This is a genomic window from Trichormus sp. NMC-1, from assembly GCF_001858025.1.
GTDB lineage: Bacteria > Cyanobacteriota > Cyanobacteriia > Cyanobacteriales > Nostocaceae > Anabaena.
Map to the genome: position 1 here is coordinate 257,790 of NZ_LZQD01000005.1, position 57,671 is coordinate 315,460.

Consider the following 57,671-nt stretch of genomic DNA (forward strand, 5'->3'; position numbering starts at 1 on the left):
CAGGTAGACAGCGCTCTTTTGCTAGGTTTGATAGGGCTAAAGCCCTTACTACTAACTTTTCTTTTATTCAGTCTTACTACTTACAAGATGAAAGATAAATTATTAAACTGGCTAAACTTATTATTAGTTGCTGATGTTTTCCTGGTGATTTTAGGTTTTGTGTGGTTTGCTATCGCAGTCGTTGGTAATGCCTCAGGAATCAACTTGGGTTTAGATTTATGGCATCAACTGTGGATACCTGTATTTAACCCCGCTATTGGTATTCTGATGGGTGGTGCGATTCTCAGCGGAATTACCAGTTGGGTTTCTAAGAAATTTATGAAAAATTAGTTATAGCAGGTGAGAGGGAATAGGGAATAGGGAATAGGGAATAGGGAATAATGATTGAATTACCAATTACCAATTACCAATTACCCATTACCCATTACCCATTACCCATTACCAATCTAAAATTGAATTACAAATTATTCAAGAATTATTCAAGAATTTGCTTTAGCGCTGCTGGCAAATTGGGATATTTGTACTGAAAACCTGATGTTAAAGTGCGTTTGGGGAGAACTTGCTGACCTTCTAAAACTACTATTGCCCCATCTCCTAACATAGCTTCTAAAGCAAAAGACGGCACGGGCAACCAAGAAGGACGATTCATTATCTGTCCCATAGTTGAACTCAACTCTGTCATTCGTACAGGTTTGGGAGCAGTAGCATTATATATACCCTCCATTTCTGGCTTAGTTAAAGCTTGCAGAATTAAGTTAACTATATCGTCTATATGAATCCATGAAAACCACTGCCGACCACTACCAATAGGTCCACCGGCAAAGAGTTTAAAAGGAGTAATCATTTTCCCCAAAGCACCACCATTGCCCAAAACAATACCAAAGCGCAAAATTACCAACCGCACACCAGCATCTTTGACTTTTTGCGCTTCGGCTTCCCATTCTTGGCAGACTTGAGCCAGAAAATCTCTACCAGAAGGGCTTTTTTCATCAAAGGTAGCAGTTTCGCTAGTTCCATAGTAGCCAATAGCCGAAGCGTTGACTAACACAGTTGGCTGAGGATTAACCTTAGCTATAGCTTCCACAATTTTTTGTGTACCGAGTTTGCGGCTATTGAGAATTTTCTGCTTACGTTCTGGTGTCCAACGTTCCTCAGCAATAGGTTCTCCTGCCAAATTGACTACACCATCACAACCAGCAATAGCATCTTGCCAAGCACCAGATACACCCGGTGTATAAGCTAATATTTCTAGATTTGGGAAAGCCTGAGAGGGAAAAACCTTATAGGCCAAGCCGGTATTCCGGCTGAAAACTAGTACTCTATGACCTTCATCTTGTAGCCGTTTTACTAAACGACTACCGATAAATCCTGTGGCTCCAGTAATTGCTACTTTCATTTTTAACTTAGGCTAAATCACTATTGTACAGTTTTGCTTTTTACCTCAATTTAGCGGTTTTTCAGCTTGTACAAACGAAGTGTGATTTTTTGCCTGAGAAAAAAGCTGATAGGACACTGATTATATACTAAAGATGGTTTGGAACTCTACTTTTAAACGCAGAGGCTCGCTGAGGTAAACGCAAAGGTACGCGGAGTCTTTGTTCAAGTTTTCTCTCTCTAATTAACTCGCGTCTTCCCAGTCGCTGAGTAATTCACGTTCCTGTTTTTTCGTTTTGCTTTTGCGAACTGGCACTTTAGGAGTACCAATATCAACGGAGGGAAAAGACTGTTTTGTCTTTTTGGCAGATTTGTGTTCTTGTGTGTTAGCCATGAGTAGATAAATTTGATAAAAACTTCAGTCTTAATTTATAACATCAAGTTTTTGGCAGGAATTTCCGGAAGATAAATTTGGTTTTTGGGAAAACTCAATTAATTGCCAGAATCTGGGGATTTTGTGGAATTGACTACAGAAAAACCTCGACGGATTGGTTGGTTATTAGCTAACTCAACTTGAAAATTTATCCTATCACTCATTTGGTTGCTTCTCGCTTCCAAAGTCCAACTACCAGGGCGTAAATGCCAAAAGAAAGCATTAGCTGATTGTGTAGATAACTTCTTGCCATTCAGCCACCACTCTATCGGTTGATTATATGCGCCGGCTAGTTTAAATTCTAATTTTTGCTGTGCTTCTGCACCGGGATATACTAGAAACAAATCACCATCACGAGGAGATAAAATTCTGAGTTTATCAACAGCAAAAGAGTTAAATTGTGGTTGTTTTGCTAACCATTCATCATACTCTGGTGGTAAATGGAAGTTTTGCTGATGTTCATAGGCAATTTTATCTTCTGGGGAGAAATATTCTTGTACGACTGAGTGACAATTCGGTGTAGGTTTTAACCCTGAAATAGCGCAGATGGGTAATTGCACCATTGCTTCTGGATGTGGAAAATCTGCGGGAGATTGATGTTCGTGCAGGTGTAACATAATCCGGTTCCACAAAGGTGCAGCCCCAGTCACACCAGACACCTGACGCATTGGTTCACCGTTGAAATTGCCTACCCAAGTAGCGACAGTGTAATCTGTAGAAAAGCCCACAGTCCAAGTATCACGATAATTTGATGAAGTGCCTGTTTTTACAGCCGTAGGGAAGGGCAAATTTAACACCGAGTCTACACCAAAAGCAGTAGCACGGGCATAGCGATCGCTCAAAATATCGATAATTAATTGCCAAGTTGGCTTTTTGCTTGGGGAAAGAGAAGTTGGGGGCTGAGATTCGTCAGTCAATATAGTGACTAATGGTCTATTTTCTCCCAAACGCGCCATAGTCAAATAAGCCCTGGCGAGTTCCCATAAACTCACTTCTCCACTACCCAAAGTCAACCCCAAACCGTAATATTCAACACTTTGATTGAGATGTGCAAACCCCAACTCATGCAACCGATTTAAGAAGGTTTGAACACCAACTTTTTCTAACACCTTTACCGCAGGTACATTTAAAGAATTTGCCAAAGCAACTCTTACTCGCACGGGGCCAAGAAAGCTGTTAGTATAATCTGTAGGGCTATATAATTTCGCCCCCGGAATTGCATAATGAGAAGGAACATCCGCCAAAATAGAATTAGGTTTAATTGCACCTTTTTCTAAAGCTAATTCATACACAAACGGCTTGAGAGTAGAACCTGGTTGACGCAACGCCTGTACTCCATCATTTCTTCCTAATTTCGCTTCATTAAAATAATCAGGCGAACCGACATAAGCTAAAACCTCCCCAGAGTAGTTGTCAATTATCACCGCAGCTGCATCATGGACATTGTTCTCAGCAAGAGTAGAAATAACCTGCTGTACCTGTGCTTCCACAAACTGCTGCAAAGGACGATTTATCGTAGTCTGAATAGGAGAAGATTCCAGTCCCCCTCCTCGCTGACGGGGAGATAACTCCAGTTCCCCTCCTCGCTGACGGGAAGATAACTCCAGTTCCCCTCCTCGCTTGCGGGAAGATAACTCCAGTCCCCCTCCTCGCTTGCGGGGAGGGGTTAGGGGTGGGGTGTTTTGTGCTAACCAAAACAAAAAATGGGGTGCAGCAATAATTCCCTTTTGACGAGATTGAAAAACAACTTTTTCTGTATATATGCGTTCCGCTTCTAAATGAGAAATATATCCCTCTTGTACCATGCGATTTAAAACATATTTTTGCCTTTTCTTTAATCTTTCCCAATGTTCATAAGGATTAAAATAAGTAGGATTATTAGGAATAGCCGCTAACAGCGAAGCTTGGGCTAAATTTAAATCACTTGCAGAAATAGAAAAATAAATCCGCGCTGCTGCTTCCACACCATAAATATTTCCCCCCATTGGTAAACGATTAATATAAGCAGAGAGAATTTCATTTTTATTCATTCCCGCAGTTAACCGCCAAGATAGCCAAATTTCCTGTAACTTTCCCGAAATATTCCGAGGAGAATTATCTAACATCCGCGCCAATTGCATTGTAATTGTCGAAGCACCGGAAACAATTTTTTTCGCATGAATTGCTTGCTTAATAGCGCGAACAATTGCTTTCAAATCCAACGCCCCGTGTTGATAAAAGCTACTATCTTCAGCCGCTAAAATCGCATTGATAAATTGGGGTGAAATCTGAGTTAATGGGATAATTGCTGTATGTTCTTGGTCATGAGTTAGTATAGTTCCCAATGGTAAACCATGACGATCTGTAAATTCCATTGCTAACTGGTTTTGGGCTATATCTACACTATGAATAGGCGCAAGATAAGGAATTAAGCGCACTATCAAGCAGAAGATAATTACAGTTAAGATAATTTTAATCGGTTTATATCTATGGATATAACGAAAATATGATTTTATCTCACGCAGAGTCGCAGAGACACAGAGAGTCGGAGTTTTGAGGAGAGGAGGTTTAAAGTTCATAATTGGAAACTTCAATTTAGGTAAAAGAGATTTCGCAAAAAAACAATATTTTGGAAATGTTAAGAATTGTATGATTTGTTGGAAATAGTTACATCAGATTAGGTATCTATGTAAACAAGCAAGGTGGGCATTGTCAACCATTGATATTTTTTGAATTTATTTAATATGATGATGAGAAAATTTCTTAAATTCCTATTTATTATTACTGTTATATTAGGCATAGCAGGCTGTAATTTCGTGGATATCACTCCAGGTAAAGAGAAATTACCAACGGTTACATCTCTTGCACCGCCAAAGTTACCAGAATGGATAGAACAAATTAGTCCTTTGGGAGATGCGAAAACTCTTAGTCAAATTCGTATTCGGTTTAAAGAAGCTTTAATTCCCGTTGAAAGTCTTGATAGTGCAGAACAGCAGAATTTATTAACGAAATTTGCCATTTGGCCACTTTTACCTGGACAATTTCGCTTTTTAACACCGCGCATGGTAGGTTTTCAAGCGGATAAAGCTTTACCCAAAGCCACGCGAGTTAAAGTTACTCTCAAAGCTGGGTTAGCAGATTTAAAAAATCATCGTTTAGATCAAGATTTGGCTTGGACTTTTAACACTGAACCAATTAATATCAGCAACTTACCAGGGGTTAACTCTGCTGAAAAAGCGGAAATTGAAGCAATTGATTTACAGCCTAAGTTGCAATTTACATCGAATATTGAACTAGATTTAGATTCTGTACAACAGCATTTACAGCTAATTCGTGAAGGCAAAAATCAAGGTGTCGGTTTTCAGGTGGAATTAGCAAAATCCGAAGAATCAGAAAATTTAGATCCTTTAGAAAAGTTTGATGCTTCTAAACGCAATTGGATTTATAATATCACCCCTCAAAGAGAACTTAAACGAGCTAATAATTACAGGTTAGTATTTTCTCCAGGTATACTTCCAGGTTATGGAAATCTTCCCAGTGAGAAAGAGTTTTCTAGTAAATTGGCGACTTATTCTCCTTTAGTATTTCAGGGAATTAAACCTTATGGAGAACCAGACTCAGCAGGAACTTATGGTAGATTTATTAAAGGTAGTCCCCAGCTAGAATTTAATAATGTCTTATTACCAGATTCTGCCAAAGAGAATATTAAAATTAATCCGTCACCTAAAGACATTGATAGAGTGCTGCAAATCTATGATCAAGATAGAATCGTTAGTATTAATCCTTATGCTTTAGAACCAGCTACAACTTATACGATTAATATTGGCAGAAATCTGAAAGATAAATTTGGGCAAACATTGGGTAAACCTCTCACAATTAAATATAATACTGGTGACTTAGCTGGAAATATTTCAGTTCCCTCTGATTTAAATATCTTCCCCACAGATAAAGATTTACAACTCAATATTGATACTATCAATTTACCAGAAGCAAAATATCAAGCTGCTTATCGGATAATTAAGCCAACGGATTTAGTTTATACAAATAATGCTGATGATTTATTGCCAAAACCATCCAAGTGGCAGAGTTTCAAAATAGCAGTTAAGAAAAATCAGTCAGTGACTGTAAATGTTCCCCTTAAAGAAAAATTGGGTGCTGCTGGAATGTTAGCTTATGGAGTGCAAGCACGAACTAATAAATATCAAGAAAATAATAAACAATTGTGGAGAGAACCGACAACTTATGGAATGGTGCAATTAACAAACTTAGGTGTATTTAGTCAATGGTTTCCAGAGTCGGGTTTAATTCGTGTTCATCATCTTAGTGATGGTTCACCAGTCAAAGCTGCAAATATTGAAATTTATCAATCAAAATTAAATGAAAAATCTCGGACTCTATCTGTACCTTGTGCAAATGGTAAAACTGATGAAAATGGAATTTTGAAAATTGATAAGGAGGAATTAAAAGATTGTTATTCTCAAGATGAAAAATTACCGAAATTATTAGTAATTGCCCGTGAAAATCAAGATTGGGCATTTGCGAGAACTCAAGAATATAGCGGTGCTTATGGTTACGGTATTGATACGGGTTGGGAAGATGGGAAACCGACATCACGAGGGGTAATATTTTCCGATAGAAAGTTATATCAACCCGGAGAAAAAGCTTGGTTTACTGGTTTTGCGTATTTTTTAGCAAAAGGTGAAATTCAGGAAGATATAAATGCAACTTATAAAATAACTTTAGTAAATCCCAACGGAGAAAATACTGATTTAGGTACGCAAACTACAAATAAATTTGGGACATTTTCTCTAGAGTTACCAATTCAAAAAAACTTACCTTTAGGTTATTATACTATTCAAGCTAAAGGTAAAAATAAGCGAGAAATATCTGGTGAGTTTCGGGTTGCTGAATTTAAACCGCCGAATTTTAAAGTTGATTTAAAGCTAAATAAAGAATTTGCACTCATTGGTAATAAAGTTGATGCAGATGTAGCTAGTAATTATTTATTTGGTGCACCAGTTGAAGGGGGAGAAGCCAAGTATTTTATTACTCGTCAGCAGACAAATTTTGTTCCTAAAGGTTGGGAGGAATTTAGTTTTGGTAGACAGTGGTTTTGGCCAGAAGAAAGTCCGAATCTTTCTAGTGATGTTTTACAAACTACTACTCAGCTTGATGCTAATGGTAAAAATAGTCAAACAGTAACGGTAGCGTCAGATTTACCCTATCCGATGACTTACCGGGTAGATGTACAAGTGGCAGATGTTTCTAATTTATCGGTTGCTAATTCTCAAACTTTTACCGCTTTACCTAGTAACAGACTTATTGGATTAAAAAGCAATTTTGTAGCTGATGCTGGTAAGGATTTTCCTATAGAAATTATTGTGACTGACGCAACCGGAAAACCATTAGAAAATCAACAAGTGCATCTGGAATTACAACAGATGAAATATAACAGCATCACCCAAGTAGTTGAAGGTAGCAGAACTCCCAAAAATCAAGTTGAATATCAAACAGTTTCTAAAATTGAATTTACATCTTCTCATAGTTCTCAAACAGTAAATTTAAAACCAACCGAATCAGGTTCATATCGCATTCGGGCTAATTTTAGTGATACTAACAATGACATTACAGCCTCAGATTTACAAATTTGGGTAACAGGAAAAAATCAAGTATTTTGGGGTGAAGAAGAAAAAAATAAATTGTCAGTTAAATTAAACAAAAAAGAATTCAAAGTTGGTGAGACTGCTACCGCTTTGATTCAATCTCCCTACCCAGAAGGAGAATTATATTTTGCAGTAATTAAAGATAAACCTCTCTATCAACAAGTTATTAAAGTTAAAGGAAGTGCGCCACAAATTCAGTTTACAGTTACGCCGGAAATGTTACCCAATGCTGCTGTAGAAGCGGTGTTAGTCAGACAAGGTAAACCCTTAAATCAAGTCAAAGAAGTAGAAGGTTTAGAAAATTTAGCCCGGATTGGTTTTGCACCTTTTAAAGTTAATTTGGCAGATAAATACTTAAAAGCGCAAATTAACCCTGTTAAAAAATCTTTAGAACCGGGAAAAGAAGAAACACTAGAACTGGAATTAACAGATATTCAAGAAAAGCCAACCCCAGGACAATTTACTGTCATGGTTGTGAATGAAGCAGTGTTACAACTTGCTGGTTATCGTCCTCCAAATTTGGTAGATACTGTTTATGCAGAACAACCAATTTCAATCCGATTTAGTGATAACCGTCCTGATGTCAGATTAACAGAATTAGCTGCAAGTCTACCCAAAGGTTGGGGTTATGGTGGTGGCTTATCAAGTGCTTTAGCAAATACTCGCATTCGCAAAGATTTTCAAGCTTTAGCTTATTACAATGGTTCTGTAATTACTGATGAAAAAGGTAAAGCGAAAATCACTTTTAAATTACCAGATGATTTAACAACATGGCGGGTTATGGTAGTTGCTACAGACGGAAATCTGCGTTTTGGTAATGGTGAAGCGACATTTATCACCACAAAGCCATTATTAACTAATGCTATCTTGCCACAATTTGCTCGGTCAGGCGATCGCATTCTTGCAGGTTTATCCGTCACCAACACCACCGCAAACACCGGAAACATAAGCATTCAAGGTGAACTTAGCGGTTCTCTCAAGTTCGCAGAAAATAACCCCACAACTACAACTCTACAAACACAAGTTGAGTCAGGAACCCAAGCTTATCGTTTCCCAATGGTGGCTGGTAATATCGGTGAAGGTAAGGTTACATTTAGAACCGGGTTAAATAATACCGCAGATGCTTTTACAGTTCCTCTGGAAATTAAACCGTTAGAAATTACAGAACAAGTTGTAGAAACGGGTGTGAGTGAAAAACAGGTAAAAATTCCCCTGAATGTTGATAATAATACTTTCCCGCAAACAGGAGGTTTAGATATTCAATTAGCGAGTACTTTAATTCCGGAAATTAAAGCCCCAGCAAAACAAGTTTTAGATGATCATAATTTACCATTTGCAGAACCAGCCGCAAGTCAATTACTAATTGCTGCAAATCTGCAAACTCTTACCCAAAAATATAATCAGACATTTACAGACTTTAATCCCCAACAACAAGCAAACCAAGCAATTGCACAATTGCAAAAACTGCAAATAGCAGATGGTGGTTTTGTCGCTTTTCCAGGACAGGAAAAATCAGATCCTTGGATTTCAACTTACGCCGCAGAATCACTAGTAAAAGCTAATCAAGTTTATCCTGGTTTAGTCGATGCTATAATTTTATCTCGTCTGAAAAATTATTTACAAAATGTTCTCACCAACCCCGGACAATTCGACTTTTGTAAACAAAAACTCTGTAAATCTCAACTGCAACTTAATGCTTTAATTGCATTATCACAACTAGGTGATAAACGCAATAGTTTCCTTTCAGATATTTATCAACAACGCGATGCTTTTGATGTCAGTAGTCAGACAAAATTAGCGCGATATCTATTTCAATTTCCTGAATGGCAAAATGAAGCGCAAATCATGCGAATCCAGTTACAAAAGAATATCTATGAAACTGGACGTACCGCAGTTGTGAATTTACCCCGGAGTTGGAGTTGGATGAATTCACAAACCACAACACAATCCCAAGCTTTAAGACTATTTATTGACCAAAAAGCTAATGCCAAAATCCTCGATAAATTATTTCAAAGTTTGCTTAATCTCCGTAGAAATGGCACATGGCAAACAAGTTATAATAACGCCCAAGCCTTAACAGCTTTGGTAGAATATAGTCAACTCCAACCCACACCACCTAATTTTTTAGCTACGGTAAAATTAGCAGGTAAAAAATTAGGAGAAAATCGTTTTAATGGCTACCAAAATCCTAGCTTTCAGGTAAATGTACCGATGGATAAATTACCTCGTGGTCGTCATGATTTAGTTTTGCAAAAATCTGGTCAAGGTAATTTACATTATTTAGTCGCTTACAATTATCGCTTGCAAGGAAATCAATCAGGAAGATTTAATGGTTTACGGATAACACGAGAAATTAGTAAAGTTAATTCAGAGAAAGTTATCCAAAAAACGGGAATGTATGCTTTTGATAAACCAGTAACGTTACAACCAGGACAAGTCTTTGATATTGGTTTAGAAATAATTACAGATCATTCTGTAGATCATATAGTGATTAAAGACCCATTACCCGCAGGTTTTGAAGCTGTAGATGATAGTTTTCAAACTGCGACACCGGCATTACAAGCAAAAGCCGATAATTGGCAATTAGGATATAAAACAATCTATAAAGATCGGATTATTTCTTATGCAGATCATCTCGAACCAGGAGTTTATAGTTTACATTATTTAGTCCGTTCTGTGACTCCTGGTACATTCCTTTGGCCAGGTTCGCAGGTGTATTTACAATATGCACCAGAGGAATTTGGACGCACTGCGGATATAAAATTGAACATAATAGATGAGGTAATCAAATGAAATCTAGTAACGCTGAATTATTAGCCAAACTGACAGAACTAGCAAGAGATTTAGAGTTTCCTGTGAGTTGTTCATCTCACCCTATTCACCCTTTTATTTGGGAAATAGAAATGCAAGGAGAATTAAGTATAGAAAATTTACTTAAAACTGAAACTCCAAATTTCTTGGGTTACAGCGAAGGTGGAAAAATCATGCGAACTGGAGATTTAGAAGAGTATTGGCAGTTTGTTAGATCACAAGCTGAAAATCTTAGTCCAGAAACATTGCCAAGTTATCAAACATTAATTGATTTACTAAAATCTCATCTTACCAATGTAGAATTACTCAAAATTCGGACATTACACGATCCAAAAGATAGCTTTCATATTATTGTGGGAATGACCAAATCCGGGGAGTGGATAGGAATTTCTCCAAATATTCCTACAGATGCTGAAGACTGCGACCAAATGGGGATATATAATACAGAACAAATATTTTCAACTGCATATCAACCACAAACCGAAATTACAGTTAATTTACTCAACAGATTACAACCAATTTTACAAGATTTAGAATTTTACGAACCAGAAATTTTTGGTTTTTATACAGATAAAGGTTGGACGGTGAGAGTAGGTACAACCAGAGAAATCATGATTCATAGTTTATTAGAAGCAGTTGGTTTTGCGAGAACTTTTCCTGTGTGTAAACTTTTCCATGAAGAGGAATATTATGGAGAAGAAGTGGAAGATGCTAAAGTTTATCTAGTTTTAGATGACTTTTTGGCAGAAAATATTACCAACTTACGTACTTATATGTTTGGTATGACAGTTTCCTATGTTTTTTATATAATTGGTCAAACTCCTTCTGGTGACTGGGCTGGTGTAACTTCATTAGCAGCTTGGGCTTAATTATAAACTTATATAGGACTCTGGTTTGATTACTGAAATTACTCGTGGAGGCAGGGAATAGGGAATAGGGAATAGGGAATAGGGAATATGAGAGGACTTACGCACTATACAAATTAGACATCATTTGTATCAACCGAAATTAGTTATTTTCTGCATATTAGTAGGGTGGGCAATGCCCACCTACCCTGATTGTGAAGATGCAAAATTGATATTACCTACTGGACAAAAGCCCTACTGTACAATCTGATTCCGACAGTATTCTTGAGTTGGTGTCACAGAAACAACTTCCACCTCTACAGGTTGTTCTGGCATTGGGTTAATAATAAACTCACTCGCACCTGCATGAGGTTTTTGCTGATTTCCCCAATCATATGTATAGCCTAAACCTGACCAAGGATAATATTCTTTCTTGGCATTGGTATAAGAATTGGTGTATATTGCCTTGACTACAGGACTGCTATCAGGAATAGGTAAAGGCAAAAGATTACAACTAGAATCGTTAATTTCCGAATCAATACATGGTCTGCTTAAATCTTCTGCTTTTACCCACATTTCTACAAAATGGGATTTAGTGGAATATTTATTTAAAATCAAACCCAAATACTGTTGTAGCCTCAATGAAAGTTCAATATTATCAGGAATATTGCTATCAACACCTTGATATTGCTGACAAAATTGTTTAACTTGTGGAACTGCTGTAAACCAAGTTTGATAGGGTAGCAGTTTTTTTGATCCCACTGGCCAATCTACACTGGGATTATTCACATATTTCCAAGTTGACATTAAATATTCAATTTTTCCATTTTTTTCTCTCCATTTAACTTGGGGATTATTGGGAGATAATGCCCACAAATCATTAACTAATTCCTCTGCTACTGGCTGTTTGGCATCTTCGATACTTTCTGCCAATGTTTTTGTCAAAATGTTATAAGTTTCTGGTTGATATTGCAAGAGATAATCATAGACATTTTGAGCAACTTCTAATTGGGCTAATTGCGCCTTTAATATCGGTGTACTATTGCTAGTGATTTCTTCAGCTAATACCCGATTTTGCCATCCGAAAACAAAAACAGCACAACAGATTAAGCCCACACACAATTGATGCAGCCAATTTTTCATGGTAAACAACTTGGTTCTTTTTATGGTTGATGAAAGTCAATTCAAATCCAGATTCTATATTTATTTTTAACTAAAAAACCTGAGTATTTATTTTTTGTAATATAAGATTTATGTATAAATAAAACCTAACATTACGTAATTCGTAAAGCTGCATTATGGTTTTTAAGATGTATGAGTTTCTCTAATCTTGATTTTTTGAAGTCATTGATACCAATTTGGAATTCCATATTAGTAATACTTATAGTTAGACTATTTTATCTATTTACAGTCTTATAATCTATTCCTCTTTCGCAGAATTACAATATCCTCTAAAATTAACATACCTCAGCTAATGGTATTTTAAATATGTCTAAACCTGAAATCTACATCACATTGAGATTGACACAACCAGAGCAAGATTTACTCCGAGAGTATTGTCAACAAACTGATAGAAATCAAACAGATGTGTTGCAGGAATTCGTGCAGGGATGAAAACATCAAATCAAAATAACAAATAAATAGGTTTAAAAACCGCTTATATTCCTATATAATGATTTGTAAATCTTCCTGCTTATATATCTAGGATTGGCAACGATGGGAGTACTTTTTAACTCTAATGTGAATTGTCAATTGTTCAGCCTGTTTCTGGCACAGGATCACCCTTGCTAAATCATTCATTCATAAAAGGGGTATACTTTTAAGTCATGATACTTAGACCCAAAACCCAAAATAAATTAAGTTTAATAGTACAGTTGATCATTCGTAAATTCTAAATCCTACTATATCCAATAAAGTTATGTCAGTACACCAACCAAATGCTGAAGAGACGACGGATTTGATTATTGGTGTTAAAAACCAAGAAAACTATGAGTTACAAACAGACTCTTCAACTGTCGTCAGTCTATCCAAAAGAAAAGGAACTATTGCTCAGTTTCTCGCTCCCCTGACTCAAGATAGTTTTAAACAAGTAGTTCAGGAAGTTGAGCATAAATTACGGATTGTCAACGAAACCTTATCCATGTTGGATTATCAGGGTTTTGAAACAATCTTACAGGAAATGTTGCATTCAATTACCTTGAAAACAGGAGAATTATTAGGAGCAGATCGGACAACAATATTTTTATTAGATCAAGAAAAACAAGAACTCTGGTCTACTTTAGCTGAAGGGCAAGGTAAGCGGCTTTTAGAGATTAGAATTCCCGCTAACAAAGGTATTGCGGGAGAAGTTGCGACTCTCAAGCAAGTAATCAATATCCCCTTTGATTTTTATAATGATACACGGTCAAAATTTGCTCAAGAGCAAGACAAAAGAAACGGCTATCGCACCTATACAATGTTGGCTTTACCTCTGTTAAATGAAGACGGAGAATTAGTAGCGGTAGTACAATTATTAAACAAATTAAAATACCTGCATAATTCCAGTGATCCCCTTTTAGATCGCATTGATACCCAGGGGTTTACTGACGCTGATGAAAAATTATTTCAAGATTTTGCGCCTTCCATTCGCCTGATTTTAGAATCATCGCGCTCTTTTTATATTGCTACTCAAAAACAAAGAGCAGCAGCAGCACTGATGAAGGCAATCAAGTCCCTAAGTCAAAGTAGTCTTGATTTAGAAGATACCCTAAAACGGGTAATGGCTGAAGCTAAAGAACTGATGAATGCAGATCGCAGTACACTGTGGTTAATAGACCACGAACACCATGAATTATGGACAACAATTAATCAGGGTAATGGTGTAACCAAAGAATTGCGAGTACCCATAGGTAAAGGCTTTGCTGGCATCGTTGCTGCATCTGGCAAAAAGTTAAATATCCCCTTTGATTTGTATGAGCATCCAGATTCAGAAACAGCCCAAAACATGGATCAGCAAAATGGCTATCGCACCTGTAGTTTGCTGTGTATGCCAGTTTTTAATAGCGATAAAGAATTGATTGGTGTTACTCAATTAGTAAATAAAAAGAAAACAGGAGAATTTCCTGGGTACAATCCGGCTAATTGGCCTGTAGCTCCTGACTGCTTCCAAGCTAGTTTTGATCATAATGATGAAGAGTTTATGGAAGCTTTTAATATTCAGGCAGGTGTAGCATTGCAAAATGCTCAATTGTTTGCCAAAATCAAACAGCAAGAACAAATGCAACGGGATATTCTCCGCAGTCTTTCTAATGGTGTCATTTCCTCAGATAAAGCCGGATATATTATCACTGCTAATGAAAGCGCTAAACGGTTGCTAGGATTTGATAATGACGAACGTTTAGAAGGCAAACTAGTTAGTGATGTTGTGCATATTAAAGAAGGCGATTTTAGTAAATGGTTTGCAGATGCCTTATACGCAAATGATTTAAAAACTAGTCAGCAATATTACCCTGATCGCACACTTCTGACGACTAGCCAAGAGCAGCATAGTATAAATTTATCACTCAACACTATTGCTGATGCCAGCGACGAAAATCAAGTCTGTGGCGCACTAGTAGTCATGGACGATATCAGTGATGAAAAGCGGCTCAAAAGCACTATGTACCGTTACATGACTCAGGAATTGGCAGAAGAACTGCTGAAATTAGATGACGCTAAACTAGGAGGCGATCGCAAAGAAGTTACTATTTTATTCTCTGATATTCGTGGCTACACTACCCTCACAGAAAATATGGAAGCTGAAGAAGTGGTGGGTATGCTCAATGAATATTTTGAATCAATGGTAGAAGCTGTCTTCAAACATAAAGGTACTCTGGATAAATATATTGGCGATGCCATTATGGCTGTCTTTGGTTCACCCCTACCTTTAGAGCAACACGCTCGGATGGCTGTGCAAACATCTTTAGAAATGCGGACTCGCTTACAGCAATTAAATATAGATCGTCTCGCAGCTAATAAAGCCCATATCAAAATAGGCATCGGCATTAATTCTGATACGGTGATTAGTGGCAATATCGGCTCTAGTAAGCGGATGGAATTTACCGCTATTGGTGATGGTGTGAATCTTGGTTCTCGATTAGAAAGCGTTAGTAAACAGTACGGTTGCGATATTATTATCAGCGACAATACATATCGACTCTGCCAAGAGGACATTTGGGCTAGGGAACTCGATTACATTCGCGTTAAAGGGCGAAATGAACCTGTAGCCATCTATGAGTTAATAGGGCTACGTTCTGATGCCATTGATAATACCAAACTAGAAGTAATTGAGCATTATCATCAAGGGCGTAAATATTATCTTAATCGTCAGTTCATCCAAGCTCAAGCAGAATTTGTTAAAGCCTTATCCGCTGATAACAATGACAAAGCAGCTATGTTATACATAAGCCGTTGTCAGCATTGGTTACAATCACCCCCATCAGATGCAACTTGGGATGACGGGGTATGGACGTTTAAGGAAAAATAAGCTTTAAGCGCTACCATAGTCCTAGGTCGAAGTAAGCTACAAAATCATCTAAAAGCCTACGCCATCAGCTTTGGGAATTTTGAATTCACGGACGTACTAGTACTTACAGTTCAGATCACACACAAACTTTCGTCCGCGTAGGCTAACTCAAAGAATGTAAAATTTTAAGCTGAAAAACCCAACTTTCCAAAACAGTGTCATACTTAACGGTATCACAAGACTGTGTTTATCCAACTGCCACGTTTAAACGTGTATAACCAATGCAAGCTACTTCAAGTTCAATTCTAGAGTTTGAGCAATTATTTAGACAAAAATTAAAACTGAATAATTGCAGGCTGATCAAGAAAAGACAAGAGAATAATTATGAAATAACTACTCCAGCTAAAGACGTTTTTTTGATGACTTGGTGCGAATTTCCAGAAATTAACTTGGTATATCAGAATGTAGGTATACGCACAGCACAGACTGTTGTTTATGAACGGGCTATCCGCTCCCATATTAGTTCCTGCTTAACAAGCATCCAAAATACTCCTAATAATTGAGAACATTTTTGGTAAATTTACATCTTGTAGCAGTCGTAAAAACTGGATTTATGGCGATTTATTAAACCGGAAATCATTCATTTTTTGTTCACCAACCTGGTCAATCAGGGATTATTGAGAATGGTGCAAGATATCAGTAGAACAACTAGTACCGCTTTCTCGGAATCAAAAATTAACAATTAAAAATTAAAAAAGCAGATGATACAAGCTTTTTAGTAATTTTTAATGGTTGGTTGATTTACGCCGTTGTGTACTAGACTCACAGAATATTTACTTAAATTAGTGAGCAATCTCCCACCATAAGAAAAAGAAAGAGAGAAAAGACCCAAATAGATATGGTATCAAATCCGGATCATCACTTATTATTAAAATCTCTCTGCGTTCCCGTGTCTTGCGCGGTTCCCATTTAATGATAAGTCTATCTCTAGGGATACGCTAAAGCGAACAAACGGACTTGATATGATGGGTTAGATCAATAACTAGAGCAAGTTGGTAAGCATTCAGCCGTCAGCTTATACCTAACGGCAGTCTTCACCAACTGCTTTTGTTTATATAGCAACCGCCAAGGTGGTTAGGACATGAACTAATGATAAAACCTAGACACAAACACACTTTCAACTCTGTCACCTGTCACCTGTTCCCTGTCACCTGCTATATTTGGTGTTTCTTTTTCCTTAACAGCGGTTAATGATCATTTTTTAGCAATCTTGTCAGATGTTTAAATGATGTCTAAATATTCTCAACAACTGACTCTAGCCAAATTTCCCCATCATCTCCTAATAACTTATGTGCTGCTTCTAGCATAGAGGCCGCAATGTCTTTAAGATCTTCTCGATTATCCAAATAAGTTTTTAGCGCGTCCATTGGATCAATGCTGCTACTAGCGCTTAATTCTGGAATCCGGGGTTTAGCTAACTGACTAACTAACTCTGGTTGAATTGTATATGTATGCGCTGCACCTAAAGCACTATGGACAGAAGAATTATCAATTAAATCCAATTGTTCAGAACGCAGTTTGTAAATTAGCCTGACTACAGCATCTTCAATATTATATTTAGCTATAGCTTTAAACAAAACCGCTTGCGGATCATCCGCCTTAGATAAATCTACCTCAATTGTGCGGAATACTCGTACAGGTAAGGGGCAAAATTCCCAATTTACTTTTCCCCGTTCCAATTCCACCATCACATAACCTTTATCTTCTTTCTCTTCGCTAAAATCCACCCGTTCAATACTTCCAGGATAAATCACCGGCGGGTCATTGGATTTGTTTAAATTTTGGTGTTTGTGAACGTGACCCAAAGCCACATAATCAAAACAAGGACGAGTCAGCAAAGATAGCGGTAAAGTAAAACCTTTACCCACAGCTAACAAACGTTCAGCCCCCAAAGTGGCATTATCAGCCATCAAATGCGCCAAAAGCACCGTTGGTACATCCGGGTCAAGACGGCGAATTTCCCCTTCTAAAACTACTTGTAGCCGTTCTGTTAACAGTTGATTAACATCAGCCATAGATAAACCCGCAGTTTCTTGACGAGTCATCAAAGTAGAACGAGTTAACCAAGGGAGAGTAATGACTTGCACCTTTCCGTTACGGGTTTGGATATGATGAGTAGTCAAAGTATCACCCACCACAAACCCCGGTACACCTAAAGTCCGGTAAATATTTAAACTTGCGCCTCCCACTCCTTGGGAATGTTGGTCATGATTACCCACCAACAGCACTGTCGGAATATCAGCATCAACAAGGCGGCGAAATTGACTAGCAAAAGCTTCTTGTACATAAGGTGGTGGCGTAGCATCAGGAAAAGCATCACCACCAAAGATTACCAAATCTACAGCATCAGATAGGGCTTGGTCGATACACAAAGCTAAAGTCTTGACAAAATCCTCCAACCGTGTATTTAATCCTGTTGCCGAATTGATGCGTCCGTGGGAGAAACCGCTTCCCATGTGGATATCTGAGAGGTGGAGAATTTTAATCATATTAGTCAGTAGTTTAAAACTAACCGCGATTTTCAATCACCCGATTTTGTTAAAATTACGGTCATATTCAAGCATACATCTTTCTATGTTACAACCAGGAAAGTCATTCTTATCTAAGATAAAGGAAATTTTCATTCCTCAAAGTTTCACACCTCAGCCTGTAAACCAAGAGGTAGAATTAAAATCAGAGGTAGGAATGGATTACAGAAAACTGCAAAACTACCTCAAAGCAGAAAAATGGAAAGAAGCGGATGAAGAAGCATTAAGAGTAATGTTAGCAGTTGCAAAACGGGAAAACGAAGGTTGGTTAGATGTTGAAGACATTTATAATTTTCCCTGTGCAGACCTGCGAACCATTGACCAGTTGTGGGTAAAATACAGTAATGGTAAATTTGGTTTTTCTGTGCAGAAACGAATTTATAAGGGTTTAGGAGGAACAACAGAATATAACGAGGAAATCTGGGAGAAGTTCGGGGAAGAAGTAGGGTGGAAGAATAAACAAAATGCAGGTATGGACTATAACGATATGAATTTTGACGAAAAAAGACCAAAAGTTAACTTTACTAACTATACAATACTTGAGAAGACAGATATAAACAAGAATTGGTTATACTACAAAGATATAACTTTTGATAAAAAAGCACCTGAAGCCCACCTTCCTATTACTGTTAGTAAGTATAGTTTAGCTTGGAATGCGAGGATGGGAATGTGGGAGCAGGACGGTCGGGGTTCACAGCTTGACAGTTATTTTAATCTCTTCTCTTCTCTCGCGTCGAGACTTGTAAACTGTAACATTTAAAGGTTACAGAAAATTATTAAGTCTGAATCAGGATAACCAGGATTTAAGGATTTACAGGATGTTATTTTGTAGTCAAAGATCCCCGACTTCTGACATAATATAAGATGAATGAGAAGATTAATCAAAGAAGTCGGGGATCTAAATTTTGATAACTGAAATTTTTCTCTGTGTCCTCTGTGTCTCTGTGGTTCGTTAAAAAAAACATCAAAAATAACTGAACGCAGATAAACGCAGATAAACACAGATAAAGAGAAACAACATCCTGAAAATCCTCAAATCCTGGACATCCTGATTCTGACATATTCTATCTTTTTTATGGAACCACGAAGAAGCGAAGGACACGAAGGTAATGAGGTTACAAAGATATTCTCTATGGGTAATTTAATCCTGTAAATCCTTAAATCCTGGACATCCTGATTCAGACAAAATACATAAATTAAGGTGCGTTAAGCTGTCGCTAACACACCCTACTTTGACTGTAGGTAATTGGTAATCGTTTTTCCAATGACCAATAACCAATGACTAATGACTAAATGTGAATTCCACATTCAGTTTTTTCACTTCCTCTCCAACGTCCAGCGCGTTCGTCTTCACCGTCAGCTACTTTGGTGGTAATAGGTTCGTCACCAATGCTGGGATAACCTTCGTCATGAAGAGGATTGTATATTACCTTATGTTCAGCTACATAAACCCAACTATCTTGGCGTGTCCAAGCTGCTATAGGATTTACTTTCAGTCTTCCCAGATTATCTAATTCAAATATAGGCATATTTGCACGGGTGACAGCTTGGTCACGTCTACGACCTGTAATCCAAGCTGAAGTCTTGAGTTCGTCTAAGCCCCGTAACAGTGGTTCAATTTTTGTAATGTTGTGGAATTGAGCAATATCTTTTTCCCAAAGCGCTTCACCAAACTTAGCAGCAAAGGCTTCACGGGTTTCTACATCTGGAGTTTTATAAGTTTGTAAATCTAGGTTATAGATTTCTTTAGCTTTCGCAACCAGTTCTAGGGTTTGGGGGAAGTGGTACAGAGTATCGAGAAAAATTACAGGAACTGGATGATTGAGTTCAGTATAAAGAATGTGAGTAATTACCAAGTCATCCACGTTAAAGGCGCTTGTTTGTACAAGTCCTGTGGGGATATTCTCTATAGACCACGCCAGTATTTCTTTGGGAGTGGCTGTTTCAAATTGCTGATTTAATTGCTGTAAGTCAAATGTTGTGGAAACTGTCATGATTATTTCTTAGACAAATTTTTGTTACCTTTATAAAAATTTATTTTATCCTATCAAGGCACATATTCTGACCGGAAACTGGGTAATGATTATGTACGGGTATTACTACAACCTCAACTAAGGTCTGTTACTGAATACAAGTATAAATTATCTGTGAGCAAAAATGAACGAAAAATTAATCATATACTAAGAAAGTTTAAGCGATTTTAAGTTTTACCTGGATTTGCAAAGCTATTTATATTGTTAATGCTATTCTTAACCTAAGAAAATACAAGGATTTTACTAGAAATGAATAATACAAAACTACCAAATAGCTTCGGTCAATCTATAGTTATGGGTGTTTTAATCGTGTTGACTAGTGCTGGGATAATCACGATTATGAACGTTTTTTAATAACGGAAATTACCACCACAAAATGTCGGAGTTTTAGATGCTGAACTCTTTATTTATATATATTTAAATATTCTGCAAAAACTCCACATTGGGTAATAAAGGATCTGTCACAATTCCCACACCAACAAAACCCCAACGTTTGAGCAAGTTTCCTATCTGTGTTCCCGGTAGAGGTTCTACAGCAAAGCGGTTTGCTACTTCTCCAGCATGGGTATTGAGATAGCTTAGAGCATCAAAGTTTTCTCGAAATAGCAACAGATAAACTGAATCATCAGATTTGGGACGTGCTGTGAGATAACGTCCAGTGCTTTGAGATCGGACAATATAATAATTTTCAGAAAGCATTGATATTCGGTAATGGGTGAGTTTCCTATTCCTAAAGATTAATTCAAGTCTTCTAATTTAATTCGCGGATCTGCTGCTTTTAACATTAAATCAGCAATTAAATTGCCAATAATTAACAACACCGCACTCATGACCAAGCTGGCCATGACTAAATATTGGTCTTTAGCTAAAACGGCTTGTAAAGTCAATTTTCCTAAACCTGGCCAATTAAAGAAATTTTCGGTAATAAATGCACCGCTTAATAAACTTGCTAATTCAAAACCCAATAAAGTAATTAAAGGGTTGATAGCATTACGCAAAGCATGAACATATATGACACGATTTTCAGGAAGTCCCTTAGCACGGGCTGTTTGGATATAATCTTGACGCAATACATCCAGTAATTGACCACGCATAATACGTTGCAACCCGGCAAAACTGGTAATACTCAAGGCAATTAACGGTAAAATCATGTGCCATAGGATATCTAATATCTTACCCAGCCATGTCAGTTCAGCGTGATCGATACTAGTCATGTTACCCACCGGAAATAATGGGGTAGTGATTTGAGCTAAGAATAATAGAAATAAGGCAGTAATAAAACTGGGAAACCCTTGTCCAGCATAGCTAATTACCTGCAAAACCTTATCAGTGCCGCGATTTTGCTTGACAGCAGCGAGAATACCCAGAGGAATAGCGATCGCCCATGTTGTAATTAAAGAAGCGATCGCTAACAACAACGTCGCTGGTACTCTTTCCAACAACAGCGATCCTACAGAGCGTTGATAAACAAAACTTGTGCCAAAATCACCCTTAGTCACAATTCGAGTTAACCACAGCCAAAACTGCTCAGGCCAAGACTTATCTAACCCAAATTGTCGGCGTATTTCCTCAATCCGTTCCGGGGAAATTTTCGGATTTTGCCGCAGGGTATCTACGTAATCCCCTGGAGACAACTTCATAATAAAAAACGACAAAGCCGACGCTAAAAAAATCGTCAACAGCGCCTGTAGCAACCGTTTGCTCACATAAATGAAAGTTTCATTTGTGATTAGCTTAATGAGCCAATCTCGACTCGTCTCCAAGGAAATTTTTGTAGAAGTCATAAATTGCCAATTGTCGTCATTTCTGGAAAACCAATGACCAATGACTAATATTCAACCACAGATATTATTGGCACATCCGGCAGATGTTTTCGCCCTTGTAAATCCCGTAGCTCGATGATAAACCCAAACCCTACAAGTTCGCAGCCAAACTTTTGTAGCAGCTTTGCTGTCGCGCTTGCAGTTCCACCCGTAGCAATCAAATCATCGACAATCAAAACCCTACTACCTGGATGCAAAGCGTCCTGATGCACTTCCAAGCTATCTGTACCATACTCTAGTTCATAATCAATGCGGTGAACAGCTGCTGGTAACTTGCCTTTTTTCCGCACGGGAATAAAACCAGCACCTAATTGATAAGCTAGAGGCGCACCAAAAATGAACCCACGAGATTCCATCCCCACGACGCAATCTGCCTTGAGTTCAGATTCAACGCATTTTTGTGTTAAAAAGTCAATTGTGTAGCGCAAACCATCTGGATCACGCAGTAAGGTGGTAATATCCCGAAATAATATTCCCGGCTTCGGAAAATCTGGTATGTCACGAATCAGAGACTTTAAATCCATAGTTTGTGCAGTTGTCAAGGTTGATTTGTAGGGCGCAACAAATAATCGTGAGGTAAATAGGGCTGATCAGTTTTTTTGCCTCTATGTACTAGCCTCTATTTCTCAATTTCAGATACCTGAGAAATCGTACACTATAATGTCATACGCTGGAGATGAGGAATTTTGTTTCATGAGCCATTGACGATAACTGAGAACTTAACCCAAGCTAGAGATATATCTCTACTACCAACAAAAGGCAGGTGAACAAATGCTTTAAAACTTTCATTACAGTATACGGAAACCTGTGAGTAACAAGAGTAAGTATTGTATATATTGGGCTGCTCATGCCATCACCACAAGCCTAAGTTATGGTTTGGCTATATATCTTAAATTTTGTTTGACTCACTTTATTGGAATAGCACAAGGTATTTTAAAGAATGAATGTCTCCGCAAGTTTAACGCCGTTCAACAGTCCAACTCCTGAGGCCATGCCGATGATTCTGGACACTTTACCAGATCCGGCGATCGCTCCCAAGGGTTGTCCTCGCAGAACGACGTTGCAAATAGACCTCATGTTACTGGCAATAGAAGCTTTAGAGCTTGGCGGTTCTGAAGCCATTCTGTCTTTTGCCCAAGAGTTAGACCTAAAAGGAATTATTAAAGATCGGGTAAATTTATGGCGGATGCGTAGCTCTAACCCGCTGCGACGAGCGCATATCCGCAGACCATTAGGCATCCTGGAAGCAAAAGCACTAGTAGTCATTACTTGCTACATAGCGCGGCGGTTAACAGTTGTCATTCGTCAGCTACTAATGATATATCAGCAATTGTCCGAAAAGCAGATTCCACTGGAACAAAATTTGCGTTTAGCTAATTACCTAGAGCGATTTAGAGCGCACTTTAAGAGCCGGATGAATGCCAGACGTTCTGTGGCACTGACATTCAACTCTGATGAAAAATTAGATGAATTGGCTATGGATTTATTAGGAAAATTACTATTCTGCACCGGTACAGCTGGAATGCAGCGTTTCTGGATTTCTCTTTTTGACGGTGAAGTAGAGTAAGCAACTCAGGTCTAAAGACACTAAGCTTTAGCCCAGAGCGAGCATACCAAACAAAGACATTTGTCCTTGTAATTGGCACGTCATCCCCGGACTTTCGGGCTGGATTACAGACAACCCCAAAGCAGCAATATTCTTAGCCGCGTTGATATCAGCATCATGTTCAAGTCCACAATGCCCACACTTAAAAACTTTTCCGTTACGGTAAGATTTGCCCTTGACAGGGTGAATATGTCCGCATCGAGAACAAGTTTGACTAGTGTAAGCAGGTGGGACAAATATTACTCCCACCCCAGCAATATTTGCCTTGTAGCCAACAAACAAACGCAGCTGATAGAACGCCCAATGATTAGTTCTGCGACGTTCTATTTTACTTCTAGGCTTGGTATTGAGAGATTGTCTAATATTAGTCAAGTCTTCAAAAGCCAAACTCGCATTCAGTTGCTGAGATTTTTGAACAAGCTGCTTAGAAATATTGTGATTCAACCATTCTTGAAACCTCCGTTCTCTCCCAGAAAGCCTTCTCAAAAGTCGCCTAGACGACCGAGTGAAGCCGTTGTTCAATGCTACAGTAGTAGAACTGAACAACGGCTTACAGGAATGGCGACACCAAACAAGCTTTATCCTAACAAAGATGAGATTCTTACAAGGTTTGATGCTGGCAGTTCAGTAAAAGAACTATGTCAAGAATATGATGTGACAGAGGCTTCCATGCGATCGTTCTTGAAAAAGAACGAGAGAGAACTAAGGGGAAGAACTGACTTAAAGCAGTGCAATGAGTTGAGTATTGCTGAAGCTGCATATATTGCTGGATTGATTGATGGAGATGGTTGTCTGACAGCAACAGTTGGAAAGTCGCGTAATTCAGTCGTCGTTAATTACAAGTTGATCGTCTCCATGTGTGATCAGCCACTAATTGAGTGGTTAAGGGAAATTACAAATGTTGGAACGATAACAGGACAAAACAGGATTAACCAACCAAATTGGAGGCATCTGCATCGATACGAGTGTAGTGGTCAGCAGCTTAATTCTATGTTGGAAAAAGTTCTTCCCTATTTGAAGCTAAAAAGACCTCAAGCTTTGTTGTTGCAAGAAATAGGAAGCTTAAAGAAAAACAAACTCGGTTGGGGAGTCGATAGGAATATTGAGCGGCAAATAGAAATTTCTCAGCTAATTCAAAAAATGAACTTTAGAGGAGTTAGACAAGATGAGGCTCTTTAACAAGTTTGGATTGAACGTTAGCTCTAACCTTGCTATAACAGTCACGAACGTTTTGAATCTGTTTACCATTCCACGATTTACCCGTGGAAGTGGTGGCAATGTCGCGTCGTCCCAAGTCAACCCCAATTACTTTCGGAGTCTTGCCAGTGGGTTGAGTTGGGATATCAACAACGAAGTTGATAAAGTAGTCACCGCTCTTGGTTTTATTCAGTGTGGCGCTGGTTGGTTTTTGTCCCCTCAGCAATGCAATCTGATAACCATTATGACTCATCCAGTGCAATTAATATTGACTGCGGTTAAAACCGCCCGTGCCGCTTCCCTCTCAGCCCTTAAGGGACTGAGTTTCCCGCATTCCGCGAGGTTCTATGAATATTCAACGTAAGTACAGTTTACCTAATTGCACACTGCTCTTAGAGGGATTAAGTGATGTCACCATATCTGCCCAGTTTCAAGACCTGCGCCCAGAACTATCTATATTGGTAAATGCTGAATGCTATTTATCTAGTTATACTCAGCCCATAGCCGGAGGGCGAGAATTTTTTGAAAGCTTGGTCAGGGCTGTAAGTGCTTATGCTCAAGAAGTTTTAAGTAATGTCCCCAACCCCCAAGCACACAATCATGAGTCGGAACTAGTGGAGTTGCAAAAAATTGACACCAACCGACACCGATTGATTCTACATTCAGAGATTGGTGCAGAGGGTTTTGAGTCTAACACCAACGATGGTAAACAACCATCCATTCAAATAGAGTTGAATACGGTGCAGTTGTTTGATTTAGTGGAAGCAGTAGATCAGTTTTTTGCTGATACTCAAACATTACCAGAGTTATCACTAGAACTACAACCAGTCACTAGACGCTATGGTGGCGCAAGTCAAGTATTGCTCAAGCAAGCAGTACCAGCATCTGTAGGCGTATCGAGTTTGGCAGTTGCAGCGATCGCTTTTACCTTAATTCCTCCTCCCCAAGTACGTCCACCAGAACCGAAGCCAGAGGAACAGTCCAGCACCACAACATCCACAGCCTCACCCACAATTGAAGCTTCACCCACAATTGAAGCTTCACCTACAGTTGAAGCCTCACCCACACCGATTATTAGAGATTTAGAAGCACTTCTGAGTTCAGTTCCAGAAATTACTGATCCCTCCCAACTACGTGCATTAAATCGCCAAGTTTATAACCAAATTCATCCAGTTTGGAATAATCGTGCTGAATTCACCGAAGATTTGATCTATCGTTTAGGTGTGGCTGCCGATGGTAGTATCGTTGGTTATAAAGCTGTTAACAAAGCTTCCAATAATGCAGTAGACAAAACACCACTGCCGAATCTACTATACAATCCTGCTAACCGCCGCATTGCCAACGAACCCATCGCTCAATTCCGAGTAGTCTTTAATAAAAAAGGTGTTTTAGAAGTCAGTCCTTGGCTGGGATACACTAAAAAACCAGAAGTAATCGGCGAAAAAATCACTGACTCCAAAAAAGTCAAAGATTTAAACCAAAAGCTCTATGGTATGATTCGCCAAAATTGGAGTGTAACACCCACATTTACCACAGATTTGAAATATCGGGTGGCGGTAAATAAGGATGGTGTGATTGCTGACTATGAACCACTCAACCAAGTAGCCTTTGACTATTTTCGGGAAACACCTCTACCGCAGATGTTCCAATCTGTTTATGGCTCAAACTTAGCTGCTCCCAACAACAAAGAAGCTCTCGGTCACTTCCAAGTGGTATTTAAGCCTAACGGCACATTAGAAGTTACCTCTTGGGAAGGATACAGGTAATAATTCGTAATTCGTAATTCGTAATAGTGCCTACGGCAGGCTACCGCCAACGTAATTCTGAATTTATTTGGTGATTTTCCCCATATAATTTCCCCATAACTGGGCGGCTTGAGCGCTACTACCAGATGTGGGGGAATTATCGTCATTTCCTAGCCAAATACCAGTTACAAGCTGCCGACTGGGAATAAAACCAATAAACCACAAGTCAACGTTTTTATCTGTTGTCCCCGTTTTACCGGCTTCACCCAGTCCCCGTCCCAGGGCAGCACTGCGGCCAGTACCACTGGAAATTACCTCCTGCATCATGCTGGTCATTTTATTGGCGACATCTGTTTTCAGCACTCGTTTATTACCATCTGGATCTTGGTCGTAGGAATAGATAACACGACAAGTTTTTAAATCTTTGCGATCCTGACAATCACTACTGTCTAAAATCCTGCTAATAGCATGGGGCGGATTCCAAACACCACGATTGCTAATAGCTCCAAAAGCACCAGTCATTTCTAAAACATTGACTACACTTTGACCCAAAACTAAACCAGGAACAGGATCAAGTGAAGATTTGACCCCCAAACGCTGCGCCATATTCACTACTTTATTTAATCCCACTTCTCTGGCAATTCTTAAAGCAATGGGGTTTTCTGAAAGTGCCAAACCAGTGGCTACGTCTAAACTACCACCTCCACCAGACCGACAGGGTTTGTAAGTAAAGCCCTGCCAAGGGAATGCACTGCAAGAATAGGTTCTTGATGTTGGTATTCCCTGTTCTAAAGCAGCAGCGTAAGCAAATATCTTGAAGGTGGAACCTGGTTGTCTTTGAGCTTGCACAGCCCGATTAAACTGGCTTTTTTTATAATCCGTCCCCCCTACCATTGCTAAGATGCTTCCAGTTCTGGAGTCTAAAGTTACTAGGCCTCCTTGGGAAAACCGAAAGCTTGAACCAGCGTTACTAACTGAATTTCGCAGTGATGATTCTGCCTGAGCTTGAATGGCTGGATCTAACTGAGTTTCGATAATATAGTTACCCTCTCTTGCTGCTCCTTCCCCTAAAATTGATTCCAGTTCTTGAAAGACGTAATTATAAAAGTAAGGGGCAATTGTCTGAGCTTGCCTTTCACAAACTTTAGGACTAACTTGAACGGTGGAACGTCTGGCTCGATTAGCATCTTCGGTGCTGATTTTGCCCATTTCCAGCATCCGTTTAATTACACGATTACGGTAATCGGCTGCTCCTAATTTCCTTAGCCCTTCTCCACAAAAATCGAAGGCGTTGGGAGCTGGTAAAATTCCTACTAAGGTTGCTGCTTCAGCAAGAGTTAATTCTTTAGCTGACTTTTCAAAGTAATATTTAGCTGCATCCTCAAAGCCGGAAGTATCACCACCTAAAAATACTCGATTTAAGTAGGTCAGTAAAATATCATCTTTGCTGTAAAAGGTTTCTAATTTCAGGGAGACAATAGCTTCACGCACTTTCCGTCCCAAGGAATCTTGTCTACCTACATAATCGCGGAATAAACTACGGGCAACTTGCTGAGTAACTGTACTAGCGCCTTGTTGGACATCGCCGCTACGACTATTAATCAGTACGGCTCGCAATACCCCTAAAGGATCTACCCCAAAGTGCCAATAATAACGACTATCCTCGGAAGCCACCACAGCGGCTGGCAAATAAGGACCAAAATTTGATAGCTGCTTTAGGTCTACGTGAGCAATATTTCTAGGCTCCCGGAGTGGAGTAGAACCATCACGGGCATATACAACCACAGGGGCGCGTGTGGCTGTAGGTAGAGGTCTGACAGAAAATTTCGTCCATTCTGCCCCAATCGCTAGGGCTAATAAGGCACTGGCACCACCAACACTATAAATTCCCCATGTTGCGGCTTTGATATACCAGGGTGGCGGATCGACGTATTGCAATCGCACGGAAGCGGCTAATTCTGGCGGTCCCAAGGTAAAGATGTCGCCATGACGCAGTTCTAGAGAAGTGACTCGTCGCTTACCTAAATAGATGCCGTTAGTAGAACCCTCATCTTTAATGGTGAAAGTGGGAATCCGTTGGCTCGAATCCCTGGACAAAGATAGGTGAATCTGGCTGACAACAGGGTTGCGAACGACGATATCAGCAGATTTGGAACTACGACCTAGAATATAGCGATCGCCCAACAGCGGATATATTTCCGCTTTATCAGCCCCCGCATCCTGCACCCAGAGTTCTGGTACTTTGGCATTGGGCTTGAGCGCCAGTTTAGAAAAATCAACCCTAGCTTGAATAGTATTGACGGCTTGTGTCAGTTGACCAAGGAACGTTTGTGGCTTTTGAGGCGGTTGCGGGGAACTCATCGGCTATATCACATCACACGCTGTTAGTGAAGAATCGGGCGAATCGTAATTTTAATGCTAGTCTGACACTATTTTACTCACAAGCTATAAATAAATTGGCTGTACGGAATTTTCTAAGTTCAATTTAATACTTATATGCTGCTTGAGAAACAAGATTATTTTGTGATTTTTAGAACTAGTTTACGGATAGAAAAATTTCTATCTATATTACTGGATGCCCATTCTATCTCAAAAAACTAGCTGTACAAGCACAATCAGGATATTTAGGTTGGTATTGCTAGAAACTACTCTTCAATCAACCAAATATTTAAATTTAACTGTCGCCAAACCTCTCTACCATTTATTATCAAAATCTACATCTACCTTTAGAAAGATTTTCTCCAATTAATTGTTTGATTTAATTGGCGAAGTGTTCCGTTGACCTTGAGGTTAATTTCCGAATGAAGGGAAAATTTCTGACTCTGATTGGTACAGCCCTGACATTGGCGCTTACCACTAATGTTGCTATGGCCGAGTCCAGTCAATCCCCTGTATCTGAAGAATCTAGTAGTTCATCTACTAATTCACCAACGGAAATCAAAATGTCACCACTTGGTATGAAAATTCTGTGCGAGCGGTTTCCTCTCAATTCCCGTTGTTCAGGTGGCACAGCAATTAATTCTACCATTCCTACTGGCACTACAGTACCAGCAACGAATCCTGCTGAAAGCGGTATTAGTCCTGAAAGCACTACAGTACCAGCAACAACTCCTGATCCAGGCAATTCCAGTAACTTAACTCCTGCTCCAGGAAGTATGATTTTACCAACATCAGATACACCCAACAGTAGTACGGAACCGGGCGCAAGTTCACCCATGCCAGTTCCTAGTAATGAGATATTACCAACTCCTCCTCAGGGTGCTTTATAGGTAATGTTAGTTGGTGCATTGAAATTTAATAAATAAACCTTTCATTTATTTGGTAGCCTGGAGATGCTAAACTCCAGGTTTCTTTGTTGATATTTATTAAAATCAGAGTTGAAAAAGAGAGCAGCTGGGTAAAAGGGGACAATTTCAGAAATTACCTTTTTCCCAATTACCGAAAATTTGGGTATCAAATTAGCGGGGTCTGTGACTTGTGGTAGATGTTTGTTGCAAAGAAGCAATTAAAAGGCAAACAATACCAATACTAATAAAAGAATCTGCCACATTAAATACGGCAAAGTTAATCAGGCGAAAATCCAGAAAATCAACCACGTAGCCTAAAGAAAACCGATCAATCCCATTACCTATAGCCCCACCTAAAATCAAGCCATAACCCAACTGATCCCAAAAACTTAACATAGGGCCAAATGTGGCAATGGCTATCAATACTAAACTTACACCTAAAGAGAGCCATCGCAACCACTCTACTTTTCCACTTAATAAACTAAACGCTGCACCTGTATTAGTAACATAGGTAAAATGAAATATACCTGGGAGTAATGGTAGTGTTTGTCCCAAAGCAAAAGTTCGTACTACCCAGAATTTTGTCACTTGATCTAGAAAAAAAGCTAAAAAGGCCGCAATCCAAAAGAGGTGATTTTTTAAACGCATGATGAATTAGTCATTAATCATTAGTCATTAGCCATTAGTCATCTGACTACTGATCAATGACTAATAAAACATTATATGTCGTAGCACATATGCTACTATGGTGACAGCACAAACTACAGCTAGTTGACCTGGTAGTGAAAACCAAGAGTATTTAAGGATTGCTTGCATTAAAGGTAGGTTATCTGCCACTTTTCCGGGCAAAAGATAGCCAATCATTAAATAAGCAATACCGCAGATGTGGACTGTTAGCAATCCACAAAAACAACTAAAAGCCAACATTTCTAAACGAGGTCTGGCTTTAAAGGCAAAATAGCCGCAAATCCAAGCTCCGGGAATAAAGCCGAGCAGATAGCCAAACTGAGATAGCTTAACATAACCAATACCGCCTCCTTCGGCAAATACAGGTAACAAGGTTAATCCCATGACTAAATAAGCAATCTGAGAAAGCGCACCAGCATTTTTGCCTCCTAAACAACCGACTAGCAGCACGGCTCCAATTTGATAGCTAACACCTAAAGACAAGGTTTTAACTCCTTGCTGACCCCAACTCCAAGGAAAAGTAGTGCCATAGGCTTCTAGGAACGTGCCACCCATTGTTAGGAGTAAGCCAATCATAGACCATAATAATTGATTGGAAGCAGCAAACATTGAACAGGGAACAGGGAATAGGCCAAAGGTAAAGCTAACAGCAACCAGTATAGGCCAATGGTAAGAAGATGAGACCCAGCCTTAACACTGAAAATTGGTATTACTGAGGTTAGGTGATTGAGTAAAAGGTAACATTGTTCTTTGTTACTTAACTAGTTACCGAGAATAAATACTTATGTTAACCGTATAGAGTAGATAAAAATTAATACAAAAAACCTTGAATTGGAATCGAAGTCAAGAGATTTTTGAGATTATTAACCTACCGTTAACCTTATTATGAATCATTTAGCGGTATCTTAGAAGCGCTCATCTGGAAATTTACAGATATTTACAGCAATGGTATTACATCTAAATCGAGTAAAGAATAATTCATTTATAACTTCAGCAGCAGTGTTAACACTGACAATGGGGTTAGCGGCTTGCGGGGGAAATTCAAGCCCTGACAATACTGCTACAACTGAAACTCCTGGCACTACTCAAAATACAACTGCTTCTAGTCCAGCTAAACTCGATCTTGGTGGAAATATCACCTTAACCGGTGCTGGCGCAACTTTCCCCGCACCATTGTATGCAAGTTGGTTTACTGATTTAAACAAAAAATATCCGAGTTTGCAAGTTAGCTATCAGTCAGTAGGTAGCGGTGCTGGTGTTGAGCAATTTATCCAAGGTACTGTAGACTTTGGTGCTAGTGATGTAGCGATGAAGGATGAAGAGATCGCCAAAGTACCCCAAGATAAAGGCGTGATTTTACTACCTGTAACTGCCGGGAGTATTGTACTAGCTTACAATCTACCAGATGTTACTGAACTAAAACTACCACGCACAGTTTATACTGATATCTTATTGGGTAAAATCAAGTCATGGGATGATCCGGCAATTGCTAAAGCTAACCCTGAAGCAAAGTTGCCCAAACAACCAATCACTGTTGTATATCGTGCTGATGGTAGTGGGACTACAGGTGTGTTCACAAAACACATGAGTGCTATTAGCCCAGAGTGGAAAACTAAAGTTGGTGAAGGTAAAAGCGTAGCCTGGCCTGTGGGAGTTGGCGCTAAAGGTAATGAAGGTGTAACAGCCCAAATTCAACAAACTCAAGGTTCTATTGGTTATATTGAGTATGGCTACGCCAAACAAAATAATATTAAGTTTGCAGCTTTGGAAAACAAGAGTGGCACAATGGTTGTAGCTAATGAGGAGTCAGCATCTAAGACTCTGGCAGCTGTAACTCTTCCAGAAAATCTCCGTGCTTTCATTGCTGACCCAGAAGGTGCAGATTCCTATCCCATTGTTACGTATACCTGGCTTCTTGTATACAAAAAATATCCGGATGCGGCTAAAGCCAAAGCCATAGAAGCAGCAATTGAGTATGCATTAACTGATGGTCAAAAGCTGGCTGGAGAATTAGGTTATGTTCCTCTACCAGCAAATGTGATTAGTAAGGTTGCTGCTGCGGCTGACCAAATTAGTCCTGACTATAAAATTGCTGTGAGTGGTGGAACTGATGCGAGTCAGTAGTCTCACCTTTTCGTTTAATCGCAATACTCCAGCAATAGTTTAAGCACAATAATTTAATTTACCAATCAGTTGGGAACCCTGATTAGCTAGTGTCTCAGATGCAAAAAACGACGAAGCAATACTTAAAGTATAGACGTAGCCACTAATACCAGGATGTGTTGGTTGCTTACTGGTTTCATACTCAGTAGTCGGTACTTTCTTCTTAAGTCTGGTTCCCTCTCATATTTTTTCTGATTTGATTTTTACAGTCAGTATTTATGACTACAAATTCTCAGAATATGCCCTCAGCGATTAAACAGCGCTCGGAGATAGACAAATCTCTAGATCAGGGATTTATTTGGTTGACACAGCTTTTTGCTCTAGCGATCGCTGGCACTTTATTATGGATCACGGCACAGGTTGCTATTGGGGCTTGGCCTGCCATTCAAGAGTTTGGTTTTGGCTTTTTATTTCAAACCACTTGGAATCCTGTAAATAATGAATATGGGGTGCTGCCACAAGTCTATGGCACTCTCATTAGTTCTTTTCTGGGCTTGTTATTAGCTATACCTATTGGTGTCGGTACTGCTGTTTTACTAAGTGAAAATTTTCTACCTGCTCCGGTGCGGGTGGTATTGGTATTTTTAGTAGAACTACTAGCAGCTATTCCTAGTGTTGTCTATGGAGTATGGGGAATTTTTGTTTTAATCCCGATTTTGACCAACTTGGGCAAATGGCTGCATAGTTCCTTCGGCTGGATACCATTTTTTAGCACCCCACCCACAGGGCCAGGAATGCTACCGGCTGGAGTGATATTAGCAATTATGACTTTACCAATCATCACTGCTATCTCCCGTGATGCCTTAATTTCTGTACCCCCTAGTTTGCGTCAAGCCGCTATCGGACTGGGTGCAACTCGTTGGGAAACACTTTTTCAAGTTATCATCCCCGCTGCCTTTTCTGGCATTGTCAGTGCGGTGATGTTGGCACTTGGTAGAGCCATGGGAGAAACAATGGCTGTAACAATGTTAATTGGTAATTCCAACAACATCAATATTTCCTTACTCGCTCCATCTAATACAATTTCGTCTCTACTAGCCAGCCAATTTTCTGAAGCCAGTGGGTTACAAATTTCAGCTTTAATGTACGCTGCTTTAGTTCTGTTTTTTCTAACGCTGGTAGTGAATGTTTTGGCAGAGTTTATTGTTCTCCGGGTTAAGCGACTGTAGTTTTAGGTTGAATTTATGACTTCTTCTTTTCCCCAAAGCAGCCTGACTCGCTCCCCTTCCTCTCCCCGAACAATGTTCAACACGGCAATGACCGTAGTTGCATTTATTTGTGGAGTATTGGCGCTGCTACCTCTGGTGGCTGTTCTTTCTTATGTATTGTTTAAAGGTTTTAGCAGTTTAAACCTCAGTGTGTTTACAGAATTGCCCCCAGCGCCTCTGAGAAAGGGAGGAGGTTTTGGTAATGCCATTTTGGGAACCCTATTTATGGTGGGAATTGGTGCATTCATCAGTATTCCTTTTGGTGTGTTAGCGGCAATTTATTTAACAGAGTTTAGTTCTAGTAAAGTAGCTAGATGGATACGGTTTGCTACTAACATTCTCAGTGGAGTTCCCTCTATTATTGCTGGGGTATTTGCTTATGGAATTGTGGTTTTGACATTAGTAAAGCTGAATTTAGGTTCTTACTCAGCTTTCGGTGGTGGGTTTGCGTTGGCAATTTTGATGTTACCCACGATTGTGAGAACCACAGACGAAGCTTTACAGTTAGTTTCCCAAGATTTGCGTCAAGCATCTGTGGGGTTAGGCGCAACTCAGTTTCAAACGGTCGCACAGGTGGTATTACCAGCAGCTTTACCAGCAATTGTAACTGGTTCTACGTTAGCGATCGCCAGAGCATCTGGAGAAACTGCACCGTTACTATTTACGGCGCTGTTTTCCTCTTTTTGGCCTAGTGGCTTATTTCAACCAACAGCTTCTCTGGCAGTTTTAGTTTATAACTTCTCAGTTTCACCTTTTCAAAATTGGCAGTCTCTAGCTTGGGCTGCTTCCCTAATCTTGGTTTTGATGGTTCTGATTACAAGTATCATCGCTCGTTGGGCAACAAGGCAAAAAGCTTAACAAAATACTTCAACATGATGGTTGATCATCCCTAAAAATTATCTCTAAACTATTTATGGCTACTAACGCTAGTACGATGAATGGGACTGATGCGGTTTTACGTACAGAAAATCTGAATATTTACTACGGTAACTTCCTTGCTGTACAGAATGTTTGGCTAGATATTCCCAAAAATAAGGCTACGGCTTTTATTGGGCCTTCAGGCTGTGGTAAGAGTACATTACTTCGATGCTATAACCGTCTTAACGATTTAATTGAATCGTTTCGAGCCGAAGGTAAAATTTATTTTGGTGATAATAATTTGTATGCACCAGATATTGATCCGGTAGAAGTACGTCGTCGGATTGGTATGGTGTTTCAAAGACCAAACCCTTTTCCCAAATCAATTTTTGACAATATTACTTTTGGAGCCAAAATCAACGGCTACAAAGGAGATCTTAATGAATTGGTTGAACGGAGTTTGCGACAAGCTGCTTTATGGGATGAAGTCAAAGATAAACTTAAGCAAAGTGGTTTATCTTTATCAGGTGGACAACAACAGCGTTTATGTATTGCTAGAGCGATCGCAGTTCAACCAGAGGTGATCCTCATGGATGAACCATGCTCGGCTCTTGATCCTATTTCTACTTTGCGGGTTGAAGAACTAATTCACGAACTCAAAGAACAATACACCATTGTGATCGTTACCCACAATATGCAACAAGCTGCACGGGTTTCTGATAAAACAGCCTTTTTTAATGTCAAAACTTCCGATAAAGGCGGTAGAACAGGCTATTTAGTAGAGTACAACTCCACAGAATTAATTTTCAACAATCCACAGCAAGAAGATACTAAAGCTTATATCAGCGGTAGATTTGGTTAATGTTGGATTTATGTCACCTTTCTTATCGCTATGTGACAGTTAATAACTACCATTACTCAAACCTACCTATCACTGAGAAATTTCTACAGTGATATTTTTTTCTTAAAATTATTAAAAACTGCTTTCTATGGTGATTTAACCAGCCCTCTAAAGGGTTTTCATCTTACCTTCTTAGAAAACTCACATTGTGTGCTATTTATCAATATTTAGAGGGCTGGATGTAGAAACCCCATCTTCAACGAAGTAAGATGAGGTAGTTCATTATCTATTAATGCTATGAGTGAAGCGGAATTAAAATCTGCTATCGTTCGTCACCCGCTAATGGTGACAGCGGATACAACTGTTACAGAAGCGATCGCTCAAATGAGTGGTGTCAGAGGAGTTTGTTCAGTTGCCCAAACCACTGATAATCAACAGGATAAATTACAAATAGAGGCGCGTTCTAGTTGTGTCCTGGTGGTAGAAAATAATCAACTTGTAGGAATTTTCACAGAAAGGGATGTAGTCCGACTCAGCGCCCAGAAACGGGATTTGGCAAATTTAGCCATTGGTGATGTCATGAATCATCCTGTCGTCACCTTGCGCGAGTCACAGTTTACTGACCTGTTTTTTGCCATTAATCTGCTTCAACACCACCACATTCGCCATCTACCATTGCTTGATGACCAAAATCAACTGGTGGGAATGTTGACTCATGAAAGTTTGCGGCAAACATCACGCCCTGCGGACTTGTTGCAGTTGCGGTTGGTCAATGAAGTGATGACGACCAAGGTAATTTGTGCAGTTGCGGATGTTTCCATATTAGCGATCGCTTGCTTAATGGCAGAAAATCGCGTTAGTTCCGTGATGATTGTGCAAATACAGGAATTTTTAACAATTCCCATTGGCATTTTAACTGAGCGTGATATTGTCCAGTTTCAGGCTCTAAACCTAAATTTTGATACCTATACAGCAGCGGATCTGATGAGTACCCCTGTTTTCTGCGTCAATGCTGGTGAATCTCTGTTGGCTGTGCAGCAGATCATGGAACAGCGATTGATTCAGCGTTTAGCAGTGACAGGGAAAGAAGGGGAATTGTTGGGCATTATTACCCAAACCAGTATTTTACAAGTTATTAACCCCTTAGAATTATATAAAATAACGACTTACTTAGAAAAAAAAGTATCGCAACTAGAAGCAGAGAAAATAGAACTATTAGAAAATCGCAATGTTGAACTAGAACAACAAGTAGACGAGCGCACCATTGCACTCAAGAGAAAAGCAACGCAAGAACAGTTAATTACTAAAGTTGCTACTCAAATTCGCTCATCTTTAGATATAGAAGAAATTCTCAATACCACAGTTGCAGAAATCAGATTGCTGTTGCAATGCGATCGCGTAATTATTTACCAGTTCCGTCCTGACTTTAGTGGTAAAGTGATCGCCGAATCTATTGTTGCCGGTGGAATTTCCGTTCTCCATAGCGAACCCCATGATCCTTGCATTACCCCTGAATACCTTGAATCTTATCTTCAAGGGCAAATTCGGGTAATTAATGACATCTACTTGGAATCCATGACTCAATGCCATCAGGAGATGCTGATCGGGTTTGATATTCGATCTAAACTGATGATTCCCATTATTGTGGAAAATAAAATTTGGGGGTTGATGTTAACCAGTTACCACGATATTCCTCACAATTGGGAACTTGAGGAAATCGAACTGGTAAGGCAATTATCAATTCAATTAGCAATTGCTATTAAACAGGCAAATACTTACGAACAAGTCCAAATTGAACTCACGCAAAAACAACAGGCAGAATCAGCCCTCTATCAACTTAACCAAGAACTAGAAGCCAGAGTCCAGCAACGGACAGCCGAACTCTTTAACATCTCCAATCGTCTAGAATTAGCAGTCAAATCGGCGGAAATTGGCATTTGGGACTGGGATCTAGTCAATGATCATTTGATTTGGGATGACCGAATGTATGAAATCTATGGAGTCAAAGTCTCAGAATTTTCAGGTGCTGTGGACGCATGGGAAAGGGGCTTACATCCAGAGGATGCAGTACATACCCGTGAATGGTTATGGCAAGCGATTAGGGGTGAAAGAGACTTTGATCCTGAATTTAGAATAGTCTTGCCAGATGGTAAAGTCCGGATCATCCAAGCTTACGCTACTGTCCAGCGCAATTCCCAAGGGGAAGGACAACGGATAATTGGGGTGAATATTGATATTACAAACCGCAAACAAGCAGAACAAAAAATTAAGCAACAAGTAGAAAGAGAACATTTACTACTGGAGACTACCCAACGCATTCGTCAATCCCTGGATTTAGCTGCTATTTTTAATACTGCTGTTGAAGAAATCCGGCAATTAATCAATGTAGATCGAGTAGGAATTTTTAAATTCGATCCTGACAGTAATTTTAATGATGGTGAATTTGTCTCAGAATCTGTACTTGGTGGTTTTAAATCAGCCCTAGAAATTAAAATTCATGACCACTATTTTGGTGAAGAATATGCTATCTACTATCAACAAGGGAGAATACAAGTAGTAGATGATATTGACAATGCCGGATTTTTAAAATGTCATCATGATGTTTTGGCGCAATTTCAGATTCGCGCTAATTTAGTTGTGCCATTAATACAGGGAGACCTTTTATGGGGTTTGTTGTGTATTCATCAATGTTCTGCACCCCGTCACTGGGAAACTTTTGAAATTGAACTTGTCCAACAAATAGCTGAACAATTAGCGATCGCTATTCAACAATCCGATCTATTTTATAAATTACGAATATCCTTAGAAAAAGAAAAAGAACTCAGTCAAATGCGATCGCGCTTCATTAGTATGGCATCCCATGAGTTTCGCACACCTTTAGCCATTGTTTCCTCATCTACAGACATTTTACAAAATTATAGCGATCGCCTCAGTCCAAAAAGAAAAGAAGAACACCTAGAGATTATTCAAAAAAGCATCAAGCATACAGTCCAACTTCTAGATGATGTTCTGATGATCAACCGCGCTGAAGCTGAGAAAATGGAATTTAAACCAGAAGTGCTAGATATAATTGGCTTTTGTCGTCATCTCAAAAATCAAATAGAAACTATTAGCAGCAAACATACAATAGAATTTTCTGTTAATACCAGCGAGCCAACATTAAATGATATTTTAGTTGTGCAGTTTGACCCAAAACTAATTCGCCAAATTCTCACAAATCTTCTCAGCAATGCTATGAAATATTCTCCTGAAAATAGTTTAGTTGATTTCAGATTGAATATCGAAAATAACCAACTAATCTTTAAAATTCAAGATTCTGGTATTGGTATTCCTGAAAAAGATCGAATTAATTTATTTGAATCATTTTATCGCGCTTCTAACGTTGGTAGTATTTCTGGTACAGGATTGGGTTTAGCTATAGTCAAAAAATGTGTTGATCAACATCAAGGTGAAATTACATTAGATACCGAAATAAGAAAGGGAACAACATTTACAGTTAGGATTCCTTTGTCAAAATAAGTAATGGGACAGAATTAATTACACAATTGGTTTTTCTATTCCCTGTTCCCTGTTCCCTGCTCTAATAATTTACTGAGGAAGCACAATTCTCATAATAGTTTGCTTTTCATAGATACTCTCAATGGAAAACACTCCTCCATGCAGTTCTACCAATCTTTTAGCAATTAATAATCCTAAACCAGAACCTTGTTGTTCATACATTTTACGTTCAAACTGGACATAAGCCCCAACATTATTAATTTGCTCCTGAGTCATACCACGTCCGTGGTCAATTACATACAAATTAAAGGCATTATTATTACTATTTCCGACAATCTTCACTGGTGTATTAGGCAGGGAAAATTTAAAGGCATTCTCAATTATTTCTTCAGCAATTTTAGCTATTTTTGCAGGAGATATTTTTACTATATCGTCTGATATATCAATATTTAAATCAGCTTCTCTATCAGCTTTTTTGGCAATATTTAAAGCCGCATTTTCAACTATTGATCTGACAAAAGTTTTAACTCCATTATTTCTCAGTGCTGCTACTTTTTCCGGTTTAGATGCTAATAACTCCAAGCTTGCATACATGAGAAAATTTTCAGTTAATCTATGTAAACGTTGACCAGCTTTATTAATATGTTGTAGCATTTCTAATATTTCTGCCTGGTCAAGTTGTCCATATTCTTCAATCAATAATTCTGTCATTCCCATAATATGATTGAGAGGAGTATTAATTTCATGGGGTAATGCATGAGTAATAGAACTACGTAAATCATCCATTTTTTCCTGAGTTTTTTGCTCAAATATTGCTTTTTTACTGAGTCTAGTAATAATCGCTTGCAATAATTGAGTAGAATTAAAAGGCTTCGTTAAATAATCATCAGCACCAAGTTCCATCCCTTTACGTAAATCTGACCACTCTGATTTAGCAGTTAAGAAAATTACAGGAATTGTTGCAGTTTCACTATGTTGACGCAGTTGAGTTAATACACCATAGCCATCTAACTCAGGCATCATTAAATCGCAAATTATCAAATCAGGATGTTTATGTTTAGCCAAATCTAAACCCTGTAACCCATTTTCTGCAACTAATGTATCAAAATCTGACAGGTGCAATATCTGCTGAATATTGTTTCTGATTTGAACTTCATCTTCAATAATTAAAATAGTTTTCATTTTTCCTTATTTCCCTGATATGAAAAAGTGCTTTTGTAGACTTTTATTTATTGAGCCAGTAGAAAAACTTTCAAATCTTCTATTGGTAAAGGACGACTGAAAAAATATCCTTGAATAACATCACAATTATTTTGTTTCAACCAATTTACCTCTTCATTGGTTTCTACACCTTCAGCAACAATATCAACCTTCAACGTATTTGCTAACTGAATGATACTTTTGAGAATAGATTCTTTACTTTCAATTTTATCAACATTGCTAATAAAATAGCGATCTATTTTCAAAGGGTTAATACTTGACGTTTTTCAAATCGCGTAGAAATAGCTCTAATCAGTTCATCCGCTTTAAATGGCTTGATTAAATAGTCATCTGCACCTAGTTCCATTCCTTGACGCAGATCATTATTTTCCGCTTTTGCAGTCAGAAAAATGAAGGGAATGTCCGCAGTTAATGGTTTTTGACGTAATACTTCAATCAAGCCATAACCATCTAAATTTGGCATCATCACATCACAAATAATCATATCCGGCTGATGTTTTTCCGCCATATCTAACCCTTCTAACCCATCTTCTGCCGTAATGGTAGCAAAACCCTCCAGATCAAGAATTTGCTGAATGTTCTTCCTAATTTGTGGCTCGTCTTCAATAATTAAAATCGTATTCATATAGTTGTGTATCTTATGAAGTAGTTAACCCTGGTACTAAAATTAGCATAAATTGTTAATCCTTTCAGTATCCTTAAAATATTGATACTGAAAATAAAAAATCCAATTTCACCGCAAAACTCAAAATATTTGTGTTACCCTACTATAGTTGTCTAAAATCCGCACATCCAGGAATTCGGGTGTTTCTTAAATTATCAGAAATGCACCTGGGTGGAGGTTTAACCCGAATAGGAGTAAAAAAAATGTGCCAGTAGTTTCATTGGCTCAAATGATGGAGTCAGCTGATCCATTCGTGAGGGGTTAAAAATATTTTCCATCAGCACTCGCATCATTACACTGACTGGACTGGCTTCTACAAAAGCATCAAATAGGGGAGACAGCATAAACCTTGAATTGTGGTTTTCATCTTACCTTCTTAGAAAACTCACATTTTGTCCTATTTGTCAATATTTAGAGGTCTGGGTGATTTAACCTAACTTGAATGCTATTTTTAACTGGATTTAGTTATTTAATCAAGCGGGTGGCGGGAATCGAACCCGCATTATTAGCTTGGAAGGCTAAAGTTTTACCACTAAACTACACCCGCGAATCTCTGTCTATGTAAAGATAACATAGATTTGGAAAAAATACAAGTATTTATGCAATACCTTGTCCCAATCGAAAAAAGTCGTGATTTGTAGGTTGGGTTGTGGAATGTGAACATATCCCTGCGGGACACTGCGTGAACACGAAGCAATAGGATGAAACCCAACAAATGCGTCGGGTTGCGCTGTCGCTTAACCCAACCTACAAACAATGGACAAGGTATTGTTATGGAGAATTAATTGGCCCAATCCTAATCCGCATATACAAATTACTCAAATCTGGTTTTGAGCCATCTTCGTTATGGGCGGCAAGAAAGCTTTCTTGCTTAAAAATATCATTAAGTGCTTGCTCATAGATGCTTTTTTCACTGCTGAGTGTCGTCGGTTCGATTTCTAAAACTACAGCTTGTTGAAATTTGCCATTGTTATCAATTACTAAACTAACTAGTAAATTTGCTGACTTTATTTCAGAATCACTAGGGAAAAAACTAGCGTCTAATTGCTTACTGCTACTACCTTGATATTCTGCCAGAACATCAGGTAAAGCATCTTGAATTAATCGTCTTTCTTGTATTAATTGATTAACTTCATCTTTCAGTATCGGAGAAACATTCGCTAGTAAACCCCCTCTCGTGGGAGTTTGTGAAGTTTCCTCTGTGGGAGTTGGGGAAGGTTCTTCTGTTGGGGTTGGGGAAGGTTCTTCTGTTGGGGTTGGGGAATCTGAGGGAATATCTTTTGGGAGTAGGGTTCCCTGTCCCAGTTTTACTTCTTGACGACGATTCCAGGGAAGATCATCTAATGGAATTCTCTGTGAAAGTGTTTCTGTTGGTGTAGGAGTTTCTGTTGGTGTAGGAGTTTCTGTTGGTGTAGGAGTTTCTGTCGGTGTTGGGGTTTCTGTCGGTGTAGGAGTTTCTGTCGGTGTAGGAGTTTCTGTCGGTTTCGAGTCTACCCGTTGCGGAACTGGCTGATTATTAACTTTAGAGTTCTCAGTTTGAGACTCCTGTGGAGGATTAAAATCAGAACTTATAGCGCCATTATCTTGATTTTCAGGAGTAGTTGGCGTGGTTTCTGGTGTTGTTTCTGGTAAAGATGCTGTAACGGAGCTTTGAGTTGAAGAGGAAAATTTTGGTGTAACTGTTTTAGCGATAAATTTGGGTTTGGCTGTTGATTCTTCTTGAGGCGAAATATCTATGAAATCAACAGGAATGTTAGCTTGACTAGAGTGGGGAATCCAAGGTCTAAACTCATCAGATGAGCCTAATAACCAAAAAACCAGCAAGTGGAGCGAAATTGAACTTATAAATACACTAACCCACAAAAAAGGCGGATCAGTATGTCTTCTCCCGGTTTGCAAAGGAATCAAAGATTTATCTGTAACTGGTGGCATCATATTCAACTCAAAACTGGATATGATTTTATGATTGAGTGCTTTAACTAATTGCTCATCCTTAATTCATCATCCAGTCTGAAATTTAGTCATTAGCTGGGAAACTTTCTGGTTGTGGTGTAACTACGAATGTGAGAACTGTTTCATCTATTCCTTTAAGTTCCAACGGACTACCTTTAGTAATTTCTTCTTCTTGTAAATAATCGGCAACAGCTGCCGATACCAAAATAGTACCTGGAACAGCAGCAGCCTGCAACCTAGCAGCAATATTCACACTGGGACCAATTGCTGTGTAATCAGCACGTTGTTCACTACCAAACATCCCGACAACTGCTGTACCTTGGTGAATACCACAACGAAACTGCACGCCATTACGCCCGTCAGTCTCGAATATACCTTGTTCTCGCCAGCGCTTGTTTAAATTAATGAGGGCGTTTTGCATTCCTCTGGCTGTACCGATAGCACGACGTACCTGTTCATTTGGTGTGAGTTCTTCGGGCGCTCCATATAAAGCTAATATGGCATCTCCCATGAATTTATCTACAGTACCGCCATTGTTAAAAACAACTTTGGTCATAATTTCTAGATATTCATTGAGTACTTCTGCGACTTTGCGGGATCTGAGAGTATTTGATAATTGGGTGAAACCAACAATGTCACTAAACAAAACTGTAACTAAACGTGGTTCCGGTCGCAAATCTAGGGACAAATTGCCAGATGCGGCTTTCTGCACTAATGCAGATGGCAAAAAGCGCTTGAGTACTGATTCTGTCAGGTAGGTGTTTAACTCCAAGACGCGTTTTTCATTTTCCTTCAGAGCTAAAAGATTCTTCGCTCCTGCTAAAAGTTCCCGGTCATTGAATGGTTTAGCTAAATAGGCATCAGCACCATTTTCTGTGCCTTCAATGCGAGTTTCTTCATCAACCTTTGCTGTGAGCAGAATGATGGGTATACCACGCATATTATCATCGCCTCTGATCATCTGAATCATTTCTAGCCCCGTGACCAAGGGCATCATTAAGTCTGTGATGATTAAGCCGGGATGAAGTTCTTGTGCTATGTTATACCCTTCATAACCGTTACGAGCAGTAGCTACTTGATAGCCATTTTGGCGGAGAATGGTGGATACATAAGAGCGCATATCTGGGTTGTCGTCTACAACCAAGATTAATTGATCAGTTTTGGATTGGGCGGGAAGTTGTCTGTTGGAGTTTAAAATTCCTGGACTAGATGATAAATCTCTGGTAATAAATTCTAGATTATCTTCCGTCGATTCTACTGGTTCTATATCAGCTAGTTCTACACTGGCGCGGCTGGTATTCAGTTCACCGGGGATGTGTAGTACTTGTTCTGGGGGTAAGTGATCTGCACCAGTCAATAGCCGTAAGGTAAATTGAGTACCTTGCCCATAGACTGATTGTACTTTAACTCGACCGCCGTGTAGTTCTACCAATTCTTTGACTAGAGACAAACCTAATCCACTACCTTCATAGCTGCGGTTTTCTGAGCCTTCTGCTTGACGGAAGCGCTCAAATAGGTGGGGAATTTGTTCGGGAAGAATGCCGATTCCTGTATCTTGGATTTGCACTATGCAGGCATTTCCTTCATTGTATAGTCTGACCCTGATTGTGCCTCCCTCAGGAGTAAATTTCATGGCATTTGACAAGAGGTTGTAGAGTACTTTGTCAAATTTTTCCAGATCCAAGTAGACTAGGGGACATTCTAGTAAATCGGTAATGACTTGCAGTCCTTTTTTCTCGCAATAGAGACGAAATGATTCGACAATTTGGTTGACAAATTCGATCATATCGCAAGGGCGGAAACTAGGCTGCATTCTGCCAGCATCTAGGCGTTGTAAGTCTAGTAGTTGATTTACCAATCGCAGCAGACGACGAGAATTGCGGAGAGCGATCGCACTTTGGGCGTGGGATAACCCTTCACCGGATGCTACTGCTGACTCTAATGGTCCTTGAATCAAGGTGATGGGAGTCCGAAATTCATGGGAAATATTTTGAAAAAATTCCGTTTTTTGTCTATCTAGTTGTATGAGGCGTTCTGCTTGTTCACGAGTTTTTTGGTACAAGCGTGACTGTTGGACTGCGATCGCTGCTTGGGCTGCTACTGATTTAGATAATTCAATTTCTGATAGCAGCCACTTGCGAACTTTGTGACCTTCTCGCAGGGTGATACTACCAATACATTGACCATCAATTATCAGGGGAACCACCATCAGCGATCGCGGTCGCATTTTCAAAGGTAAATCAAAGGCTTGGACATCTGAGGAAGAGTGAGTTATATCAGTAATTACCACAGGTTCCTGTGTCCGCAATATTTCTTGCAAAATCGGATTCTTCCGAATTGGCGCTTGGGAACTGGGTAAGTGTTGAGTAACGGTGCGATGATTGCTGTTGAAGTTATTTTTTCTTAAATTGTTGAAATCTTCAGTACTGTCATACAAGCCTACACATTGCACAAATTCATCTTCTTCTGTCCACAGCGACAGCACACAACCATCTACATTTAACGCTTGTCCTAATTGTTGAGTAATAGCTGCAAATATATCTTGTGGATCTAAGCTAGAACGAATTGCTCTCGTAATTGTATTAATTAAAGCTTCTCTTTTTGCTAAAGCATCAACCTGTTCATAAGCATAAGCTTGAGACAAGGCCAAGGCTGCCTGATCTGCTACAACTGAAACGAGTTGCACCTCGTCATCTCCCCAGGTACGGGATTGATAACACTTATGTAGAGTCAACACTGCTCTGAGTTCTTGTTGACAAATCAGCGGTACAACTAAGCTAGAGCAGATTTTAGCATTTGTAAACGCCGCTGCGCGATCGCGATCATTTTGGATCCGCTCATCACCAGCCACATTATAAATCACCTGTACTTCCCTGGTTTCCCAGACTGTTTGAGCCAAAAGTGACTCAGGGGTGGAGGGCAAAAATTCTTCTATCTCCCCATCTTCCAATCCGCCCTCTTCTTCGTCATCACTGGCTGTTTTTTGATAAATAAATCCTTCAGCCGCCAACTGCTCATCTTGGAAGGGACGTAAAAGACAAACATCCACCTCTAACATATGCCCCACTGTATCGACTATCGTTTGCAAAATTTGCCTATAGTCCAGGGCGCTACGAATCGTATTAGTAACTGTATTTAGTAGCGATTCTCGCCGCAGTGTGCGAGTGAGTTCGCGGGTTCTGGTCTTGAGAACATTATGTGTATCCAAAGCTTGGCGGACCACAGCTTTGAGTTCTTCTGCTTCCCAAGGTTTAGTAACATATTTAAATACTTTGCCAGAGTTAATAGCTTCCACCAAGTCTTCGACATCAGTGTAGCCAGTTAAAATAATTCGGATAATATCTGGATATTGAGTTGCTGTCAGACTCAGAAATTCTGTACCGCTCATCATCGGCATCCGCTGATCTGAGATGATTACTGATATGTCTCCCTCTCTTGCCAGCAGTTCCAGTGCCGCAGGCCCAGAGTTAGCCCTCAGCACCTGATACTCGCGATAGAAGCTGCGGTAAAGCAAGTCTAGGTTGTCCGGCTCATCATCGACAACCAAAATTTTCGGCTTACTGTTTGCTTGTGATGTCATGCACCGCTTTCCTGCTGCATCGGCAGTCGGATAAAGAATAATCTGATCAGATAGAGATATTTCTGAATCAGGTAAGGTTTGAACATTTCGACCTAGAGACGATTGAGCTATATGACTGCTAGATATAGAACTTTTCCCTCACGGTAATTGTACTTACTAGCTAGTAATGATTGTTTTTAACTAATGGCACAGTGCAGTTAATTTCATAGTTATTTTCCCTTGATCTAGTTGATTTTTACTCACCAAATCTTCTCTTATCTCTTGTAATAACCTTTTTAGGCTCCATACAACGCTCCTAGATAGAGCCAACATAGCCATGAAGTTGTATATTAAGTTTTTCCATGCCAGCAGTTGTACTAACACTGATAAGCCAATTTTATTTATGGTAGTCATGGTAGAGTCATGAATATTACAATATTCTTATTTCCAAGCCAAGTATACAATTAAACAAGTAATAATTTCCAATTTAGCCATCAGAACTAATAACGTAAGTTGCTAGTTAAGGAAAAGGTGACTTTTTACAAGAAGATAAGAGAGTTTAATCTAGAATTTGACTTTTTTCCCAAATCGTTACCCATTACCAACCTACACTAGATGACTGGCCAATTGGGTTAATACTAAGACAGGTAGTTTGGATAGGTTTTGCTACGCTTGTTGGTACTCACCCTAGCCAGACCACCGTAAACTAGTTGTTTAATAAACATACCACTCATCTTTATATTCTCAAATCAAAGATATACATGGATGTAAATAAACCTACTCAACCAGGTAGATTGATGAAACTAAAACTTCTGGCTTCTTTGAGGAGCGCAGCTTACAGAACCATAAAAAAAGTTTTACATTTTGTATGATTGCCGATCAATACGGAATTTGTCATCTGATGCCGAGTTGCTTTTGCCCGCAAATCACTCAGGTGTCTGAAAATGCACAGTCAATCTATCCTCAACTAGCTTTTCCATCCTGGTTTTTTCCCCCACATCCTCAACAGTCAGTCACAGAAGTTCCTATCCCAACTTCCCGGAAACTTCAAATCCGTGCAGCTACATCTGATGATTTGACTAGTATCGCCCAAATCATTGCGGAAAGCTTTCACTCCCAAACAGGTTTCTGGGGCTGGGCTTTTCCCTTATTACGTTTGGGTATTTACGAAGACTTAAGAAATCGTTTAGCCTCAATATCACCTCATCACGTTTGTTTAGTCGCTGTTGACACAAGTATGGCGAGTACTGATAAAATATTGGGAACTGTAGAACTGGGAGTGCGTTTTAGTGATTCTTGGGCAAATGCTCACAAGTGTTTTCCTTACTTATCCAATTTAGCTGTCAACCCACAATACCGTAGGCATGGCGTGGCTTCCAGCTTATTGACTAGCTGTGAACAAGTGTGCCAAGAATGGGGATTTAAAGATTTATATCTCCACGTATTGGAAAATAACCATCAAGCTAGGCAACTTTATTTCAAGCTGGGATATCGTCGGGTACATAAAATAGAATCTCATTGGAATACCTTTTTCCTCAACCCCTCACGGCAGATTTTCTTGCATAAACACCTAAATAGAACTTGAATAGGAGCAGGAGATGAGTTATTTTTTGACAAATAGATAAATTTATGGGCTAATTTACGGCTGTTTTATGTATCAGCCTGAAAATTAATTTTCAAAAGTCAAGAAACATGATACTCAGAAATTTTAGAAATGTTAATATCTAGGAAGACTCTGCTATAACTCAACTCCTAAGAACCTGTTGTGACAGTTAAACACGGGAGGATATGTCACTATGCATATAAATATCAGGTTTTTATGGAAAACATCGGCAAAACGGGCAGTTAGATAGAATTGGTGTAGTTTTGATCAATTCAGCAGATTGCAGATCAATGAGGTACAGAATCTAAATTGAAACCTAGACACATTCGCCTGTTGTACTCCTGACTCCTGAATTCTTCTGTATTGTGGATTTTTTTAGCTGGCTATTTTCAATAGAGTAAAAGTATATAACACAGATAACCCATAGCTGAAAAGTTTTTGGAATCCTCATACTAAATTAGCATTGAAGATTTCATCTTTATAAAAACTTTAAGAAAAGACTCGTACAGTTGAAGACAAATGCAGCTAAATCCCATAAAATGTGATTAACAATTGCCAAACAACGCTGATTTAGTTGGCAATGAAGCTAAATTTTCCCAAAAAAATCGTGAGAATATAAAGCCAGTCAGAAAAATTGATTTAACTAAACGGATAATTATTTGGATATCTAAAAGTGCATAGCCTTAACACCGTCGTAGAAAATTTAAGAAAACATGGATAGCGAACAACGCCGACGCTATCAGGCCGCTATGGTATCAACTTCTGGCGCTGAAACTGGTTTCGTGGATAAGCTGACCATGGGAGATGGAATTGAGCGTTGGCAATGCCCCCCGTCGGCATCGCAAAGATCTGACATTCTTGCGGCGCTGCATAGCGGAAAAGTTTTCATAGTTAATAGTCGAAGACGGAATGGGTTAATAGTCTTTAAAGGCTACCATGCAGAGTTCGCTGGGCCAGGAGCAATAGTAGGTGGGGATTATGATCAAGATTGCCAATGTGTACTACCTATCGGCAATCTGTCGTTATTAACGCCTGAATCTCATGAAGATCGTCAGAAAGCTTACTTGATTAGGCGACAATGGATTCGCTTGATTAAACAAATTACAGAAAACTCAGCTTCTGGGGAGCGAGTCCAAAAAATTATTGATCAATTTGAACAGTATTTTCCACCAGAAATAGTTGCTGATCTGCCGGATGCGGCCTTTGCTATGTTAGTAGGTGTGCTGCCGCAAACGGTGGCGATAGTTCGTCGTTTGGGCAGTGATGGAGATGGCTATTTTGGTTACGAATAGTTAATCCAGAGTTGCTAAAGCCGTTTGTAATCGGTTTAAGGTATGAGTGTTTTCTGTGGGTGTTCCTACAGTAATTCGCAATCCCCCAGGAAGTAATCTGACAAGAGTTCCTTGATTTCTGAGTGTTTGGTGAAGACTTTTTAAAGTAGTATCTGCTGGGTGAGAAGCATTTGGTTGAAGACGCAGGTAAATAAAGTTAGTATCGCTGGCTGTAATCTCTAATAAGGGATGTGGGGATAAAGCGGTGATAAGTTTGCTGCGTTCACTGAGAGTTTCGGGAATTGACTCCAGCAAAAGTTGGCGATTTTGTAAAGCAACTAAGGCAGAAGCAATAGAAAAACTGGGAAGATTGTAGGGGAGACGGACTTTTTCTAAAATAGCGATCGCATCTGGATTCCCTACACAATAGCCCACACGCATAGCTGCTAACCGGAAAGCTTTGGAAAAAGTCCGCAGCACTACCCAATTCGGACGTTGTACTAATTCCCCAACTAAGGTAGTTTGGCTAAATTCAAAGTAAGCTTCATCAATAACTACTAAAATTTCCTCTGGTAAACTCCTTAACCATGTCAATTCAGCCGCAGTTAAACAATTGGCGGTAGGGGAATTGGGGTGAACGACGAAAACTACGCGAATGGGGGGATGTTGAGTGGCTTCAAGGGCTGATTGTGCGGCTTTTAAGTCTATTTCAAAATTGCTTTCATCTCTACCCACCGTTACCACAGAAATGCCCAGGGTTTGCGCCAAAATCGCGTACATGGAAAAAGTGGGGTTGGCAACTAAAATAGAGCCTTCTGAGCCTAAACAAGTGGCAATCAATAAAGAACGGATAAGTTCATCGGAACCATTACCGACGGAAATATTCGCAGCAGTAATAACAGAGGATGAAAGATTAGCTGACTCATTGACATATTCGGCGATCGCATCTTTGAGTGTCTCATGTCCACCATCAGGGTAACGATTGCTTTCAATCACTTGCCCAAAAGTCCATGCCAGTTTTTCTTTAATCTCCACTGGTAAATCATAAGGACTTTCATTGGTATCTAGCCGATCAAATTGGATGGCGACTGGTTCGGCTGTATCGCTGCTGGGGTGGGGTTTATAGGCAGTAAATTGGGCTAAATCTGAACGAATGAAGGGAAGCATATTAATTTTAGATTTGATTTAGATTTGATTTAGATTTGAGATTTTACTTTAAGGTATAGCAACGGACAAAGCGGTTAGGACATTAATCAATGCTAAAACTTAGACCATAAAAGACTTCTAGCACTGTCACCTGTCACCTGTTCCCTGTCACCTGCTATAGTTGACAAAATGAGTGAATTGCCTGCCAAATTTCGGTGCTGACGTTTCCCAAAGCGTGATCGCTATCTAGTTCTACTAATTTTACCCAAGGACGGGAACTCGCAAATTCACGACTAGCGGTAATGGGAATAACTTCATCTTCTGTACCATGCAGAATCAATGTGGGAATCGGACGTTGGAGATTTTTTTCTTGGTATTGGGCAGCATCTGTGACGAAATTGTAACTTAGAGGTAATTCTCGTTTTTCCCCAGAGTGATGTACTAAAAGATATTGTTCTTTTTGCCAACGTTTTAAAGCTTCTTCTCCTAACTTGGGCAACCAATGGGATAAAAACCCAAAAGCTGGTGCTAATAAAACTAAGCGTTGCACTTGTGGGTATTGTTCCCCTAAATGAGCCGATGTCAAACCACCTAAACTAGAACCAATCAGGGTTACAGGTGCAGAATTACTGAATTCAGCAGCGACTTGATTTAGCTGACGAGTGATTGTTAACTGGGAAAAATCGCCAGCATTTAAATCGGGAATTTTCAGCTTGATGTGAAGTTGGGTAAAGCGATCGCTGATATCCTGTGCTTTAGTAGATTTAGGGCTAGATGCAAAGCCATGAAGATAAATAAAAGAATTTAACATATAACAGTCAACCCCTTGGGGGAATTACAGCAGAATTCAGGAGTCAGGAGTAAAACTGGCTTGCTGTCTAGGTTTCAATTTTGATTCTGTACCTCATTGATCTGCAATCTGCTATAAAAATTAAAAATTAAGAATTAAAAATTTAAAATTAACGTCCCTATCAATATAGTTAGGGGCTTGAAACCCAGTATTCGGGCAGGATTTCACGACTGTTCCCTATTCCCTCCCCGAAGGACTCTCCTCAGCTAATGACTAATCCAATCACTCCAACTCCCAGCATAAAGTTTACCGGTAGAAATTCCCGCAATTTCTAAAGACAGTAAATTCACACAAGCCGTAACACCGGAACCACAATAAACTAAAATTTCTTTAGCGGTTTCTAACTGTTCCCATCTTTGATGTTGTTCTGATTGGGGGAGTAAACAGCCATTCGCGTCGGTGACTTCTTGCCAAGGATAGTTGACAGCACCGGGAATATGACCGGCAATTTTATCAATGGGTTCTCGTTCTCCACGATAGCGATCGCTCTCCCTTGAATCTACCAAAACTACATCTGGACGATCTTTGCGATTTTTTACATAAGTATAATCTACAACTTTTTGCCCTTGTAATTGCGGAATAAATAGCCCCTTTTGAGATGTTGGAATCACATCGGAAACCGGATATCCAGCTTTTTGCCAACCTGCAAACCCACCATCTAAAACGGCTACTTGCTCATGTCCTAAATACCGTAATAACCACCATAAACGAGATGCAAACGCCAACCGAGAATCATCATAGGTAACTACCAGAGTTTTTTGGTAATTAACTCCGATTTTCGCTAATTTATCAGCTAAATCATTGATATTAGGTAAAGGATGTCTTCCCCCATGTTCTGCCACAGGACTAGATAAATCTTGATTTAAATCTAAATAATAAGCTCCTGCTATGTGACTTTCTTGATATTGCTTTTGTCCCAGTTGTGAATCAGCCAGAGAAAAGCGACAATCGACAATTACAACTTGAGAATCGTTAAGATGTTCAAATAACCATTTGGGAGAAACAACAACTGTGGTAGGACTCATTAGTTATTAATGATTAGTTTAGTATTACGAACAAAATGTCATATTCAGATAATTTTACACCCCAACAAACACAAGATGGTTCTTTTACCTTCTTTTCCGAAGAATTTGACGAGGCTTTTCATAGCCATTATGGAGCTAGACAAGAGAGTTATTTGAAGTTTGCACTTCCTACTCAAGTGCAGAAAGCAGCCGGAAATGGAATAGTCAGGATTTTAGATGTTTGTTATGGTCTAGGATACAACACAGCCGCAGCGTTACAAGTAATTTGGGAAGCAAATCCCATTTGTTATGTTGAAGTCATTGGTTTAGAACTAAATCCAGAAGTCCCAAAAGCAGCCATTAACCAGCGTATATTCTATGATTGGGACTACGCGTTCAGACAAACCTTGACCGAACTAGCTTTTGGGCATCAATCTTATACAGAACGCTTAAAAGCAAAGTTACTCATAGGTGATGCTAGAGAATCAATTCAATTAGTACATCAGTCAGGTTTCCAAGCTGATGCTATTTTTCTTGATCCCTTTTCACCACCGCATTGTCCACAATTATGGACTGTGGAATTTATACAAAAAGTCGCCTTGTGTTTACATCAAAATGGCTTACTAGCGACTTATTCCTGTGCTGCGGCTGTACGCACTGCACTTTTAGCAGCTGGCTTAGTCATAGGTTCTACCACACCCATAGGAAGACAGACACCTGGTACCATAGCCGGATATCCCAGAGATGAGTCGGTGGATAATTGGGGAGATGAGGAGGAAGAAATTCGTCCTCTTCCCCCTCTTTCAGAAGAGGAAAAAGAACATTTACAAACTCGTGCGGCTATTCCTTACCGTGATCCCCAATTGAGGGATGCTGCGGAAGTTATAATTATGCGAAGACAACAAGAACAACAAGCCTCTATTTTAGAAACTAGCTCTCAATGGAAAAAAAGGTGGAGTTAAAATATTTTGTAATTAGTGTGAGATACAAACACCCCACCCCCAACCCCCTCCCCGCAAGCGAGGAGGGGACTATGATGTACTGGATCTAATGTAATTAGGGAACGCTATATAATTTATGAAAATTTCAGTATGTATTGATTAACTGATATGATTTTAGTCTGAATCGGAAAATACTAAAAATATTCATCATTGAAATTTACTGATACTTAATTATGGTTGTTGTAGCAATTCTCGCGGCAGGAAAAGGAACAAGAATGAAATCAAACCTGCCTAAAGTTTTACATTCTTTAGGTGGAAAATCTTTAGTTGAGAGAGTTATTGAAAGCGTCGAACCCTTTTCACCTGAACGGAGATTAGTAATTGTTGGCTATCAATCCCAACAAGTGAAAACGGCAATGGCGGAAATTCCTGGTTTAGAGTTTGTGGAACAGACTTTACAATTAGGTACAGGTCATGCTATCCAACAATTACTTCCCTATTTGGAAGGTTATACTGGGGATTTGCTGATTTTGAATGGTGATGTACCTTTGTTGCGTGCAGAAACTCTGAAAAACCTGTTACAAACCCATCAAGAAAATCAAAATTCTTGTACTATTCTCTCTGCACAGTTATCCAATCCCCAAGGTTACGGAAGAGTTTTTTGTGATTGTGACGGTATTGTGCAGAAAATAGTAGAAGATAAAGATTGCACTTCTAACCAAAGAGAAAATAACCGCGTTAATGCTGGTATTTACTGTTTCCGTTGGCCAGATTTAGCAAAGTTTTTGCCTCATTTAGCAGCAAATAATGCCCAGAAAGAATATTATCTTACAGATGCCGTTACTGAAGTGGGAAAAGTAATGGCTGTAGATGTGGAAGATTACCAAGAAATTTTAGGAATTAATGACAGATTACAATTAGCCACAGCTAACGATATTTTGCAAAGACGCATTAAGGAAAAATGGCTTTTAGCTGGTGTAACGCTAATTGATCCTGCAAGTATTACCATTGATGAAACGGTGGAATTACAACCAGATGTGATTATTGAACCGCAAACGCACCTGCGCGGTAAAACTATGATTCAGTCCGGTAGTCGCATTGGCCCTGGTAGTTTAATTGAAAATAGCGAATTGGGTCAAAATGTCACTGTGCAGTATTCTGTAGTCACAGATAGCGTTGTGCAAGCAGAAACTCGCATTGGTCCCTATGCTCATTTGCGCGGTCATTCTGAGGTAGGTGCTGGTTGTCGAATTGGTAATTTTGTCGAGTTGAAGAATACCCAATTAGGCGATCGCACTAATGTAGCTCATTTATCCTATTTAGGCGATACTACAACCGGAACTCAGGTAAATATTGGTGCAGGGACAATCACCGCCAACTACGACGGAGTAAAGAAACATAGAACTAAAATAGGCGATCGCACCAAAACAGGTTCTAATAGTGTGTTAGTTGCACCTATTACTGTGGGAAATGATGTTTATATAGCCGCAGGTTCCACAGTAACGGAAGATGTAGAAAACGATGCTTTAGTAATTGCCAGAAGTCGTCAGGTAGTTAAACCAGGTTGGAAGAGAAAAACTGAAAATTCTAGCAGGAGTCAGGAGTCAGGAGTCAGGAGTAAAACCCTCTTTTAGTGAGAGTTCCATTATCAATTGATGTCCTAACCACCCTGTCCACGGCTTTAAGATTTTGTAGGGTGCGTTCGGAACGCACCTCAAAAAACCTCAGCGAACCTCTGCGCTAACCTCAGCGTCCCTCTGCGTTTAAAAAAATCCTCCTCAACAATAACCGATCAACTCGCCATCATTCCATTCCAAAGTATCGCCAATAGTGTCACCATTGTGATAAGCAGCAAGAATAATTTCGCTAGTTTTACCCCATGATATAGCTCCAGTGGCATCAAGAGCGATCGCACCCAAATCCCGTGCATTCTTACTAGCTTCGGTAAATGAGCGCAACATAGCTTCTGGCAAAGACATACCATCACTAACACGGATGACAATCTTCGCTGCTAAACACTCATCAATAATATCTTCGCCAATCCCAGTACAGCTGACACCAGCATTATTAGTAGCATAATTACCAGCAGGCATAGCAGAATCACTGACTCGACCAATACGTTCAAAGCCTTTACCACCAGTGGAAGTACCAGCCGCTAATTTGCCATAGCCATCTAAAGCTACTACACCAATTGTACCCCGTCCCGCATTACTGCTTTGGGCTAGTTCTGGTTCAGCGACTACCCCAGCCATCGTGCTTTTAAAGTTATCCTGGCGTTCTTGTATCCATTCTTGCAAGCGTAAATCAGTTAAACCATTGTAGGTAGGAACTTGCAACTCCCGCGATAACTCCAATGAACCGTGATCAGACAAAACCCGATCTGGGGAGGTTTGTAAAAATTGCGCCAACTCAATGGGGTTTTTTACCCGTGAAACATTAATTACACCACTAAAACGCCCTGATGTACCATCCATCAAAGAAGCACTCATGCGAATTTGCCCATCAGATTGAAGTACCGAACCAGTACCTGCATTAAAACGGGGATTATCTTCCAATATTTGGCAACCGCGCACCACGGCTTCTGAGGCTGTAGCACCTGCTAGGAGGTGAGAATAGACCTCTTCGATGACAGTATAGAGCGATCGCCTTACAGCCTCTATTCCTCCCTTCCCTTGGAGAGAACTACCAGCCCCACCATGAATAATTAATTTAGGTTTTACTTGTAAAGTCATTTAATTGCGTTTGTCTAGTTTTAACTTTGATTCGTTTCATTTTTAGCCTGAGAACGACGACGACGGCAACGTTCAGAGCAATATTTCACTTCGTCCCAACAATCTTCCCATTTTTTGCGCCAACTAAAGGGACGTTGACAGACTACACAGATTTTTTCAGGTAGATTAGATTTAGCAATATTACGTCCCATATTTAGAATTCGTTGTTAAAGGATGGGGAGACGCGGAGACGCGGGGATTTATTTGTAGGTTGAATTAAGTGAATTGATATATAGCCGTGGACAGGGTGGTTAGGACATCAATTGATAATGAAACTCCCACTACAAGAGGGTTTTACTCCTGAACGGCAGTTGACGGCAGTTGCTACAAGTCGGGAAACCCGTCCACCGCACTGACTCCTCCTGTACGGGCGTATTGCAATACGCCCCTTCTGACTCCTGCTATATATTACTCAATACTACTACTGAGTAAGCGACGAAGTATTACCTATAGTATTTCCTTCAGAATTACTAGGAGCTAAAGGCAATACTAAGCGACTGACTACTCGATGATCTGGTGATTGATATATTTGCAATTCTCCTCCCATCTGTTGGATCAGGTGTTTGCAAATTAGCAGATGCAAACCAGGTGGTTGGTTGAGATTTGCAGAAGCCAGTACATTCTTGTGTCCATTTTGGCTTAACTCTGCTAATAGATATGGATCAATGATGCCATGATCTGTAATTAACAGTTCTAGCGATCGCTCATCTAACTGGTTATACCAGATATCAATTCTTTCACCAATTGGAGAACGTTTACAGGCAGCCAATAACAACTCGTGGACAATGAATTCTATTTTGACGATATCCCCAGATGTAGCTAATGGAGATGGATTAGATGCCGTCAGCAGTTCTCCAGATAATGAAGAGCTTTTGGAGGCTGTGACTGGTTCAGTCGGTTGTGCTAAACCATGCACACCTATCCACATCTGTTGTTGTTTAACTAAAGTATCTACTCGTTCAATTGCACGCTTCAATAAACTGGAAATTGACATTGTTTCCCAACTCATGTGTAGCTGCCATTGCTCCTGTTTAATCACTCCGGTCATAGAGTTAGTGATATAGTCTAACTGCCGTAGCAGCAGCTTGTAACGCATTTGAGTCAGTTCATTAGCCGGAATACCTAAATCATGAATCTTAGTGAGTGTCTGATTCAACATTCTCCGGACTTCTTCTAAACGTCGATGTTTGTACCAGTTGAGTTCTCGCAATCCCTCACTATTGGACTCTAGAGCTTGGATAATTTGCTGTTGACTTTGCCACCAAGCTAATTGAGAAACAAGAGTTGCGGTAACACTGAGATTGATATCTGACCAAGCTTGTTCTGCATAATCTGCCAGCAACACTATACCTATAGGTTGAGAATCAGCCGTACTACGTAATGCCATCACCCAAACTTGACCACGATCAGGAACAGTTAACCATTGCCTGGTTGCTGGTGGTAAATCATACGCTTTGAAAATCACGTAACTATTATGTGCCACTGCCAACTCGATCAGAACATCTCTCTCGATGGAAATAGGAATATTTTCAACAATCCCAAAGTGATTATTGGTCATTACCCCTG

Annotated in this window: 46 protein-coding genes and 1 tRNA gene (1 of these 47 only partly in view); 20 read left to right on the plus strand and 27 right to left on the minus strand. The window is 39.5% G+C overall.

The features are described 5' to 3' along the window. Positions 1–87 precede the first annotated feature (87 nt). Positions 88–330 carry a hypothetical protein gene (locus tag A9Y75_RS17465; protein ID WP_071190805.1) on the plus strand — a complete coding sequence of 81 codons (243 nt, stop codon included), beginning with the start codon at positions 88–90 and terminating at the stop codon, positions 328–330. A 145-nt stretch (positions 331–475) separates the two neighbouring features. On the opposite strand, the gene A9Y75_RS17470 is transcribed toward A9Y75_RS17465, so the two are convergent. The 3 genes from A9Y75_RS17470 to A9Y75_RS17475 form a co-directional block, all read right to left on the minus strand. Next, on the minus strand, positions 476–1,396 hold the full coding sequence (locus A9Y75_RS17470) for a TIGR01777 family oxidoreductase (RefSeq protein WP_071190806.1): 921 nt from the start codon (positions 1,394–1,396) through the stop codon (positions 476–478). 222 nt (positions 1,397–1,618) lie between these two features. Beyond that, positions 1,619–1,768: a hypothetical protein gene (locus A9Y75_RS28610; RefSeq protein WP_177176221.1), complete on the minus strand. Its 150-nt coding sequence runs from the start codon at positions 1,766–1,768 to the stop codon at positions 1,619–1,621. A 98-nt stretch (positions 1,769–1,866) separates the two neighbouring features. After that, entirely contained in the window at positions 1,867–4,365 is a 2,499-nt protein-coding gene (locus A9Y75_RS17475) for a transglycosylase domain-containing protein (protein WP_236721445.1), read from the minus strand. A gap of 165 nt (positions 4,366–4,530) precedes the next feature. Here A9Y75_RS17475 and A9Y75_RS17480 point away from each other — a divergent pair, with 165 nt between their 5' ends. Both A9Y75_RS17480 and A9Y75_RS17485 read left to right on the plus strand, forming a co-directional pair. After that, positions 4,531–10,242 carry an alpha-2-macroglobulin gene (locus A9Y75_RS17480; protein ID WP_071190807.1) on the plus strand — a complete coding sequence of 1,904 codons (5,712 nt, stop codon included), beginning with the start codon at positions 4,531–4,533 and terminating at the stop codon, positions 10,240–10,242. Beyond that, positions 10,239–11,129: a nuclease A inhibitor family protein gene (locus A9Y75_RS17485; protein WP_071190808.1), complete on the plus strand. Its 891-nt coding sequence runs from the start codon at positions 10,239–10,241 to the stop codon at positions 11,127–11,129. The genes A9Y75_RS17480 and A9Y75_RS17485 overlap by 4 nt, the downstream gene beginning before the upstream one ends. 231 nt (positions 11,130–11,360) lie before the next feature. Here the strand turns inward: A9Y75_RS17485 and A9Y75_RS17490 are convergent, their stop codons facing one another. Then, the gene (locus A9Y75_RS17490; RefSeq protein ID WP_071190809.1) at positions 11,361–12,248 is read right to left on the minus strand and encodes a hypothetical protein; all 888 of its coding nucleotides are present in this window, start codon (positions 12,246–12,248) and stop codon (positions 11,361–11,363) included. 345 nt (positions 12,249–12,593) lie between these two features. On the opposite strand from A9Y75_RS17490, the gene A9Y75_RS17495 reads away from it, so the two are divergent. The 3 genes from A9Y75_RS17495 (at position 12,594) to A9Y75_RS17505 (ending at position 16,151) form a co-directional block, all read left to right on the plus strand. Further along, on the plus strand, positions 12,594–12,719 hold the full coding sequence (locus tag A9Y75_RS17495; RefSeq protein ID WP_071190810.1) for a CopG family transcriptional regulator: 126 nt from the start codon (positions 12,594–12,596) through the stop codon (positions 12,717–12,719). Between the two features lie 304 nt (positions 12,720–13,023). Further along, positions 13,024–15,609 carry an adenylate/guanylate cyclase domain-containing protein gene (locus tag A9Y75_RS17500; protein ID WP_071190811.1) on the plus strand — a complete coding sequence of 862 codons (2,586 nt, stop codon included), beginning with the start codon at positions 13,024–13,026 and terminating at the stop codon, positions 15,607–15,609. 260 nt (positions 15,610–15,869) lie between these two features. Then, positions 15,870–16,151 carry a hypothetical protein gene (locus A9Y75_RS17505; RefSeq protein WP_071190812.1) on the plus strand — a complete coding sequence of 94 codons (282 nt, stop codon included), beginning with the start codon at positions 15,870–15,872 and terminating at the stop codon, positions 16,149–16,151. 729 nt (positions 16,152–16,880) lie between these two features. On the opposite strand, the gene A9Y75_RS17510 is transcribed toward A9Y75_RS17505, so the two are convergent. Then, on the minus strand, positions 16,881–18,137 hold the full coding sequence (locus tag A9Y75_RS17510) for an exonuclease SbcCD subunit D (protein WP_071190813.1): 1,257 nt from the start codon (positions 18,135–18,137) through the stop codon (positions 16,881–16,883). A gap of 85 nt (positions 18,138–18,222) precedes the next feature. Between A9Y75_RS17510 and A9Y75_RS26690 the strand changes: the two genes are divergently transcribed. Continuing rightward, positions 18,223–18,936 (plus strand): GUN4 domain-containing protein, encoded by a 714-nt coding sequence (locus A9Y75_RS26690; RefSeq protein ID WP_343232445.1) that lies wholly within the window; start codon positions 18,223–18,225, stop codon positions 18,934–18,936. A 529-nt stretch (positions 18,937–19,465) separates the two neighbouring features. Here the strand turns inward: A9Y75_RS26690 and cysH are convergent. The 4 genes from cysH to A9Y75_RS17535 all read right to left on the minus strand — a co-directional run bounded on the left by cysH (position 19,466) and on the right by A9Y75_RS17535 (position 22,556). Further along, positions 19,466–20,170: a phosphoadenosine phosphosulfate reductase gene (gene cysH, locus A9Y75_RS17520; RefSeq protein ID WP_071190814.1), complete on the minus strand. Its 705-nt coding sequence runs from the start codon at positions 20,168–20,170 to the stop codon at positions 19,466–19,468. A 456-nt stretch (positions 20,171–20,626) separates the two neighbouring features. Then, on the minus strand, positions 20,627–20,908 hold the full coding sequence (locus A9Y75_RS17525) for a hypothetical protein (protein WP_071190815.1): 282 nt from the start codon (positions 20,906–20,908) through the stop codon (positions 20,627–20,629). A gap of 38 nt (positions 20,909–20,946) precedes the next feature. Next, positions 20,947–21,993, minus strand: coding sequence for an ABC transporter permease (locus A9Y75_RS17530; protein ID WP_071190816.1), 1,047 nt, complete (start codon positions 21,991–21,993; stop codon positions 20,947–20,949). Positions 21,994–22,037: 44 nt separating this feature from the next. Next, the gene (locus A9Y75_RS17535) at positions 22,038–22,556 is read right to left on the minus strand and encodes an adenine phosphoribosyltransferase (protein ID WP_071190817.1); all 519 of its coding nucleotides are present in this window, start codon (positions 22,554–22,556) and stop codon (positions 22,038–22,040) included. Between the two features lie 416 nt (positions 22,557–22,972). Here A9Y75_RS17535 and A9Y75_RS17540 point away from each other — a divergent pair, with 416 nt between their 5' ends. Beyond that, on the plus strand, positions 22,973–23,599 hold the full coding sequence (locus A9Y75_RS17540; protein ID WP_071190818.1) for a DUF3038 domain-containing protein: 627 nt from the start codon (positions 22,973–22,975) through the stop codon (positions 23,597–23,599). Positions 23,600–23,626: 27 nt separating this feature from the next. Here the strand turns inward: A9Y75_RS17540 and A9Y75_RS17545 are convergent, their stop codons facing one another. Then, a complete protein-coding gene (locus tag A9Y75_RS17545; RefSeq protein ID WP_236721446.1) occupies positions 23,627–24,184 on the minus strand; it encodes an RNA-guided endonuclease TnpB family protein in 558 nt (185 codons plus the stop codon). Positions 24,185–24,196: 12 nt separating this feature from the next. Here A9Y75_RS17545 and A9Y75_RS17550 point away from each other — a divergent pair, with 12 nt between their 5' ends. Beyond that, positions 24,197–24,817 carry a hypothetical protein gene (locus A9Y75_RS17550; RefSeq protein WP_071190819.1) on the plus strand — a complete coding sequence of 207 codons (621 nt, stop codon included), beginning with the start codon at positions 24,197–24,199 and terminating at the stop codon, positions 24,815–24,817. Here A9Y75_RS17550 and A9Y75_RS26695 read toward each other — a convergent pair. Further along, positions 24,795–25,061 carry a hypothetical protein gene (locus tag A9Y75_RS26695; RefSeq protein ID WP_236721447.1) on the minus strand — a complete coding sequence of 89 codons (267 nt, stop codon included), beginning with the start codon at positions 25,059–25,061 and terminating at the stop codon, positions 24,795–24,797. The genes A9Y75_RS17550 and A9Y75_RS26695 overlap by 23 nt on opposite strands. A 121-nt stretch (positions 25,062–25,182) precedes the next feature. Here A9Y75_RS26695 and A9Y75_RS17560 point away from each other — a divergent pair, with 121 nt between their 5' ends. Beyond that, complete coding sequence (locus A9Y75_RS17560) at positions 25,183–26,601, plus strand: DUF4335 domain-containing protein (protein WP_071190821.1); 1,419 nt, start codon at positions 25,183–25,185, stop codon at positions 26,599–26,601. A gap of 63 nt (positions 26,602–26,664) precedes the next feature. Here the strand turns inward: A9Y75_RS17560 and A9Y75_RS17565 are convergent, their stop codons facing one another. Continuing rightward, the gene (locus A9Y75_RS17565; RefSeq protein ID WP_071190822.1) at positions 26,665–28,941 is read right to left on the minus strand and encodes a transglycosylase domain-containing protein; all 2,277 of its coding nucleotides are present in this window, start codon (positions 28,939–28,941) and stop codon (positions 26,665–26,667) included. 440 nt (positions 28,942–29,381) lie between these two features. On the opposite strand from A9Y75_RS17565, the gene A9Y75_RS17570 reads away from it, so the two are divergent. Continuing rightward, positions 29,382–29,849: a hypothetical protein gene (locus A9Y75_RS17570; protein WP_071190823.1), complete on the plus strand. Its 468-nt coding sequence runs from the start codon at positions 29,382–29,384 to the stop codon at positions 29,847–29,849. 189 nt (positions 29,850–30,038) lie between these two features. Here A9Y75_RS17570 and lspA read toward each other — a convergent pair whose 3' ends face one another. Both lspA and A9Y75_RS17580 read right to left on the minus strand, forming a co-directional pair. Further along, positions 30,039–30,515, minus strand: coding sequence for a signal peptidase II (gene lspA / locus A9Y75_RS17575; RefSeq protein ID WP_071190824.1), 477 nt, complete (start codon positions 30,513–30,515; stop codon positions 30,039–30,041). Positions 30,516–30,575: 60 nt separating this feature from the next. Continuing rightward, positions 30,576–31,163 (minus strand): biotin transporter BioY, encoded by a 588-nt coding sequence (locus A9Y75_RS17580; protein ID WP_071190825.1) that lies wholly within the window; start codon positions 31,161–31,163, stop codon positions 30,576–30,578. Positions 31,164–31,499: 336 nt separating this feature from the next. On the opposite strand from A9Y75_RS17580, the gene pstS reads away from it, so the two are divergent. The 5 genes from pstS to A9Y75_RS17605 all read left to right on the plus strand — a co-directional run bounded on the left by pstS (position 31,500) and on the right by A9Y75_RS17605 (position 39,143). Then, positions 31,500–32,678 carry a phosphate ABC transporter substrate-binding protein PstS gene (pstS, locus tag A9Y75_RS17585; protein WP_071190826.1) on the plus strand — a complete coding sequence of 393 codons (1,179 nt, stop codon included), beginning with the start codon at positions 31,500–31,502 and terminating at the stop codon, positions 32,676–32,678. Positions 32,679–32,935: 257 nt separating this feature from the next. Then, positions 32,936–33,886 carry a phosphate ABC transporter permease subunit PstC gene (pstC, locus tag A9Y75_RS17590; RefSeq protein ID WP_071190827.1) on the plus strand — a complete coding sequence of 317 codons (951 nt, stop codon included), beginning with the start codon at positions 32,936–32,938 and terminating at the stop codon, positions 33,884–33,886. 15 nt (positions 33,887–33,901) lie between these two features. Then, complete coding sequence (gene pstA / locus A9Y75_RS17595) at positions 33,902–34,783, plus strand: phosphate ABC transporter permease PstA (RefSeq protein WP_071190828.1); 882 nt, start codon at positions 33,902–33,904, stop codon at positions 34,781–34,783. A gap of 55 nt (positions 34,784–34,838) precedes the next feature. Beyond that, complete coding sequence (gene pstB, locus A9Y75_RS17600; RefSeq protein ID WP_071190829.1) at positions 34,839–35,645, plus strand: phosphate ABC transporter ATP-binding protein PstB; 807 nt, start codon at positions 34,839–34,841, stop codon at positions 35,643–35,645. A gap of 276 nt (positions 35,646–35,921) precedes the next feature. Beyond that, positions 35,922–39,143, plus strand: a complete 3,222-nt coding sequence (locus A9Y75_RS17605) for a GAF domain-containing protein (protein WP_071190830.1) — start codon at positions 35,922–35,924, stop codon at positions 39,141–39,143. 69 nt (positions 39,144–39,212) lie between these two features. Here A9Y75_RS17605 and A9Y75_RS17610 read toward each other — a convergent pair whose 3' ends face one another. The 7 genes from A9Y75_RS17610 to A9Y75_RS17635 all read right to left on the minus strand — a co-directional run bounded on the left by A9Y75_RS17610 (position 39,213) and on the right by A9Y75_RS17635 (position 46,540). Next, on the minus strand, positions 39,213–40,304 hold the full coding sequence (locus A9Y75_RS17610) for a response regulator (protein WP_071190831.1): 1,092 nt from the start codon (positions 40,302–40,304) through the stop codon (positions 39,213–39,215). Between the two features lie 47 nt (positions 40,305–40,351). Next, the gene (locus A9Y75_RS30415) at positions 40,352–40,588 is read right to left on the minus strand and encodes an EAL domain-containing protein (RefSeq protein WP_071190832.1); all 237 of its coding nucleotides are present in this window, start codon (positions 40,586–40,588) and stop codon (positions 40,352–40,354) included. Further along, positions 40,585–40,968 (minus strand): response regulator, encoded by a 384-nt coding sequence (locus A9Y75_RS30420; RefSeq protein WP_071190833.1) that lies wholly within the window; start codon positions 40,966–40,968, stop codon positions 40,585–40,587. The genes A9Y75_RS30415 and A9Y75_RS30420 overlap by 4 nt, the downstream gene beginning before the upstream one ends. 218 nt (positions 40,969–41,186) lie before the next feature. After that, positions 41,187–41,351, minus strand: coding sequence for a hypothetical protein (locus A9Y75_RS28625; RefSeq protein WP_177176222.1), 165 nt, complete (start codon positions 41,349–41,351; stop codon positions 41,187–41,189). A 132-nt stretch (positions 41,352–41,483) separates the two neighbouring features. Beyond that, positions 41,484–41,554, minus strand: a tRNA-Gly gene (locus tag A9Y75_RS17625). A 224-nt stretch (positions 41,555–41,778) separates the two neighbouring features. Next, positions 41,779–42,939, minus strand: a complete 1,161-nt coding sequence (locus tag A9Y75_RS17630) for a hypothetical protein (protein ID WP_071190834.1) — start codon at positions 42,937–42,939, stop codon at positions 41,779–41,781. A gap of 85 nt (positions 42,940–43,024) precedes the next feature. Then, on the minus strand, positions 43,025–46,540 hold the full coding sequence (locus A9Y75_RS17635; RefSeq protein WP_071190835.1) for a response regulator: 3,516 nt from the start codon (positions 46,538–46,540) through the stop codon (positions 43,025–43,027). Positions 46,541–47,420: 880 nt separating this feature from the next. On the opposite strand from A9Y75_RS17635, the gene A9Y75_RS17645 reads away from it, so the two are divergent. Next, the gene (locus A9Y75_RS17645) at positions 47,421–48,104 is read left to right on the plus strand and encodes a GNAT family N-acetyltransferase (RefSeq protein ID WP_083389657.1); all 684 of its coding nucleotides are present in this window, start codon (positions 47,421–47,423) and stop codon (positions 48,102–48,104) included. A 731-nt stretch (positions 48,105–48,835) separates the two neighbouring features. Further along, on the plus strand, positions 48,836–49,414 hold the full coding sequence (locus A9Y75_RS17650) for a hypothetical protein (RefSeq protein ID WP_071190837.1): 579 nt from the start codon (positions 48,836–48,838) through the stop codon (positions 49,412–49,414). On the opposite strand, the gene A9Y75_RS17655 is transcribed toward A9Y75_RS17650, so the two are convergent. The 3 genes from A9Y75_RS17655 to A9Y75_RS17665 form a co-directional block, all read right to left on the minus strand. Further along, positions 49,415–50,560, minus strand: coding sequence for a histidinol-phosphate transaminase (locus A9Y75_RS17655; RefSeq protein WP_071190838.1), 1,146 nt, complete (start codon positions 50,558–50,560; stop codon positions 49,415–49,417). It abuts the gene before it with no gap. A gap of 154 nt (positions 50,561–50,714) precedes the next feature. Beyond that, positions 50,715–51,350: a YqiA/YcfP family alpha/beta fold hydrolase gene (locus A9Y75_RS17660; protein WP_071190839.1), complete on the minus strand. Its 636-nt coding sequence runs from the start codon at positions 51,348–51,350 to the stop codon at positions 50,715–50,717. 245 nt (positions 51,351–51,595) lie between these two features. Continuing rightward, positions 51,596–52,414, minus strand: a complete 819-nt coding sequence (locus A9Y75_RS17665; protein ID WP_071190840.1) for a sulfurtransferase — start codon at positions 52,412–52,414, stop codon at positions 51,596–51,598. A 35-nt stretch (positions 52,415–52,449) separates the two neighbouring features. Here A9Y75_RS17665 and A9Y75_RS17670 point away from each other — a divergent pair, with 35 nt between their 5' ends. Next, entirely contained in the window at positions 52,450–53,355 is a 906-nt protein-coding gene (locus A9Y75_RS17670; protein WP_071190841.1) for an MnmC family methyltransferase, read from the plus strand. Positions 53,356–53,567: 212 nt separating this feature from the next. Next, positions 53,568–54,968 (plus strand): bifunctional UDP-N-acetylglucosamine diphosphorylase/glucosamine-1-phosphate N-acetyltransferase GlmU, encoded by a 1,401-nt coding sequence (glmU, locus tag A9Y75_RS17675; protein WP_071190842.1) that lies wholly within the window; start codon positions 53,568–53,570, stop codon positions 54,966–54,968. A gap of 144 nt (positions 54,969–55,112) precedes the next feature. On the opposite strand, the gene A9Y75_RS17680 is transcribed toward glmU, so the two are convergent. The 3 genes from A9Y75_RS17680 to A9Y75_RS17685 all read right to left on the minus strand — a co-directional run. Then, complete coding sequence (locus tag A9Y75_RS17680) at positions 55,113–56,066, minus strand: isoaspartyl peptidase/L-asparaginase (protein WP_071190843.1); 954 nt, start codon at positions 56,064–56,066, stop codon at positions 55,113–55,115. A 20-nt stretch (positions 56,067–56,086) separates the two neighbouring features. Continuing rightward, positions 56,087–56,257 (minus strand): DUF2256 domain-containing protein, encoded by a 171-nt coding sequence (locus A9Y75_RS26705; protein ID WP_083389648.1) that lies wholly within the window; start codon positions 56,255–56,257, stop codon positions 56,087–56,089. Between the two features lie 269 nt (positions 56,258–56,526). Then, positions 56,527–57,671, minus strand: partial view of a GAF domain-containing protein gene (locus tag A9Y75_RS17685; RefSeq protein ID WP_236721448.1) — the 3' portion only. 1,765 nt of this gene lie beyond the right edge of the window; only the last 1,145 of its 2,910 coding nucleotides appear in the window; the start codon falls outside the window, past its right edge; it ends in the stop codon at positions 56,527–56,529.

What these genes read in the sequence shown, in the direction of transcription:
- A9Y75_RS17580 (WP_071190825.1), bottom strand. Translation starts at nt 31,163, where the DNA reads ATGTTTGCTGCTTCCAATCAATTATTATGGTCTATGATTGGCTTACTC.
- A9Y75_RS17680 (WP_071190843.1), bottom strand. Translation starts at nt 56,066, where the DNA reads ATGACTTTACAAGTAAAACCTAAATTAATTATTCATGGTGGGGCTGGT.
- A9Y75_RS26705 (WP_083389648.1), bottom strand. Translation starts at nt 56,257, where the DNA reads ATGGGACGTAATATTGCTAAATCTAATCTACCTGAAAAAATCTGTGTA.
- A9Y75_RS17665 (WP_071190840.1), bottom strand. Translation starts at nt 52,414, where the DNA reads ATGAGTCCTACCACAGTTGTTGTTTCTCCCAAATGGTTATTTGAACAT.
- A9Y75_RS17670 (WP_071190841.1), top strand. Translation starts at nt 52,450, where the DNA reads ATGTCATATTCAGATAATTTTACACCCCAACAAACACAAGATGGTTCT.
- A9Y75_RS17470 (WP_071190806.1), bottom strand. Translation starts at nt 1,396, where the DNA reads ATGAAAGTAGCAATTACTGGAGCCACAGGATTTATCGGTAGTCGTTTA.
- A9Y75_RS17505 (WP_071190812.1), top strand. Translation starts at nt 15,870, where the DNA reads ATGCAAGCTACTTCAAGTTCAATTCTAGAGTTTGAGCAATTATTTAGA.
- A9Y75_RS17605 (WP_071190830.1), top strand. Translation starts at nt 35,922, where the DNA reads ATGAGTGAAGCGGAATTAAAATCTGCTATCGTTCGTCACCCGCTAATG.
- A9Y75_RS17550 (WP_071190819.1), top strand. Translation starts at nt 24,197, where the DNA reads ATGGCGACACCAAACAAGCTTTATCCTAACAAAGATGAGATTCTTACA.
- A9Y75_RS17525 (WP_071190815.1), bottom strand. Translation starts at nt 20,908, where the DNA reads ATGCTTTCTGAAAATTATTATATTGTCCGATCTCAAAGCACTGGACGT.
- A9Y75_RS17500 (WP_071190811.1), top strand. Translation starts at nt 13,024, where the DNA reads ATGTCAGTACACCAACCAAATGCTGAAGAGACGACGGATTTGATTATT.
- cysH (WP_071190814.1), bottom strand. Translation starts at nt 20,170, where the DNA reads ATGACAGTTTCCACAACATTTGACTTACAGCAATTAAATCAGCAATTT.
- A9Y75_RS26690 (WP_343232445.1), top strand. Translation starts at nt 18,223, where the DNA reads ATGTTACAACCAGGAAAGTCATTCTTATCTAAGATAAAGGAAATTTTC.
- A9Y75_RS17660 (WP_071190839.1), bottom strand. Translation starts at nt 51,350, where the DNA reads ATGTTAAATTCTTTTATTTATCTTCATGGCTTTGCATCTAGCCCTAAA.
- glmU (WP_071190842.1), top strand. Translation starts at nt 53,568, where the DNA reads ATGGTTGTTGTAGCAATTCTCGCGGCAGGAAAAGGAACAAGAATGAAA.
- A9Y75_RS17540 (WP_071190818.1), top strand. Translation starts at nt 22,973, where the DNA reads ATGAATGTCTCCGCAAGTTTAACGCCGTTCAACAGTCCAACTCCTGAG.
- A9Y75_RS17655 (WP_071190838.1), bottom strand. Translation starts at nt 50,560, where the DNA reads ATGCTTCCCTTCATTCGTTCAGATTTAGCCCAATTTACTGCCTATAAA.
- A9Y75_RS17635 (WP_071190835.1), bottom strand. Translation starts at nt 46,540, where the DNA reads ATGACATCACAAGCAAACAGTAAGCCGAAAATTTTGGTTGTCGATGAT.
- A9Y75_RS28625 (WP_177176222.1), bottom strand. Translation starts at nt 41,351, where the DNA reads ATGCTGTCTCCCCTATTTGATGCTTTTGTAGAAGCCAGTCCAGTCAGT.
- lspA (WP_071190824.1), bottom strand. Translation starts at nt 30,515, where the DNA reads ATGCGTTTAAAAAATCACCTCTTTTGGATTGCGGCCTTTTTAGCTTTT.
- A9Y75_RS17570 (WP_071190823.1), top strand. Translation starts at nt 29,382, where the DNA reads ATGAAGGGAAAATTTCTGACTCTGATTGGTACAGCCCTGACATTGGCG.
- pstC (WP_071190827.1), top strand. Translation starts at nt 32,936, where the DNA reads ATGACTACAAATTCTCAGAATATGCCCTCAGCGATTAAACAGCGCTCG.
- A9Y75_RS17480 (WP_071190807.1), top strand. Translation starts at nt 4,531, where the DNA reads ATGATGATGAGAAAATTTCTTAAATTCCTATTTATTATTACTGTTATA.
- A9Y75_RS17530 (WP_071190816.1), bottom strand. Translation starts at nt 21,993, where the DNA reads ATGACTTCTACAAAAATTTCCTTGGAGACGAGTCGAGATTGGCTCATT.
- A9Y75_RS17475 (WP_236721445.1), bottom strand. Translation starts at nt 4,365, where the DNA reads ATGAACTTTAAACCTCCTCTCCTCAAAACTCCGACTCTCTGTGTCTCT.
- pstB (WP_071190829.1), top strand. Translation starts at nt 34,839, where the DNA reads ATGGCTACTAACGCTAGTACGATGAATGGGACTGATGCGGTTTTACGT.
- A9Y75_RS17645 (WP_083389657.1), top strand. Translation starts at nt 47,421, where the DNA reads ATGCCGAGTTGCTTTTGCCCGCAAATCACTCAGGTGTCTGAAAATGCA.
- A9Y75_RS30420 (WP_071190833.1), bottom strand. Translation starts at nt 40,968, where the DNA reads ATGAATACGATTTTAATTATTGAAGACGAGCCACAAATTAGGAAGAAC.
- A9Y75_RS17510 (WP_071190813.1), bottom strand. Translation starts at nt 18,137, where the DNA reads ATGATTAAAATTCTCCACCTCTCAGATATCCACATGGGAAGCGGTTTC.
- A9Y75_RS17465 (WP_071190805.1), top strand. Translation starts at nt 88, where the DNA reads ATGAAAGATAAATTATTAAACTGGCTAAACTTATTATTAGTTGCTGAT.
- A9Y75_RS17485 (WP_071190808.1), top strand. Translation starts at nt 10,239, where the DNA reads ATGAAATCTAGTAACGCTGAATTATTAGCCAAACTGACAGAACTAGCA.
- pstS (WP_071190826.1), top strand. Translation starts at nt 31,500, where the DNA reads ATGGTATTACATCTAAATCGAGTAAAGAATAATTCATTTATAACTTCA.
- A9Y75_RS17490 (WP_071190809.1), bottom strand. Translation starts at nt 12,248, where the DNA reads ATGAAAAATTGGCTGCATCAATTGTGTGTGGGCTTAATCTGTTGTGCT.
- A9Y75_RS17630 (WP_071190834.1), bottom strand. Translation starts at nt 42,939, where the DNA reads ATGCCACCAGTTACAGATAAATCTTTGATTCCTTTGCAAACCGGGAGA.
- A9Y75_RS17565 (WP_071190822.1), bottom strand. Translation starts at nt 28,941, where the DNA reads ATGAGTTCCCCGCAACCGCCTCAAAAGCCACAAACGTTCCTTGGTCAA.
- A9Y75_RS17495 (WP_071190810.1), top strand. Translation starts at nt 12,594, where the DNA reads ATGTCTAAACCTGAAATCTACATCACATTGAGATTGACACAACCAGAG.
- pstA (WP_071190828.1), top strand. Translation starts at nt 33,902, where the DNA reads ATGACTTCTTCTTTTCCCCAAAGCAGCCTGACTCGCTCCCCTTCCTCT.
- A9Y75_RS17560 (WP_071190821.1), top strand. Translation starts at nt 25,183, where the DNA reads ATGAATATTCAACGTAAGTACAGTTTACCTAATTGCACACTGCTCTTA.
- A9Y75_RS17610 (WP_071190831.1), bottom strand. Translation starts at nt 40,304, where the DNA reads ATGAAAACTATTTTAATTATTGAAGATGAAGTTCAAATCAGAAACAAT.
- A9Y75_RS17650 (WP_071190837.1), top strand. Translation starts at nt 48,836, where the DNA reads ATGGATAGCGAACAACGCCGACGCTATCAGGCCGCTATGGTATCAACT.
- A9Y75_RS17535 (WP_071190817.1), bottom strand. Translation starts at nt 22,556, where the DNA reads ATGGATTTAAAGTCTCTGATTCGTGACATACCAGATTTTCCGAAGCCG.
- A9Y75_RS28610 (WP_177176221.1), bottom strand. Translation starts at nt 1,768, where the DNA reads ATGGCTAACACACAAGAACACAAATCTGCCAAAAAGACAAAACAGTCT.